This window comes from Stenotrophomonas sp. 22385 (assembly GCF_052045085.1).
In the GTDB taxonomy this organism is placed as follows: domain Bacteria; phylum Pseudomonadota; class Gammaproteobacteria; order Xanthomonadales; family Xanthomonadaceae; genus Stenotrophomonas.
In genome coordinates, this window is sequence record NZ_JBQEOG010000010.1 from 117,038 (window position 1) to 174,708 (window position 57,671).

Genomic DNA, 57,671 nt, shown 5'->3' on the forward strand with positions numbered 1-57,671 from the left:
CCGTTGGCAGGCACACCGATCGCGGGGACGGACAAAGGGCCGGCACCAGCGTGTTTCAGAACCGGCCTTCCTGGAAATCCACGAAGGCCTGCATCAGTTCCTGCCTGGTGTTCATCACGAACGGACCATGGCGCATGACCGGCTCGCGCAGCGGCCTGCCGGCGACCAGAATCAATCGCGCCCCCCCTGCGGCGGCGCGCAGCTGCAGCAGTTCGCCGCCTCCGAGCACCGCCATTTCCTGCCGGTCAACGGGCCGCGCGTCATCACCGTCGCCAATCGTCAGCCCGCCTTCGAACACATAGGCGAAGGCGTTATGCCCTTCCGGCAGCACGTAGTCCCACGCCGTCCCTGCGTCCAGCTGCACGTCCAGGTACAGCGGATCGGTCGCCGGCTGCACGATCGGGCCGACCGTGTCGCCCACCTGCCCCGCGATCACCTTGACCTGCACGCCCGGCGCAGGCTGCGCCACCGGAATGCGGTCCGGCGCGAATTCCTGGTACTTCGGGTCGGTCATCTTGTCGCGCGCCGGCAGGTTCACCCACAACTGGAAGCCGCGCATCTGCCCCGATTCCTGCTCGGGCATTTCCGAATGCACCAGGCCACGGCCGGCGGTCATCCACTGCACGCTGCCCGGGGTGAGCAGGCCTTCGTTGCCGTGGTTGTCCTTGTGCCGCATGCGCCCATCAAGCATGTAGGTCACGGTCTCGAAGCCGCGATGCGGGTGGCTGGGGAAGCCGGCAATGTAGTCTTCGGCGCGGTCGGTACCGAATTCATCCAGCAGCAGGAACGGGTCCAGGTCGGGGAGCGAGGGGCCGCCGATCACCCGGGTCAGGCGCACGCCGGCGCCGTCGGAGGTGGCCATGCCACGGATGGTGCGCGTCACGCGCACCGGGGTTGGGCTGCTCATGTTGACTCCGGCAAGAGGATACTGGGTACAAGATGGGCGCGGCGCCCGGAGGCGCCAACCGTCATGCCCGCAACCGATTGTTCCAAGCGTGGTGTTTCGTACCCGTGTACGACCAAAGTACTAGCGGCAAGCCTCCGCACGCGCATTGACCCGGTCACTGCCAGGGCGGACCCTTACGGAGTTCTTCAGGGAGACGCAATCTCATGAAAGGTTTTTCCAAGCTGGGTTGGGCGGCGCTCGCGCTGCTCGGCGCATTCTGTCTTGGCACCGTCGCATTGCGGCGGGGCGAACACATCAACGCGCTGTGGATCGTGGTCGCCGCAGTCTCCATCTACCTCATCGCGTATCGCTTCTACAGCCTGTTCATTGCCGACAAGGTGATGCAGCTCGATCCCACCCGGGCCACCCCGGCAGTGATCAACAATGATGGCCTGGACTACGTGCCGACCAACAAGCACGTGCTGTTCGGCCACCACTTCGCGGCCATCGCCGGTGCAGGGCCGCTGGTAGGCCCGGTGCTGGCGGCGCAGATGGGCTACCTGCCGGGCTTGCTGTGGCTGGTGGTGGGCGTGGTGCTGGCCGGCGCGGTGCAGGACTTCATGATCCTGTTCATTTCCAGCCGCCGCAACGGGCGTTCACTGGGTGACCTGGTGCGCGAGGAAATGGGCCAGGTGCCCGGCACCATCGCGTTGTTTGGCGCCTTCCTGATCATGATCATCATCCTGGCGGTGTTGGCGATGGTGGTCGTGAAGGCACTGGCGGAAAGCCCGTGGGGCATGTTCACGGTGATTGCGACGATGCCCATCGCGATCCTGATGGGCATCTACATGCGCTACATCCGGCCGGGCAAGATCGGCGAGATTTCGGTGGTGGGATTGATCCTGCTGCTGCTGGCGATCTGGTACGGCGGCAAGGTGGCGGCAGACCCGGTCTGGGGCCCCGCCTTCACCTTCACCGGGATCCAGATCACGTGGATGCTGATCGGCTACGGCTTCGTGGCATCGGTGCTGCCGGTGTGGCTGCTTCTGGCACCGCGCGATTACCTGTCGACGTTCCTGAAAATCGGCACGATCGTAGCGCTGGCGATCGGCATCCTGATCGTGATGCCGGAGCTGAAGATGCCGGCGCTGACCCAGTTCGCGGCCAGCGGCGATGGTCCGGTGTGGAAGGGCGGGATGTTCCCGTTCCTGTTCATCACCATCGCGTGTGGTGCGGTGTCGGGCTTCCATGCGCTGATCGCCTCGGGTACCACGCCCAAGCTGCTGGCCAATGAGCGCCACATGCGCTACATCGGTTACGGCGGCATGCTGATGGAATCGTTCGTGGCGGTGATGGCGCTGGTGGCGGCATCGATCATCGATCCGGGCATCTACTTCGCGATGAACAGCCCGGCGGCGGTGATTGGCGCCGATGCGGTCTCGGCGGCGCATTACATCACCACGACGTGGGGCTTCACGATCACGCCGGAGCAGCTGGAGGCGACGGCGGCGGCGATTGGCGAGCCGACGATCCTGCACCGTGCCGGTGGCGCGCCGACGCTGGCGGTCGGTATCGCGCAGATCCTGCACCAGGCCATTCCCAGCGGCAGCAACGCGATGATGGCGTTCTGGTACCACTTCGCGATCCTGTTCGAGGCGCTGTTCATCCTGACGGCGGTGGATGCGGGTACGCGTGCGGGCCGCTTCATGCTGCAGGACCTGCTGGGCAATTTCATCCCGGCGCTGAAGAAGACCGAATCGTGGACGGCGAACATCATCGCGACGGCAGGTTGCGTTGCGCTGTGGGGCTACCTGCTGTACACGGGCGTGGTGGATCCGTTCGGTGGCATCCAGACGCTGTGGCCGCTGTTCGGCATCTCGAACCAGATGCTGGCGGGTATCGCGCTGATGCTGGGCACGGTGGTGCTGTTCAAGATGAAGCGTGACCGCTATGCGTGGGTGACGGCGGTGCCAGCGGTATGGCTGCTGATCTGCACGACGTATGCGGGGCTGATCAAGATCTTCGACAGCAATCCGGCGCAGGGCTTCCTGGCACAGGCGCACAAGTTCCAGGATGCGATCGCCAGTGGCACGATCACGGCACCGGCCAAGTCGGTGGGGCAGATGCAGCAGATCGTGGTGAACGCGTATGTGAACACGGGTCTGACGGTGCTGTTCCTGTTCGTGGTGTTCTCGATCCTGGCCTATGCGATCAAGACGATCGTGGTGGCCCGTCGTACGCCGCAACGCACGGACCGTGAGACGGAATACGTGGCGCTGCAGCCGCACCAGATGGCGGACCTGTGATGAGTACGGGTCTGGTTCCGGTCGGGCAGTACCAGGCGCACCGCCGCATCTGGCGGCGCCTGGTGCAGACCGCACGTCTGTGCTGCGGGATTCCTGATTACGACAACTACGTGCGGCACGTGCTGGAGAAACATCCGGACCGCACGCCGATGGACTACAAGACGTTCTTCCGCGAGCGTCAGGAAGCGCGTTACGGCGGCCGTAACGGCGGTCGCTGCTGTTGAAACGGTTGTTCTCTTGAAACGGTAGGTCTCGACCGTTGGTCGGGACGGCTTCAAAACCGAAAAGGCGGCGCATTCGCGCCGCCTTTTCTTTGGCTGTGCATTCCTATCGGCAATGGCGGGCCGACGGTGGGGGTGCGGGACACGCCGTGAACCCATCCATGGGGGCTTGTAGAAAACATCCATGTTTTCTACAGTCCCGCACCCCCACCGCCGCCCCGCCATCCACAGTTTCCAGATGACGGAACGGAAAAGCGGTAGCGCCGGCCGTTGGCCGGCCCTCGCGATGCTGATGGTGTCGTTATGCTCCGGCCATCCATTTAAGAATCAAGCCGGTTACATACGCCAAACCGGTTCCGGTGGCGTAACCAACGGTGCCCAGCAACACACCGACTGGCGCCAGGCTCGGATGAAACGCCGCTGCCACCACTGGTGCTGATGCGGCTGCGCCAATGTTGCCCATCGAGCCGATGCCGAAGAAGAACAACGGCGCCTTGACCAGCTTGGCGACGGTCCACAGCACCAGGATGTGGGTGAGCATCCAGATCACGCCGAGCAGGAACAGCCACCGGCGATCCAGCAGGGACAGCAGGTTCATCTGCATGCCGATGCAGGCGATGAGGAAGTACAGGAACACGGTGCCCAGGCGGGATGCGCCTGCCGATTCGAGCCTGCGTGCACGGGTGAAGCTCAGGCCCAGGCCCACCAGGGTGGAAAGCAGGACCACCCAGACGAAGGCGCTGTCGAGGCTGAACTGGCTGGCCCAGCTGATGTTGGCTTTGAACCAGGCGCTCAGCGGGGCGGCGATGGCGTGGGCAAGGCCGACGCCACCGAGGGCGACGCCGACGATCAGCATGAGGTCGGTGAGGCTGGGAATGCGGGCGTTCTGGGCCTCGTAGGCACTGATGCGCGCTTTCATTTCGTCGATGGCGCGGGTGTCGGCACCGTTGCGGGTGTCGATCTGGGTGGCGCGGTTGGCAAGGAACAGCAGGACGGCCATCCACAGGCTGGCGCAGGCGACGTCGACGACAGCGAACTGGCCGAAGGTGGTGGCGTCGGTGCCGAATACTTCGCGCATGGCGACCATGTTGGCGCCGCCACCGATCCAGCTGCCGGCCAGTGCGGCCATGCCGGCCCAGGTATCGCCGGCCATGGTTTCGGGGTGGATCCAGGACATCATCTGGAAGGAAACCACGGCGCCGAGCATGATGCCGAAGGTGCCGGCGCAGAACACGATGAGCAGTTTGGGGCCGAGCTTGAGGATACCCTTGAGGTCGATGGAAAGGGTGAGCAGGACCAGGGCGGCGGGCAGCAGCACGTCGCGGGCGATGGGGTTGTAGAGGGCGGTGTTGTGCCCGTCGATGACGCCGGCGGTGTTGTAGATGGCCGGGATGAAGTAGCACAGCAGCAATGCGGGAACCCACGCGAAGATTTTCTTCAGCAATGGGGTCGGGCCGCTGGCGGCCCAGAAAATCAAGGCCAGGGTGGCAGCGATAAGGCCAAGGCCCACAATGTCGTTGGTGATGAGGGCAGTACTGGGTTCGGTCGGCATGCGATCCTCTGTCGATCGAAAGGGCAAAAAAAAGCGCCGCATGAGGCGACGCTTTCCTGAGCTTAACATTGTCCCTGCTTCGCGCCACGTTGCGCTGCCGCGCAATGGCTAGCTGTGCCCGGGCAGCGATGCGCTCAGATCGAGGATGACGCGCGTTCCACGCGGTTCGCTCTGTTCGATGGTGAGTGCCCAGCCGAGGTGTTCGCACAGGCGGCTGATCAGTTCCAGGCCGATGCCGCTCTGCCCGTTGCGATCACCGCGGGCCAGGCGTGCGTAGACCGCGGCGATTTCTTCCGGGCTCATGCCTTCGCCCGGGTCCTGCAGGGTGACCACGGCACGTTCGGATACGTTGATGGTGATGGTGCCGCGGCCGCTGTTCTCGATGGCATTGCGCAGCAGGTTGCCGATGGCGGCCTGGACCACGCCCAATGGCGCGATGATGTCCACGTTGGCCAGACCCTGCACGGCGATCTGCAGGTCCTTGTCGCCCATCAGGTGGCGGTGGTCTTCGATGATGTCCGGCACCAGCTGGTGCAGCGGGATGCGCTCCTTCAACGCGGCCAGGCGCGCCGGTTCGCGCGCAAGCACCAGCAGCAGTTGGATCAGCTGTTCCACGCCTTGGGCAGTGCGATGGACGCGCTGCATCTGCTGGCGCGCGCGGTCCGGCAGCGCAGGCTGCTCCAGCGCCAGTTCGGCCGCGCCGGTGATCACCGCGATGGGGGTGCGCAGTTCATGGCTGGCGGTGCTGATGAAGACCCGTTCGCGTTCGACGAACTGTTCGTTGCGGGCCAGGTAGTCGTTGAGCGCGGCGGCGATGACGTACAACTCGGAACTGCCGCGCGGATCAACCTCGACACGCTGCCCGGGGACGCCGGGCTTGAGGCCGTCGATATGACGGGCCAGCGAGCGCAGCGGGCTGACCAGGCGGCTGACACCAAACGAGGCCATCACCACCGTCACCACGATCATCACCACGCTGGCCAGCATCACCCAGCGGGTGGCGAATTCTTCCAGGTCGTGGAAGTCGTTGATGTCCAGCACCAGTGCAAGACGGCCCTGCCCGGGGGTGTCGCGCACCATCACCGCGCTGGCCCGACCGGCGATCTCGACGCCGTCATGCAGCCCCGGGTGCAGGGTGCGCAGGATCGGCGGAAGCTCGGGACTGTCATCGACCGTAAACAGGCGCAGGGTGTCCGAGTCCTGCCAGCGGTAGTGCGGTTCGTGTTCGATGTGGCTGACAATGCTGTCCAGTTCGGAGTTGAGCAGCGCGCGCCACGCCGAGTGCTCGGCGTGTTCGTGCACGTAGTTGCCGACGCTGAACACTGCCAGCGAGATCATCGCCAGGTAGCCCAGCAGCCACCACACCAGCCGCCGATGCAGCGGCGCAGGCTTACGCAGTTTCATCGGCGCCTTCAGCGGCTGCCGCGCCCAGCCGATAGCCCACGCGTGGCAGGGTGTGGATGAGCTTGCGCTGGAACGGGCCGTCCACGCTGCGGCGCAGTTCGTAGATATGGGAGCGCAGCAGGTCGCCGTCAGGCAATTCATCGCCCCACAGCGCGAATTCCAGCTGCTGGCGGGTGACTGCCGCCGGGCTGGCACGCATCAGCACTTCCAGCAGTTTGCGGCAGGCCGGGTACAGGTGCAGGGCCTGCCCATCGCGCTGCGCCTCCAGCGTGGCCAGGTCCAGGGTGAGGTCGGCCACTTCCAGCACCTTGCGCGGGTTGCGCCCCTGCGCGCGCACGCGCAGCGCTTCCAGGCGGACTTCAAGTTCGGGCAGGGCGAAGGGCTTGGTCAGGTAGTCGTCGGCACCGGCGCGGAAGCCGGCGATCTTGTCGGGCAGATCGTCGCGCGCGGTGAGCATGATCACCGGCACTTCCGAGCCGTGTTCGACGCGCAGGCGGCGCAATACGTCCGGCCCTTCCATGCGCGGCAGCATCCAGTCCAGGATCAGCGCGTCGTAGTTCTGGGTCGCGGCCAGGTGCAGGCCGGTGACGCCATCGGGGGCGACGTCGAGGACGTGACCACGCGCTTCGAAATACTCGAACAGGTTGGCGACCAGTTGGCGGTTGTCTTCGATGACCAGGAGCCGCATGCGTCCGGAACTCGGGGGTGATGGCCGCCATGGTAGCCCCGGGAATGTCGGAATCCAGTCGCAATTGCCCCGATTCGACGCTTTTCTTACATTGCTTCGGCGAAAGTGCCTGCTCTTCCGGGAACTCCGTGCCCTCCTTGCCGACACAATTGACGCGCCATCGGTGGCACCTGCTCACCTGCCTTGCCCTGTTGCTGGCCCTTGCGGCGGGAATCGGCCTGCGCGCCCCTACCCCGCCGGATGAACCCCGTTTCGTGCTGGCCGCACGGGCCATGGTCGAGACCGGGCAGTGGCTGCTGCCGCACCGGGGCAGCGAACTCTACGCCGAAAAACCGCCGGTTTTCATGTGGATCCAGGCGGCCACCTACCAGTTGATCGGCCACTGGAACCTGGCCTTCCTGCTGCCCTCGTTGCTGGCCGCGCTGGCCACGCTGTGGCTGAGCGGGGACCTGGCCCGGCGCCTGTGGAACCGGCGCATCGCGTGGTGGGCGGTGCTGGCCCTGGCCAGCTGCCTGCAGTTCGGGCTGATGGCCAAGCGCGCGCAGATCGACATGGTGCTGGTTGCGCTCACCACCCTGTCGCTGTGGGCGCTGCTGCGCCACCTGCTGGAACGGCCGAACACGCCGATGCTGTGGGTGGCCGGCATCGCCGCCGGTCTCGGCACGGTCACCAAGGGCGTGGGCTTCCTGCCACTGCTGGTGCTGCTGCCGTGGGCGCTGTGGCGCTGGCAGGGCCACCCGCGGCCTGGCACTGCCCTGCCCCGCGCGCGGTCCCTGTTGTGGCTGATACCCGCCTTTCTGCTCGGCACCGCCGTGTGGCTGGGCCCACTTGGGATCGCACTGCTCAATGATCCCTCGCCCGAGCTGCAGGGTTATGCCCGCGAACTGCTGTTCAAGCAGACCGGCACCCGCTATGCCAATGCCTGGCACCACGTGCAGCCGGCCTGGTACTACCTGCAGGTGATTGCCACGCTGTGGCTGCCGGGCAGCCTGCTGCTGCCCGCGCTGCTGCCGGGCTGGTGGCGGCGCCTGCGCCGGGGCGATGGCCGCTGGTGGCTGCTGCTGGGCTGGGCGTTGCTGGTGCTGCTGTTCTTCACTGCCAGCCCCGGAAAACGCGAGGTCTACATCTTCCCGATGCTGCCGGCACTGTGCGTGGCCGCCGCGCCGCTGCTGCCCGGCCTGCTGCGCCGCCCGGGCCCGCGCTGGCTGCTGCTGGCCTACGTCCTGGTACTGGGCGTGGCGGCGCTGGGCATCGGCGCGCAGTTGCTTGGGGACGGCGCCTGGGCGCATGCACAGCTGGCCCGGCGCGGCATGCCGCAGACCCTGCTGCCGGTGCTGGGCGGCTGGCTGCTCGGCTTCGGCGTCGTGGTGCTGCTGCTGGCCGCATGGCTGCGCCAGCGGCGTGCCGGCGCGCTCGCGGTGCTGACCACGTTGTTGCTGTGGAACCTGCATGGCTGGGGCCTGATGCCTGCGTTGGGGCCTTACAGCTCGTCGTCCGCGCTGATGCACGAGGTGGGCGAGCGGATCGGCCCGTCGGCCGAGCTGGGCGCACTCGCCTGGCGCGAGCAGAACCTGCTGCAGGCCGACCGGCCGGTGACCGACTTCGGGTTCAAGCGCCCGTGGGACGAGCAATGGCATGACGCTGGCCCCTGGCTGGCGCAGGCGCCGCACAACCGCTGGCTGCTGGTACTGGAACAGGCGATCAGTCCGTGCGTGGACCGCGCGCAGGCGGTGAACATCGGCAGCGCCAACCGCAACCAGTGGTGGCTCGTGCCCGGCACCGCGTGGAAGGCGGCCTGCCATGCGGAGCTGTCCAAGGATGCAGCCGCCGGCGTGGACGACGGCGACTGAATCGCAGATGCACGGCGCGGCCGATTAACGCGCGGGGAACATCGCTCCGACCGGTCTCCGACACGCCGCTGACGACCATGGCGCCGGTTTTCCCGCCGGCTCCGACTTCATGCTTCCCGTTCCTGCTGCGTCCCTTCCGCTCGCCACGCATGACCCTTCCGGCACCCATCGCTTCCTGCGCAGCCACCTCGCGTGGCCGCTGCTGGCGGTGCTGGCCACCAGCGCACTGCTCATGGCCGGCGGTGGCGACCAGTGGCTGGCCGATCAGTTCTATCGCATGGAGGGCCATCACTGGCTCCTGCAGAATGCATGGGCCACCAGCCAGCTGATCCACAAGGGCGGCAAGTGGTTGAGCGCAGCGGCAACGCTGCTGGCCGTCGTGCTGTGCTTCCATGCATGGCGCCACCAACGCGCCGCTGCATGGCGCTGGCCGCTGCTGTATCTGGTGCTGGCCGTCGCACTGGGCACCGGCGTGGTGTCGCTGCTGAAGTCGATGACCAACATGGACTGCCCGTGGGACCTGGCGCGCTACGGCGGCATGCGCGACTACGTGGGCCTGTTCGCCACCCGCCCGCACGGCATGCCGCGCGGCGCGTGCTTTCCGGCCGGGCATTCCAGCGCCGGTTTTGCCTGGGTCAGCCTGTATTTCTTTGCGCTGCTGGTACGTCCGGCGTGGCGCTGGCGCGGCCTTGCCGCAGGGCTGGTTGCCGGCGGCGTGTTCGGTATCGCGCAGCAGCTGCGCGGCGCGCATTTCCTGTCGCATGACCTGTGGACGCTGGCAACCTGCTGGACGGTGTCGCTGCTGTTGTTCCTGCTGGTACGCCGCATTGCGGGAGCACGCGCATGAATGCCAATGCCATCGCCTCGCGCCTGCCGCGCCTTGCTTCGCTGTCCGCCCTGCGCCATTGGCGCCCAACCTGGTCCACCGAAACCCTGATCGCCCTCACCAGCGTGTTCTTCGCGCTGGCCTGCAACGCCCTGTTCTGGCACAGCGCGATGGCCACCCACCCGGGCAGCCTGCGCTTCGCCCTGTCGCTGCTGTTGCTGCTGGTCGGCGCGCACAGCCTGCTGATGGGCCTGCTGGTGTGGCGCTGGAATGCGAAGGTGATGATCGGCGTGCTGCTGCTGGGCACCGCGATGGCTGCCCATTACATGGGCAGTTACCACATCTACCTGGATGCGGACATGCTGCGCAACGTGCTGGCAACCGACCACAAGGAAAGCCGCGAGCTGATCACCCCCAGCCTGATCGCCCCGCTGGTGCTGCTGGCGGCGCTGCCCATGGTTGTGCTGTCGCGCGTGCAGCTGCTGCGCCGCAGCTGGGGCAAGGCACTGCTGTGGCGTGCCGGCTTCCTGCTGTTGTCGGCGGCCATTGCACTGGGCGGTTCACTGCTGTCGTTCCAGGAAATGTCGGCGCTGATGCGCAACCAGCGCGAAGTGCGTTACCTGGCCACGCCCGGCAACTACCTGCTGGGCCTGCCCAAGGCGCTGCGCGGCGACAACCCGATCCAGCGCGCACCGAAGCTGCCGATCGGGCTGGATGCCAAAGCAACACCGCGCGCGGCCGACAGCAAGCCGCGGCTGCTGGTGATCGTGATGGGCGAAACCGCACGCGCGCAGAACTGGGGCTTGAACGGATACGCCCGGCAGACGACGCCGCAGCTGGCGCAGACCAGTGCGATCAATTTCCCGGACATGCATTCGTGCGGTACCAGCACGGAAGTGTCGCTGCCATGCCTGTTCTCGCCCTATGGCCGCCACGATTACGATGAGAAGAAGATCCGCGCGCACCAGTCGCTGCTGCACGTGCTCGACCATGCCGGCATCGCCACGCTGTGGCGCGACAACCAGTCCGGCTGCAAGGGCGTGTGCGAAGGCCTGCCGATGCAGGCGTTGGACGATGCCACCCACTCCACCCTGTGCGCCAACGGGCGCTGCATGGATGAGATCCTGATCGACAAACTCGCCGAACAGGTCCGTGCCAGGCCGGGCGACCGCGTGGTGGTGCTGCATCAGCTGGGCAACCACGGCCCCAGCTACTTCGAGCGCTACCCCGCCCGCTTCCGCCGCTTCACTCCGACCTGCGACACCCCGGACCTGGGCAAGTGCAGCCGCCAGGAAATCACCAACAGCTACGACAACGCACTGCTGTACACCGACCAGCTGCTGGCCCACACCATCGGCACGCTGCAGGGCATGCAGGATTACGACACCGCGATGATCTACCTGTCCGACCATGGTGAATCGCTCGGCGAGAAGGGCCTGTACCTGCACGGCGTGCCGTACGCGATCGCCCCGCAGGAACAGACCCGGGTGCCGATGACGATGTGGTTCTCGCCCGGCTTCGCTGCCAGCCGCGGCCTGGACCTGGCCTGTGTGCGCCGGCGCGCCAGCCAGTACACCGACCATGACAACATATTCCCGTCGGTGCTCGGCCTGATGCAGGTGAAAACCTCGCTGTACCAGCGCGACCGCGACCTGTTCGCCGGCTGCGGGCGCTGACGGGACCTGTGGCCCTTGCGGTGCGGCGGCGGCCCCACTAGCCTTCGCCGGTCTGTCACCACCCAAGGATGTCCCCGTGAAACACCGCCCGCTCCTGCTGGCCCTGGCTGTCGGTGCTGCCGCACTGACGCTGGCGGCCTGCCAGAAGGAACCGTCCCCGGCCGATGCTCCGGCCGCAGGCACCGCCGCGCCGACCGAAACCGCGGACCAGTTCATCGCCCGCGTCAACGCCGAGTACAAGGCCCTGTACCCGGAAATGACCTCGGCCCAGTGGCTGTCCTCGACCTACATCAATGACGATTCCGAGCGGGTGGCGGCCAAGGCCAACGAACGCTGGCTGACCATTCTCAATGGTTGGATCGCCCAGGCCGGCAAGTACGACGGCCAGCCGATGAGCGAGGACACCAAGCGCCAGATCCACCTGCTCAAACTGATGACCGCCATGCCGGCGCCGCGCGACCCGGCCAAGCTGGGCGAACTGACCCGCATCGCCAGCCGCATGGAAGGCGCTTACGGTTCGGGCAGGTACTGCACCGATGAAGCCAACCCGGCCACCTGCCGCCAGCTCGGCGATCTCGAACAGGTGCTTGCCAGCAGCCGCGACTACGACAAGCAGCTGGACGCCTGGCAAGGCTGGCACGCCACCACCAAGCCGATGCGCGCCGATTACCAGCGCTTCGTCGGCCTGGTCAATGAAGGGGCCAAGGAAATGGGGTTTGCCGATGCCGGCCAGATGTGGCGCAGCGGCTACGACATGCCGCCCGAGCAGATCGGCCCGGAGACCGACCGCCTGTGGGAACAGGTCAAACCGATGTACGAGCAGCTGCATTGCTACGCCCGTACCAAGCTGGACGGCACCTACGGCAAGGACAAGGCCGAAACCGAAGGTGGCCTGATCGCCGCGCACCTGCTGGGCAACATGTGGCAGCAGGACTGGTCCAACCTGTGGGATCAGCTTGAGCCGTACCCGGGCGCGGGCAGCCTGGACATCACCGCCGCGCTGGAGAAGCAGTACCAGACCAACCTCAGCGGCGCGCTGGCCAAGGCCGGCGGCAGCAACGCGAACGTGGAAGCGCTGTACAAGGCGCAGCGGGAGGCCGAACTGCGTACCGCCAAGCAGATGACCGAACGCGCGCAGGACTTCTACGTGTCGCTGGGCATGCCCGCCCTGCCGAAGTCGTACTGGGACAAGACCCAGTTCATCAAGCCGCTGGACCGTGACGTGGTCTGCCACGCCAGCGCGTGGGACATGAACATGGAAGGCGACGTGCGCACCAAGATGTGCATCAAGCCGAACGAAGAAAACTTCACCACCATCTACCATGAGCTGGGCCACATCTATTACGACCTGGCCTACAACCCGCTGCCGCCGTTGTTCCAGGGCGGTGCCAACGATGGCTTCCACGAAGCGATCGGCGACACCATCGTGCTGGCGATGACCCCGCAGTACCTGAACTCGATCGGCCTGGTCGACAAGCCGCAGGAAAGCCGCGAGGCGACCATCAACGCGCAGATGCGCATGGCCCTGAGCGGCGTGTCGTTCCTGCCGTTCGGGCTGATGATCGACCGCTGGCGCTGGGGCGTGTTCGATGGCTCGATCACCCCGGACCAGTACAACAAGGCGTGGTGGGACCTGAAGGCCAAGTACCAGGGCGTGGCCCCGGCCTCGGCGCGTGGCGAGGAGTTCTTCGATCCCGGCGCGAAGTACCACGTCCCGGGCAACACCCCGTACACGCGCTACTTCCTGGCGCGCATCCTGCAGTTCCAGTTCTACAAGGGCCTGTGCGATGCGTCCGGTTACAAGGGCCCGCTGCACCAGTGCAGCTTCTACGGCAACAAGGAAGCCGGCCAGAAGTTCTGGGCGATGCTGAGCAAGGGTGCCAGCCAGCCGTGGCAGGCCACGCTGAAGGAAATCACCGGGGGCGACAAACTCGATGCCGGCCCGATGATCGAGTACTTCACCCCGGTCAACGACTGGCTCAAGCAGCAGAACCAGGGCCAGATGTGCGGGTGGCAGCCACCCGCCGCAGCGGCGGCAGCGCCGAAAGCTCCGTAAACGAAAAAACCGGCCATTGGCCGGTTTTTTTTTGCGCGGTTGGTTGTCAGGACTTCGGTTTCAACGACGCGGCCAGCTCGGTCTTGAACTGCTCGAAATCCTTGCCCTCGGCCTTGGCCTCGGCGTGCGCGGCGTCTTTCAGCGCATCCGAATACACCAGGCGCACCGGGGTGCCCTGGCGCTCATGCAGTTCGGCGGCCTGCATGATCAGCGCCAGCACGCGGGCGGCGCTGGGGGTCTGCCCGGCGATGCGGCCGTCCATGCCCAGCACCCATTCGCCATCGCGGCGGACCACGCCGGCCAGCAGCGTGCGTTGCTGGTCGCGCAGTTCGGCATGCGGCTCCACCGGCGACGCGTTGGCCTTTTCACGATTGGCCGCTTCGGTTTCGCGGCGCTTGCGCAGATCACGGCGCAACTTGGAGGTGGTCGACATCAGGACTTCCGGACTTCAACAGATGGGGAAAGGATAGCGCACCGGCTCAGGCCAGCCCGGCCAGGGCCTCGCGGCGGCGTTCGCAGCGGCGCTCCCAGAACCAGAAGCTGGCGCCTATGGCAAAGAAGCCGGCGTAGCCCAATGCCAGGTGCAGCGGGGTATGGCTGAGCAGCGGCGAGACCACCCCGGCCACCACGGTGTTGATCATCAACTGCAGGAACATCTGCATCGACGAGGCAAGGCCGCGCTGGTGCGGGTACATGTCCAGCACCGCCAGCGCCAGGATCGGGAAGATCAGCGCCATGCCCACGCCGCCGATGAAGATCGGCAGCACCGCCCACGGCAGCGCGATCTGGCCCACTGCCAGCACATAGGCCAGGTTGACCAACGCCGATACCGCGCACAGGCTGAACCCGATCCCGACCTGGCGCGCCGCCGTCATCCGCCCGGCCATGCGCCCGGACAGGAACGAACCCGTGGTCATGCCGCCGATGGTGGGAATGAACAGCCAGGCAAAGCCGCCCTCGCCCAGCTGCAGGTGCTGCATCACGAACACCGGCGCCGAGGCGATATACAGGAAAATGCCGGAAAAATTGAACGCACCGGCCGCAGCCAGGCGCAGCAGCCGCGGGTTGGTACCCATCTGCACGTAGCTGCGCAGCAGCGCGCCGGTGGACAGCGGCGTGCGTGCTTCGACCGGGTGCGTTTCCGGCAGCCACTTGCTGGTAGCCGCCAGCAGCACCAGCGCAAACGCCACCAGGAACCAGAAGATCAGCGGCCAGTCGCCGCCGCCGAGCAGGATCCAGCCCCCGATGATCGGCGCGATCGCAGGCGCAATCCCGAAGATCATCGAGACCTGGCTCATCAACCGCTGCGCGTCGGCACCGTGGTACAGGTCGCGGATCACCGCACGACCGACGATCACGCCCACCCCGGCGGTCACGCCCTGCAGCGCGCGGAACACCAGCAGCGTGGTCAGGTCGCGCGACAGCGCGCAGCCAATCGAAGCGGCGATGAACAGCACCAGCCCGCCCAGGATCACCCGCCGGCGACCGAACGCGTCCGACAGCGGGCCGTGCGCCAGGCTCATCAGGCCGTAGAACAGCAAATACACGCTGACCGTCTGCTGCACCGCGACCTGGTCGACCTGCATGCGCTCGCCCAGCAGCAGGAACGCCGGGAAAATGGTGTCGATCGAGAACGGGCCGAACATGGCCAGGCCGGCGAGCAGCAGGGCCAGGCGGCGGGTAGAAGGTGAGGCGGGTGTCATCGGGTCTTCCGTCAGCGGCCGCGCGTGAACGCACGGAAGGCGCCGGCCGCAGCCTGCGGTGGCGCCTGATGAATACGAGGATCAGGCCATGATAGGCCGTCCGCCTGCCTGGCACCATGCCCGGCAGCCGGTGATGGAGCGGTATGCACCCCCTGTTCATGTGCCGGACGGCCGTTGATGGGCGGGGCTCTGGGCTATAATCGCCGGGCTACATGGTGGGAGAAGCGGCGCTTTGTATTGAAGCCCCGCTGCCGAAGGCGCAACGCCCGTAATCGCTCAGGCCCGATACCACCCGCACCAAAACTCTGGAGAGACCGGCCAGTGCCGGCGCCGAAGGGGCACGAAGCACGCAGCCGCGCGCTTCTAAACTCTCAGGCAAAAGGACAGAGGGGCACCCAGGAAGACCGCAGGGTCCGGTGGACCGTTGTCGCCCACGACACGCCCCGTCCGCGCTTCCGAACGTGCGTGCCCACTCTTTTGGATGCCAGCCATGTCCCAGAACACCCCCTCCCTGCGCGAGCTTGAACACCACCACGCGTTCGTCGAACGCCACATCGGCCCCAACGACGCCGAAATCGCGCAGATGCTCGACGTGGTCGGCCACGCCTCGCTGGACGCACTGACCGACGCCATCGTGCCGTCGGGCATCAAGTCGCCGGCCGCGCTGGCGCTGCCCAGCTCGCTGACCGAAGTGGAAGCGCTGGCCAAGATCCGCACCATCGCCGACAAGAACCAGGTGTTCCGCACCTTCATCGGCCAGGGCTACTACGGCACCCTCACCCCGAACGTCATCCTGCGCAACGTGCTGGAAAACCCGGCGTGGTACACCGCCTACACCCCGTACCAGGCCGAGATCTCGCAGGGCCGCATGGAAGCGCTGATCAACTTCCAGACCCTGTGCGCCGACCTGACCGGCATGGAGATCGCCAACGCTTCGCTGCTGGATGAAGCCACCGCCGCGGCCGAAGCGATGACCCTGGCCAAGCGTTCGGCCAAGAGCAAGTCCGACACCTTCTTCGTGCACGATGCCGTGCACCCGCAGACGCTGGAACTGTTGCGCACCCGCGCCGAGCCGATGGGCATCGTGCTGCGCGTGGGCACCCCGGCCGAGGCCATGGAAGCCGAAGCCTACGGCGTGCTGCTGCAGTACCCGGACACCTTCGGCCACATCGGCGATTACAAGGCACTGGCCGATGCCGTGCACGCGCGTGGCGGCCTGGTCGCCGTGGCCACCGACCTGCTGGCGCTGACCCTGATCGCCGCCCCCGGCGAATGGGGCGCGGACATCGTGGTGGGCAACTCGCAGCGCTTCGGCGTGCCGTTCGGCTTCGGCGGCCCGCACGCGGCGTTCATGGCCTGCCGGGATGCCTACAAGCGCTCGATGCCGGGCCGCCTGATCGGCGTGTCGGTCGATGCCCAGGGCAATGCGGCCTACCGCCTCACCCTGCAGACCCGCGAGCAGCACATCCGCCGCGAGAAGGCCACCTCCAACATCTGCACCGCGCAGGTACTGCTGGCGGTGATGGCCTCGATGTACGCCGTGTACCACGGCCCCGACGGCCTGACCCGCATTGCCCGCCGCACCCACCGCCTGGCCGCGATCCTGGCGGCCGCGCTGCGCACCGCCGGCGTCAACGTCGGTGAGCAGTTCTTCGACACCCTGCACGTCAAGGACATCGACGCCGCAGCGATCCACGCCAAGGCCGCCGCCGCCCGCATCAACCTGCGTGCGATCGACAGCGAAGCGGTCGGCATCAGCCTGGATGAAACCACCACCCGTGCCGACATCATCGCGCTGGGCCGGCTGTTCGGTGCCGACGTCGACGTGGAAGCACTGGACGCGACCACTGCCGACGCCCTGCCGGCCGGCCTGGTCCGCACCAGCGCGTTCCTGACCCACCCGGTGTTCAACACGCACCACAGCGAACACGAGCTGCTCCGCTACCTGCGCTCGCTGGCGGACAAGGACCTGGCAATGGATCGCACCATGATCCCGCTGGGCAGCTGCACCATGAAGCTCAATGCCACCGCCGAGATGATCCCGGTGACCTGGCCGGAATTCGCCAACATCCATCCGCTGGCCCCGGCCGACCAGGCCGCCGGTTACAAGGAACTGATCGACGGGCTGGAAGCGATGCTGGTGGAGTGCACCGGCTATGACGCGGTGAGCCTGCAGCCGAACTCCGGCGCGCAGGGCGAATACGCCGGCCTGCTGGCGATCCGCGCCTACCACCGCTCACGCGGCGAAGGCCACCGCGATGTCTGCCTGATTCCCGATTCGGCGCACGGCACCAACCCGGCCTCGGCGCAGATGTGCGGCATGAAGGTGGTGGTGACCAAGACCGACGGCAATGGCAACGTCGATGTGGAAGACATCCGCATCAACGCCGAGAAGTACAGCGACCGCCTGGCCGCGATCATGATGACCTACCCCTCCACGCACGGCGTGTTCGAGGAAGAAGTGGTCGAGATCTGCGAGATCATCCACAAGCACGGCGGCCAGGTGTACACCGACGGCGCCAACATGAACGCCCTGGTTGGCGTGGCCAAGCCCGGCAAATGGGGCTCGGACGTCTCGCACCTGAACCTGCACAAGACCTTCTGCATTCCGCACGGCGGCGGCGGCCCGGGCGTGGGCCCGTGTGCGGTCAAGTCGCACCTGGCCCCGTTCCTGCCGGGCAAGCTGGGCGACAACGGCCCGGTGGGCATGGTCAGCGCGGCCAGCTTCGGCAGCGCCTCGATCCTGCCGATCAGCTGGATGTACATCACGCTGATGGGTACCGAAGGCCTGCGCAAGGCCACCCAGGTCGCCCTGCTCAACGCCAACTACATCGCCAAGCGCCTGGCCCCGCACTTCAAGACGCTGTACACCGGCCGCAACGGGCTGGTGGCGCACGAGTGCATCCTGGACGTGCGCCCGCTGGAGAAGACCTCCGGCGTGGCCGCGGAAGACGTGGCCAAGCGACTGATCGACTTCGGTTTCCACGCCCCGACCCTAAGCTTCCCGGTCGCCGGCACGTTGATGGTGGAGCCGACCGAAAGCGAATCGCTGCACGAGCTGGACCGCTTCATCAACGCGATGATCCAGATCCGCGAGGAAATCGCCGCGATCGAAGACGGCCGCCTGGACCGCGAAGACAATCCGCTCAAGCACGCCCCGCACACCGCCACGGCGGTGTCGGCCAGCGAGTGGTCGCACGCCTACCCGCGTGAACTGGCCGCCTTCCCGCTGGCCAGCCTGCGCCAGCAGAAGTACTGGCCGCCGGTGGCGCGCGTGGACAACGTGTACGGCGACAAGAACGTGATGTGCGCCTGTATCCCGGTGGATGCGTACAAGGAAGACGAGGGCGTGGAGGTTTGATTCCTCCAGCCTGGTGAAACGAAGGCGGCCCGCGCAAGCGGGCCGTTTTTGTTTACCAGGACGCATAGGGCCACGCCCTGCGTGGCTGCTGCTCGGCGCCAGATGCCGATGGATTCATGCAAGAAGCACAACGCGAACAACGCCAGACTGCGAGGCCCTTTGCATTGAGCTGATTCCCATGGTGCACACAACATCCGGCGGTGATCAAACGGATTGCCTGCAGGGGCGCTGAAAACGAAACGGCCCGCATTCGCGGGCCGTGTCATTTCCATCCTGCAGGCGTTAGACGTCCTGCCGGTTCCGACGCACCCGCCGTGCCACTTCGCTGGTGATCGCGATCACCGCGGTCAGCGCGGCCATCGACAGGAACTGCACGCGGGTGTGGGCTTCGGAGAGCAGCAGGCCGAAGATCAGCGCCAGCACGCACAGGCCGAGTACGGTCAGGTACGGGTAGCCGGCCATGCGGAATGGCAGGCGGGTGCCGTCGCGGTTGGCGCGGTGGCGCAGGATCAGCTGCGACAGCAGCGAAATCGTCCACACCAGCAGACAGGTGGAGCCCACGATGTTCAGCAGCACCGGCAAGACCTTGTCGGGGAACAGCAGCTCCATCACCGTGGCGGCGAAGCCGAACAGCACGCTGGCCAGCACCGCGATGATCGGCACGTGGCGTGGGTCGGTCCAGCCCAGCACCGCCGGGGCTTCGCGGCGGCGCGCCAGCGAGTACATCATGCGCGAGGCGCCATACAGGTTGGCGTTGAGCGCCGACAGCAGCGCGATCACCGCGATCAGGGTGATGGCCGTGGCCGCCCCCGGGATGTTGGCTACCTGCAGCACGGCGGCGAACGGCGACTTCAGCGCTTCGCTGGTCCAGGGCACCACGGCGATGATCACGCTCAGCGAGCCGATGTAGAACACCAGGATGCGCCAGGCCACGGTGCGGATGGCACGGGCGATGCTGCGCTCGGGGTCTTCGGTTTCGGCCGCGGCGACCGCCACGATCTCGGTGCCGCCGAAAGCGAACACCACCACCAGCAGCGCCGCGCCGATCCCGGCCAGGCCGTTGGGGGCGAACCCACCGTGCTGGGTGAAGTTGCTCAGGCCCGGCGAGACCACGTCCGGCAGCCAGCCCATCAGCAGCGCCACGCCGATCAGGATGAACCCGATGATGGCGGCCACCTTGAGGATGGCGAACCAGAACTCGAATTCACCGAAGTTCTTGACCCCCAGCAGGTTGATCGCAGTGAAGAACAGCATGAAGGCCAACGCCGCCATCGGTACCGGAATGACCGGCCACACGGTGGCCAGCAGGCCGGCCGCGCCAACCGCTTCGGCGGCGATCACGATCACCAGCTGCACCCACCACAACCAGCCCACCGTGGCGCCGGCAGTGGCGCCCATGGCGTCGGCGGCGTACACCGAGAACGCGCCGCTGGTCGGCTTGGCCGCGGCCATCTCACCCAGCGCGTTCATCACGATGATCACCAACGCACCGGCGACCAGGTAGGACAGCAGCACGGCGGGTCCGGCGGCCTGCACGCCCACGCCGGAACCCAGGAACAGGCCGGCGCCGATGGCGCTGCCCAGGCCCATCATGATCAGCTGGCGGGGTTTGAGTGAGCTCCCGAGGCGGGTGTCGGCGGGTGCGGCGGCGGAGGCCGGAATCTGGGATGCGGGCATCGGAATCGATTGGCGGGCAACAGGTGCGACACCATACCTTGTCCAGCCGGAAGACGGGATAGGGGCAGTGCCCATGCCCCTGTAATCAGGCCTCTGCGCGCTCCGCGATCTGGGCGCGATAGGCCCGTGGCGACACCCCGACCTCGGCCTTGAACTTGCGGGTGAACGCGCTCTGGTCGGTGAACCCGCAGGCCTGGCCGATGCTGGCGATGGTATCGCTGCCGTGCAGCAGATGCACGGCCATCTGGATACGCAACCGGGTCAGCACCTGCTGCGGGGTCATCTGGAACACCCTGCGGAAGGTGCGTTCCAGCTTGGACAGCGAGAACCCGGTGATATCCAGCAGCGTCTGCATGCGCACGTTTTCGGCGTAATGCGCGTTCAGGTGCGCCAGCGCCAGCCGCAGCTGCTCATAGTGGGTGCCCAGACTGTCCTTCTGCCCCAGGTCGCGCGAGATGCCGATCAGCCCCCGGATCTGCCCATCCACCAGCAGCGGCCGCTTGCAGGTCAGGCACCAGCCCGGCTCGCGGTTGGCGAACAGGTGCAGCTCCATCAGGTTCTCGATCACCTTGCCAGCCAGCACCTGCGCATCCTGGGTAGCGTAGTCCGCGCCCAGCCCGGTGGGGTAGATCTCGGCGGCGGTGCGCCCGATCACCTCCTTGCGCGATTTCAGCCCCAGACGGCGCAGCATGGTCTGGTTGATGTGCGTGTAGCGCCCTTCGCGATCTTTCATGAAGAACAGTACGTCGGGGATCGCATCGAACAGGGCTTCGATGTCGGCAGGTTCAACGCGCATGCGGGAGCGGCTGGAGGGTGGACACGGTGACAAGGATACCCGCCCTGCCGCCGGCCGGTTCCGCCCCCGGTGCCCGGCGTGAAGCGCAGGTGCAAGCCATGTCGGATTCTCCGACCGGCGATTAACGCGCCGGTCGCCAGTCTCGGGGATTGAACCCCTGCCCGCTCCCGGAGTCGCCTGATGGCCACCAGCAAGCAACGTACCAAGCCCCTCCCCTCGGCCGATGCGCGCGGCGAGGGTGACGAACTGCACCAGCGTGCCGGCGGAGGCCACCCTGCGCTGACCACCAATCAAGGCATCCCGGTCGCCGACAACCAGAACTCGCTGCGCGATACCCCGCGCGGGCCGACGCTGCTGGAAGACTTCATCCTGCGCGAGAAGATCACCCACTTCGACCACGAGAGGATCCCGGAGCGCATCGTGCACGCGCGGGGCAGCGCTGCCCACGGCTACTTCGAACTGACCCGTTCGCTGCAGCAGTACACCCGTGCCCGGGTATTGACCGAGGTCGGCGTACGCACCCCGGTGTTCACCCGCTTCTCGACGGTGGCCGGCGGCGCAGGCTCGGTCGATACGCCGCGCGACGTGCGCGGCTTTGCGGTCAAGTTCTACACGCCGGAAGGCAACTGGGATCTGGTAGGCAACAACATTCCGGTGTTCTTCATCCAGGACGCGATCAAATTCCCCGACCTGATCCATGCGGTGAAGATGGAGCCGGACCGTGCCTTCCCACAGGCCGCCAGCGCCCACGACACATTCTGGGATTTCGTCTCGCTGATGCCCGAGTCCATGCACATGATCATGTGGGCGATGAGCGACCGCACCATTCCGCGGTCGCTGCGCACCATCGAAGGCTTCGGCATCCACAGCTTCCGGCTGATCAATGATGCCGGCGAATCCACCTTCGTCAAGTTCCACTGGCGGCCGAAACTGGGGCTGCAGTCCACCGTGTGGGACGAGGCAGTAAAACTGCAGGGCGCCGACAACGACTTCCACCGCCGCGACCTGTTCGAGGCGATCACCGGCGGCGACTTCCCCGAATGGGAGCTGGCAGTACAACTGTTCACCGAGCAGGAAGCCGAAGCCTTCCCGTTCGACCATCTCGATTCGACCAAGATCATCCCCGAATCGCTGGTGCCGTTGACCGTGATCGGGCGGATGGTGCTGGACCGCTGGCCCGACAACTTCTTCGCCGAAACCGAACAGGTGGCTTATTGCCCGGCAAACGTTCCACCGGGCATCGACTTCAGCAACGACCCGCTGCTGCAGGGCCGGCTGTTTTCTTACCTGGACACCCAGCTCAGCCGCCTGGGTGGCCCGAATTTCCACCAGATCCCGGTCAACGCCCCCAAGTGCCCGTTCGCCAACCATCAGCGCGATGGCCACATGCAGATGAACATCCCCAAGGGCCGGGTGGCGTATGACCCCAGCTCGCTGCAGGGCGACAGCCCGCGTGAAACCGCCGCAGGGTTCCCGAGCCACGCCACCCCGGCCGACGACGGCCGCAAGGGACGCGTGCGGGCGGCCAGCTTCGCCGATCATTACAGCCAGGCGCGCATGTTCTTCCGCAGCCTGGAAGCACCGGAGCAGGCCCATCTGGCCTCCGCCTTGGTGTTTGAGCTTTCCAAGGTGGAAACGGTGGCCGTGCGCGAACGCACTGTCAGCCACCTTCGCAACATCGACGAGTCGCTGGCCAAGCGCGTGGCCGATGGCCTGGCGATGCCCGCCCTGCCCGATCCTGCACCTACCGCTACCCCGGCCAAAGACATGCCCAAGGCCCCGGAAGTCCGCGTAATCGGTCGCAACAAGGATCTGCTGAAGGGCCGCTGTGTCGGCATCCTGTTCGATGAGGGCTCCGACGCCGGGCTGATTGGCAACCTGCGCAAGGCAGCGGAGAAAGCGGGCGCGAAGGTCAAGCTGGTTGCGCCCAAGGTCGGCGGCGGCAAGCTCAGCGACGGCAGGCTGCAGCCTGCCGATGGCCAGCTTGCCGGCACGCCCTCGGTGGTGTTTGACGCCGTGGCGATCGTACTGAGCGCCGACGCCGCCAAGCGCCTGACAAAGGAGTCGGCCGCGATCGATTTCGCCGCCGACGCCTGGGCCCACCTCAAGGCAATCGCTGCGGACGAAGGAGCGCAACTGCTCCTCAAGACCGCCCGCGTCGGCAAAGACAACGGTGTAGTCGAGGCAGAAGACGCCAAGGGGTTTGTCACCGCCGCCGCCACCCGCCAGTGGACCCGTGAACCGAAGGTCCGCACCCTTGCCTGAAGGAGACCCCACCATGCCCCGTGGAGAAAAATCCAGCTACACCGACAAGCAGAAGCGCCAGGCCGCACACATCGAGGAAAGTGAAAAGGCTGAGGGCCGCAGCGATAAAGCGGCCGAGCGCATTGCCTGGGCCACCGTCAACAAGCAGGACGGCGGCGGCAAGAAGAAGACACAAAGGTAGGGTTGGTTCCCAAACAACCGCCGATACCAACGCCACGCTCATTAACGCATGGCCCCAAATCGAAGCAGGCTCCTGCAAACCCCCAAAACACGGGGTGTCGGCAATCCCGGCACCCCGTTATCGTTTCTCCCACCCGCTAAGCCGCCACACCCACCACCGCATTCGACTTCCGCCGCATCGCCAACGCATGCAACACCATCCGCCGCGACGCAAACCGCGAGGCCGCCCCTTCAGGCGCATGTGCCACCGTCAGCACCACCCGGCCTGGCCCAATCGACACAACCACCCGGCTGCCACTTCCAACCCAGCCCATCTACGCTGCGACGCAATCAGCTCGGCGCCATCTCCATCCGGCGCCCCGACGCGACTACAACCTTGACGAACAGCGCGTTGGATGGGCGATACTCGCTCATCGCCGCAGGATGCGGACAGGGGAGCCATCTACATGAAATCTGCACGAACGCTGACCTTGTTGGCCCTGCTGATGCCGTTGTCCGCACTGGCGCAGACGGCCGTCCATGATGGCCAGGGCAATGCCCTGCCCGATACGTCCTCGGCGAAATCCAGCGAAGGCTTCTCGGCGTCGATGGTGGTTACCGCGGACCCGGAATGGCAACAGAAGTGGGAGAACCCGGTCAACGGGGTGCCTCGCTTCGAACTGGCGACCGAGGTCAAGGAAGGCGGCTCGCTCTACATCCTGTCCTTCCTGACCAACCCGAAGCTGGACGCCGCCGGCATGGCGCAGGTGCGCTGCGACCTGCGGATCACCCGGCCCGACGGCAGCCTGAGCGGCGACGAGCATGACCTGCCCTGCTTCGTTACCCACCTCGATACCGATCCCAACAGTGTCTATCTGTCTTCAGTTGGAATGAAGTTCACTGCTGAAGCCGGCGACCCCAAAGGGACCTGGACAGTGGCGATCACCGTGCGCGACACGCTGCGCAACGTCACTATTCCGCTGCAGTCTTCGTTTGAGATGCGCTGACCGCATCAGTCGGCGTGGCGCCACCGGTCAGGGACTTGAGCGCAATCCGGCAACGGCCTTGGCGATGCGGCCGATCACATAGACCACCACGCCGCCGGGGATCAGCACCAGGGCGAGATTTGCCAGCCATGGGAACTGGTCCATACGCGGGCCCAGCACTACCCCAATCGCGAAGATCGCAGCCCCCAACAGCATCATGCCCAGCCCCAACTTCAGATAGATGTTGGTGAGCCCGAAATTCCTGCCAGCCATGTGGCCTTCTTGCCTATGTTGTTCAACGCCTTTGGCGGTGGGTATTGATGGAACCATGATGGGAAGTTGAGCTCAACCCTGCATGTCCTACTGCAGCTGCGCGAGCATCTCTTTTACTGGGCCATGGATGATCCCCCTGAGCAGTCGAGCTTCTCCGGGATCAACGCCGTGAGCGGCGCCGGCTTCATACTCGTCGTAGAGTCTGCCGACATGCGCTTTAATGCGTTCGAGAAGGAAGTCCAGCTCACGTTCTGCTGCACGGGCGTTGATGCCGACGGTTGAGCCAAACGCGATGGCACTACCTCGGTCCTGCCTGTTGTAAGGCAGGCCTCCCGGTGGAGTGACCGGGACATCATCGCCCCAGGCATTGCCAGCTGCGTAGATGCTGGTACAGATCAAGTCGTAGTGCGGCGCCAGTACCCAGCCGTCTGAACTGGCGAAGAAACTGAGGTTCTTCAGATGGGCATCGGAATTGCCGGTGACCAGGTTGAACAGCCACCACCGGTACAGCCTGGCGCGCGTATCGGCCCTGGATACACAGAGATCGATCAGGGCATTGAAAGCTTCCGAGGTCGCCTCGCTGTATTTGTAGAGGGCGTCCAACGAGAGCATCTGGCACCCATCGAGCACCTGCAACCTGCCTGGGGGCGTACGGAAGGTACGGTCAAAGCGACGTACCAGGTAAACCGGCTCGGGAACTCGCTTGATGGATGCTTCCGCAGTATCCATTCCAACGGCCGACGCCAACCGCATCACGAACCACTCGTTGATGGTGGTCTGCCAGTAGTGGTCGAGTTGCGGATGATCGGGCTTCAAGATGTGGGTGGAAGGTTCCGAGCCGACAGGCTCATACAGCCGGTCATCACGCAGGGTCACGGCGAGCTTGTGCTGGGCGCCAGCCAAGGACATCCGTTTGGGCGCATCGTGGCTCAGGGGCACTTGGGGAAGGCGGCGAATGCGCTGCGAGAGCGCCTCATCTGACAAGGGCTCAAGGCCGGCCGGTGCGATGCCCTCGCCGTCTGGCAGCAGCGTGAGCGCACCTGCCGACTCGCGGCCGTAGTAGTGGAGCAGACCAAAATTATCGGCAGCATCCACGCGTGCATCGCGAGCCAGAAGGACCTTTGCGCCCTCCTCCGGCAAGAGGTTGCTGAAGAACCACTGGATCGGGCGCAGCGAAGCGCCGTCGATGATCGAGCCTTGAGCTCGCGGGATCGCAGGCGACAAATCACCGCCCTGCCATGCGGGGTCGTAGTCGAATCGCCACAGGTTTCCCTGTTCGGAAAGGCGACCAACAAGCTCGGTATCCAGCCAGACACACAAGAGGCGTGGGGCGGGGATGTTCATTTGTCCAATCGCTTGGATTTAGGCTGCATGAAGGCGTCGGGCACCTGCAGGGTCACTTTGATGCCCAGTTCGTCCAGCGCACGCAGCACTCTTCCCAGTTGCACCGAAGGCTTTCCATGTTCGGCATCGCGCATGAAAACGTGGCTGGAGTCAATGTAGGCAGCCAAGTCGTCCTGGCGGATACCTTGGTTGCGGCGGACGCGGCGAATGATCTCGCCAATGTCCCCGGGGGTTTTCACCTTGATGTCGATCACGGCCGTTGCCACCGAATCTAAGCAGTTGTTTACATCATGCAGCGCGATACGGTTATTTGCAACGAATTCTAAGCAGTAGCTTCGAATTTAGGGCAAACACCGAGCGAAGCATCGAAAACTAAACAGTAGCTTCGAAATGTGGACGGGATGCCCATATTGGGTAGACCTCTACCCAAATTGGGCATTTTCGAAGCACTTCGAAAACGCAGAAGCCCCGCTTTCGCGGGGCTTCTGGTTGCCAGGCAGGGCCTGGCACTACGCCGGGGGGTGCCGGGGGTGGCCCGGCGCCTGGATCAGGCGAAGGGGTCCTGCAGGACCATGGTGTGGTCACGGTCCGGGCCGGTGGAGACGATGCTGATCGGGCAGCCGGCCAGCTCTTCCAGGGCGCGCAGGTAGGCACGGGCGGCCACCGGCAGCTTGTCCCATTCGGTGATGCCGTGGGTGTTCTCGTTCCAGCCCGGGAATTCCAGGTACACGGGGGTGCACTCTTCCCAGCCCTGCGCGTCCAGCGGTGCGTATTCGGTGCGCTTGCCACGGTATTCGTAGGCAATGCAGACCTTCAGCTTCTCCATGCCGTCCAGCACGTCCAGCTTGGTGATGCACAGGCCGCTGATGCCGTTGATGGCCACGGCGCGCTTGAGCGCGACGATGTCCATCCAGCCGCAACGACGCGGACGGCCGGTGGAAGCGCCGTACTCGGCACCGCGGTCGCGGATGCCCTGGCCGATCTCGTCGTCCAGCTCGGTCGGGAACGGACCGCCGCCCACGCGCGTGGCATACGCCTTGGCGATGCCCAGCACGTAGTCGATCGCGTCGGCGCCGACGCCGGCACCGGCCAGCGCACCGCCCACGGTGGTGTTGGAGCTGGTGACGTACGGGTAAGTGCCGTGGTCGATGTCCAGCAGCGCGCCCTGCGCGCCTTCAAACAGCACGCGCTTACCCTGCTTGCGCAGATCGTGCAGGATGCCGGCCACGTCGGACTTCATCGGCTGGACGTATTCGCCGAAGGCCAGGGCTTCGTCGTAGGTCTTCTGGAAGTCGACCGCATCGGTCTTGAGGTAATTGGTCAGCACGAAGTTGTGGTAATCCAGCGCGGTGCGCAGGAGCTCTTCGAGCTGGGCCGGGTAATGCAGGTCGGCGATGCGGATGCCGCGGCGCGCCACCTTGTCTTCATAGGCCGGCCCGATGCCACGGCCGGTGGTGCCGATCGCCTTGCCGCCGGCGGCGCGTTCGCGCGCCTGGTCCAGGGCGATGTGGTACGGCATGATCAGCGGCGCGGCCGGGGAGATCTTCAGGCGCGAACGCACTTCCACGCCAGAGGTTTCCAGCTCGGCGATTTCCTTCTGCAGGGCGGCCGGCGAGATCACCACGCCGTTGCCGATCAGGCACAGCGCGTCTTCACGCAGGATGCCCGACGGAATCAGGTGCAGCACGGTCTTCTTGCCATTGATGACAAGCGTATGGCCGGCATTGTGGCCCCCCTGGAAACGCACTACGGCACCGATTTCCTCGGTGAGCAGATCGACGATCTTGCCCTTGCCTTCATCGCCCCACTGGGCACCAAGCACTACGACAGACTGACCCATGACGGGCTCCTCGAATTGTTGCGGCCATCGGGGCCGCGGACGGGTAAACCGTAGCAGGGCCGGCCAGCGCGGAGGTGACGGCTCCAATCGGGGAGCGGTCGGCGAAGGCAGGCCCAGACACGGAAAAAGCCGAACGGGGAGGCCCGTCCGGCTTTTGTGCATTATCCGGGTTTCCGGGGTCGACCGCCACCCTGCAGGGGGGCGGATTCAACCGGCGGTCAGCGGTCGTTCTTCAGGTACTGCAGGAACGGGTCGTTCTTGTCCAGCACGATCACCCCGTTGCCGTCGGTCATGGAGTTCCGGTAGGCCTCCAGGCTGCGGTAGAACGAGAAGAACGACGGGTCGGCCGAGCCGGCCTGGCCGTAGATCCGGGCCGCTTCGGCGTCGCCGGCACCACGCAGGCGCTGGGCGTCGCGCTCGGCTTCGGCCACGATCACCGTGCTTTCGCGGTCGGCCTGGGCACGGATGGTGAGCGACTGCTCTTCACCCTCGGCACGCAGCTTGGCCGCTTCCTGCTTGCGCTGGGCGCGCATGCGCTCGTAGACGTCGTTGATCACCTGGCTGTCGGTCGGCAGGTCGATCTGCTTGATGCGCAGGTCGATGATCTGCATCCCCAACCCTTTGACCGCCTCGTTGATGCCGGTCAGCTGGCCGGCAATCAGTTCACTGCGGTCGCCGGACACCAGCTGCTGCAACGAACGCGAGTTGATCTGGTTGCGCAGCGAGTCGGTGATGATCGGTGCCAGGCGCGCCGAGGCCACGCTGGCGTCGCCGCCGGTGGCACGGAAGTACGCCCGCACGTCGGAGATGTAGCCAATGGCGAAGAAGTCGACGCTGACGTCCTTCTGCTCGGCGGTGAAGTAACGGGCCGGGGCGGTGGCCAGCACCTGGAAGCGGCGGTCGAACACCCGCACCGTTTCCACCAGCGGCAGCTTGAAGTGCAGGCCGGGCTTGATGTCGGAACGGACCACTTTGCCCAGGTTCAGCACCATGGCGGTCTGGTCCTCACGGACCACGAACACCGAGCCCAGCAGGCCCAGCAGGACGGCAACGGCCAGCCCAATCCAAAGCGGACTCTTCATCGGATGGCTCCTTCGCTACCGGTCGGTCGAGTGGTCGGGCGCGTGGTCGGGCGCTCGGCGTTGCGCACGCCGTCGACCGGGGTGCTGGCCGGCAGCGACGGCATCATCACTTCCGGGGTCACCAGCGGGGTCGCACTGTTGCCAGCGGCAGTGCCGGCACGGTTGTCGGGCATGGGCACGTAGATCAGCTGGCGGCCATCGCCGCCGATGACCTTGCGGTTTTCGGCCAGCACCTTCTCGACGGTTTCCAGCCACAGACGCTTGCGGGTGACTTCCGGGGCGTCCTTGTACTGGGCCTGCAGGAGGCTGAAGCGCTCGGCATCACCCTGCGCGCGGGCAACCACGGCCTGCTTGAAGCCTTCGGCCGTGGTCCGGGCGCGCGAGGCCTGGCCACGGGCTTCGGGCACGACCTTGGCCGCGTAGGCCTGGGCTTCGTTGATCAGGCGTTCCTTGACCTGCTGGGCACCGTTGACCTCGTCGAAGGCCGGCTTGACCTCTTCCGGCGGACGGGCATCGGGCAGGGTCAGGCCGGTCACGACCAGGCCGGTGCGGTACGCCTTGAGTGCGGCCTGCAGGCGCTCCTGCGCCACCACGGCCAGCGGACCGCGGTTGTTGAGCACGGCGTTGAGGTCGGCACGGCCGACCTGTTCGCGAACGGCGCTCTGTGCGGCCTGCTCCAGCACCTGGTCGGCCGCGATCGTGCCGAACAGGTACAGGCGGGGGTCGTCGATGCGGTACTGCACGTTGAGCGACACGCGCACGATGTTCTCGTCGCGGGTCAGCACCGGCACTTCGCTGCTGAAGGTCTTGATCTGGGTCGCGTTGACCTTGGTCACCGACTCGATCGGCCAGGGCAGCTTGAAGTTCGGGCCGGGCTGCAGGATGCGCGAGAACTGGCCAAAGCGCAGCACCACGCCGCGCTGCTGTTCGCCGATCAGCTGGAAGCTGGAGAACAGCAGCAGCAGGACCACCGCTACCGCCACCCAACGCAGGATGCCGCCATCGAACAGGTCCTTGAGCGGTCCGGGCAACCCGCCCCAACCGCCACCACCGCCGCCACCGCGCGGACCAAACGGCCCTCGTCGATTCTCGTCGGAACCCTGTCCGCCCTTGTTGCCGCCGGGTGTATTCCAGGCCATGCACGCTCCATCAGTAAAGGTTGCCTGCGGGCCAGTCCCGCACCGTCAACCGTTGAATCCCGCCCGATTCTACTAGATGGGGCTGACCGACAGGATTGGAAGGGGCCACCCGGCGCAGGTCGCGATTCATCACGGTAAGGTGGAACCCCCCATCCTGCAGGCCACCCCCATGGCGATCCCCGACCGGTTCACCGCCTTCCGCATCCACCACGACGAGCAGGGCCATCACAGCGGCCTGGAGCCGATCGGCCTGGGCCAGCTCAACCCGGGCGAGGTGGTGGTCCGCGCGGAATGGTCGTCGGTGAACTACAAGGATGCCTTGGCCGGCACCGGCGAGGGGCGCATCCTGCGCCGCTTCCCGCTGGTGGGCGGGATCGACGTGGCCGGCACGGTGGTCGCCTCCACCGACCCGGCCTGGCGCGAGGGCGATGCGGTGCTGGCCACCGGCTGCGGCCTCAGCGAAACCCGCGATGGCGGGTACAGCCAGTACGTAAGGCTGCAATCCAGTGCGGTGATCGCGCGCCCGCCCGGGCTCGGCGCGCGCGAGGCGATGATCGTGGGCACTGCAGGTTTCACCGCCGCGCTGGCCCTGCTGCGCATGCTCGACAACCGTCTCACCCCGGACCACGGTCCACTGGCCGTGACCGGTGCCACCGGCGGGGTCGGATCGCTGGCCGTGGACATCTTCAGCCGCGCCGGGTTCGAGGTCCACGCGATCAGCGGCAAGGCCGACCAGGCCGACTACCTGCGCGGGCTCGGCGCCCACGAGGTATTGGCGCGCGACAGCCTGGCCACGACCAAGCCGATGGCGTCGGCCCGCTTCGGTGGCGGCCTCGACAATGCCGGCGGGCCGATGCTGGCCAGCCTGCTGGCCCAGACCGCGCCCTACGGCAGCGTGGTGAGCGCAGGCCTGGCCGCCAGCCCGGTGCTGGACATGACGGTGATGCCGTTCATCATCCGGGGCGTGTCGCTGCTGGGCGTGTCGTCGTCTTCGGCACCCCGGGTGCTGCGCGAGCAGGTCTGGAAGAAGCTGGGCGGTGAGTGGAAGCCGCGTCACCTGGACGCGATCTGTACCGGCGAGATCGGGCTGGATGCATTGCCGGCCGCGTTCAAGCGGATGCTGGCCGGCGGCGCGCTGGGCCGCACCGTGGTGCGGATCGACTGAGCGTTGCAGCTGGGCGACGGACGGCGCGGCGGATGCTTCACGATGACACGGGCGCCGCTCTACACTGCGGGCATCACACGGGGAACAACATGGCACGCATTCTGATCGTCGACGATTCGCAGTCGCAGCAGCTGGCAATCAAGCGCATCGTCGAGAAGCTGGGGCACGAGACGTTGACCGCCGAAGACGGCGCCGCCGGGGTCGAGGTGGCCAAGGCCGAGCTTCCTGACCTGGTGCTGATGGATGTGGTGATGCCCAACCTCAACGGGTTCCAGGCCACCCGCACGCTCGCGCGCGAAGCCACCACCAGGCACATCCCCGTGATCCTGGTGACCACCAAGGACCAGGACACCGACCGCATGTGGGGCATGCGCCAGGGGGCCAAGGCCTACATCACCAAGCCGTTCTCCGAAGACGAGCTGTCCGAAGTGCTGGAGCGGGTGTTCAGCAGCAAGGAACCGCCGGCGGCTTGATCGCCGGCGGTGCCGTATCGACCAACGGTCGATACCTGCCGCGATGCCCCGGTAGTACCGACCGTTGGTCGGTACCCCGGATCCATCAGATTTTTTCGCCGAACGCCTTGGCCAGCGCCCTGTAGGCCTTCTTCTGCGCCTCATCGGTCGGCGCCGGCGCGATGATCTCGATTTCCACGATCTGATCGCCATCAGGGTTGCCCGGCAGGCCGCGGCCACGCAGGCGCAGCTTGCGCCCGGCATCCGAACCGGCCGGCACCTTCAGTTCAACCGCCCCACCCAGGGTAGGCACGCTGATCGAGGTCCCCAGTGCGGCCTGCCACGGGGTGACATCCAGCGTGTACAGGATATTGCGGCCGTCGACCTCGAACTGCGGGTGCGCGGCATATTCCACTTCCAGCAGCAGGTTGCCGCCGTTGGTGCCCTGCCCGCCCAGCCGGATCACCTGGCCCGGACGGATGCCCTTGGGCACGCGCACATCCAGCTGCTTGCCGTTGACGGTGATGCGCAGGCTGTCGCCGCCATAGGCCGCCTCCAGCGGCACCGACAGCTTGGCGCGGGTGTCGCGGACCGGCTGCGGGCCAGCCCCGGTGCCGCCAAAGCCGCTGGCCCGGCCTGCACCGCCGCCGCGCTGGCGGGCGAACAGGCTCTCGAAGAAGTCGCTGAAACCACCACCACCGGCGCCGCCGCCGAACACTTCCTCGAAATCGAAGCCCTGCGCGCCGCCATAGTTCGGCGGGGCATGGAACTCCTCGCCCGGGCGGTAGCCCTGGGCCTTGAGCTGGTCGTAGGCCGCGCGCTTCTGCGGATCACGCAGCGCCTCGTAGGCCTCGTTGACCGCCTTGAACTTCTCTTCCGCGCCGGTTTCCTTGCTCACGTCCGGGTGGTACTTGCGCGCCAGCCGGCGGTAGGCGGTCTTGATTTCGGCATCGCCCGCGCTGGGTTCCACACCCAGCGTGGCGTAGTAATCCTTGAATTCCATCCATACACCTCGAATAAGTTCGGCCGCCGGGGCCAGCGGGCGCCGTCGCGCAATTCTAGCGGCTGCCAGCCCGGTCGCCGTGATCGGGCGGATGATCCTGCGCAATGCAGCAGTCTGGCTCATTGGCTACGGTGGCATTAATTCGACCAACGGCCGGTCCCGACCCATCGCCGACGGGCCGCGCCGGCTCCCGATATGGGAATGAACAGGCCGGTTTCAACATTTTGACGCCGCCCTTCCATCGCCCTCACTACCCTGCCCTTGAACCCGGAGCTCCCATGACCATCCACGTTGGCGACCGCATTCCCGAAGTCACCCTCAAGCGCATCCGCGAGGGCATGGAGACCTTGGACACGCATGCCCTGTTCGAGGGTCGAAAGGCGGTTCTGTTCGCCGTGCCGGGTGCCTTCACCCCGACCTGCTCGGCCCAGCACCTGCCCGGCTTCGTGGCGCATTTTGCCGATTTCCGCCACCGTGGCATTGACGTGTTCTGCATGGCGGTCAACGACCCGTTCGTGATGAAGGCCTGGGGCGAAAGCCAGCAGGTGCCCGACGGCCTGCAGCTGCTGTCCGATGGCAACGGCGAATTCACCCGTGCGCTCGGCCTGGAACTGGATGCCAGCAGTTCCGGCATGGGCATGCGGTCCCGCCGCTTCGCGCTGTATGTCGAAGACGGCGTGGTGCGCGACACCTTCATCGAAGAGCCCGGCAGGTTCGACGTCTCTTCGGCGCAGTACGTGCTGGCGCACCTGCCCAGCTGATCCCTTTCACGCAACAAAAGGAACCCGGCCAGCCATGTCAAAGCCAGCCAAGCAGCAGTCGAACACTCCCTCCTCCAACGAAAGCCGCGGTCGGCCGCCGGGCATCAGCGATACCGCTACGTTGCGCGCCAAGGCCCGCAAAGACATCGAAGACGGCGCCATCACCGACAGCTACACGGCCGACCGCGAAGCCGTGATCAAGCTGCTCAACGATGCACTTGCCACCGAGTATGTGTGCGTGCTGCGCTACTACCGCCACTACTTCATGGCCAAGGGAATGCTGGCCGACGCGGTCAAGGGCGAGTTCCTCGAGCACGCGCAGCAGGAACAGGCGCATGCGGGCAAGCTGGCCGAACGCATCGTGCAGCTGGGCGGCGAACCGGACCTCAACCCGGCCACGCTGACCCAGCGTTCGCATGCCGAGTACAAGGAAGGCAAGGATCTTCGCGACATGGTGCGCGAGAACCTGATCGCCGAGCGCATCGCCATCGACAGCTATCGGGAAATGATCAACTTCGTGGGCGACAAGGACACCACCACCAAGCGGATCCTGGAAGAAATCCTCGCCCAGGAAGAAGAGCACGCCGACGAGTTCGCTGATCTGCTGGAAGGGTGGATCGGCGAGTAGGCCTCGCGCCGATCGCCGGTCGGCCCACTAGTGCAGGATCCGGAACCGCACCTGGGTCCAGGCACCATCGGCGGCGAGCGCGGTGAGGGTGTGTTCGCCGGCTTCGTCGAAATCGCGCTGGAAGCTGCGCGCGCCTTCGCTGCGTGCGATCCAGCGGTCATCCAGCAACCAGTCCACCGATTGCTCGCTGCCCAGTGCACGCAGCTGGAGCCGCACGCCGTGTTCGGCATTGGGCGCGCGCGCCAGCGTGGCGCGGTCGTTCAGGCCTTCGATATGCAGGCTGCCCGCACTGCTGCGGCCATCATCGCCGCAGTCCGGCGACAACGCCGGCAACTGCGCGGCCTGGCGTTGCGCCAGTGGCAGCCACGGCGAAACCAGTGCCGGCCAGCGTGCGATTTCACGCTGCTGCGCCTCGTGCGGCAATGCGCATTCCGGTGACAGCCGCAAACCGGTGCGGGCATCCACGTCGAATGTCTGCCGGCCGGCCTGCCACAGCCGGGCACCGCGCTCGGCGAACGTCGGCGGCACCACGTCATCGAGCACGTAGGCCTGCAGGCGTCGCTGGCAGAGCGCGGGCGGGGTGTTTTCCGCGCGTTCGCCGGTCGGCCAGCACACCTCCGTCTGGGTAACGTTGGCTGGCAGCGGTGCAGCGGCCGCATCCCCACGCTGGCGCGGCAGGCTGTCGACTACTTCGAACATCAGCGGCAATGCGGTGACCGCGCCATACTGGCCGGGCAGCGGCGTGCCGTCCGGTCGCCCCACCCACACGCCTACCGTGTAATGGCGGGTGGTGCCGATCGCCCAGGCATCGCGGTAGCCGTAGCTGGTGCCGGTTTTCCAGGCCACCCGCGGGCGCCCGGTCACATCGAAGGTGCCCGCGCCATACCCCGGCCGAGGGTTGGATTCGAGCACTTCGCGGGTGATCCATGCAGCGCCCGGCGACATCAGCCGCCGCTCGATCACCGCATCGTCGGGCGTATAGCGCACGCGGCCGGCAATGCCGTTGCGGTTGAACGCGGCGAACGTGCCGACCAGGTCCTCCAGCCGCGCGCCGGTGCCGCCCAGGATCAGCGACAGGTTGGGCGTACTGCCGTGCGGAAAGCGCAGGGTGATGCCGGCATGCGACAGGCGGGCGGCAAAGCGCGCCGAGCCGACCCGGTCCAGCAGATCCACCGCCGGCACGTTGAGCGACAAACGCAATGCCGTAGCGGCACTGACCGGCCCATTGAAGGCCGCATCGAAGTTGCCCGGGCGGTACCCGGCGAAGCTCTGTGGTGCATCCACCATCAGGCTTTCAGAGTGGATCAGGCCGTCATCGATGGCCATGCCATACAGGAACGGCTTGAGCGTGGAACCCGGCGAACGCCAGGCCTGCACCATGTCCACGTGCCCCAGCCGCTGCTTGTCGCCGAACGCCACCGAACCGACGTAGGCCCGTGCCTCGAGCGTGCGGTTGTCCACCACCAGCAGCGCGGCCGAGGTGCGCTCGGGCAGCTGCGAAAAGTACGACGCCACGCGTTCTTCGAGCGTGCGTTGCAGCCCGCTGTCCAGCGTGCTCTGGATGCGTGCTGCACGCGGCTGCGCGGCGTGCAGCCGCTGCGCCAGCAGGGCCGCGTGCAGCGGCGGCTGCAGCGCGCGGGTCACCACCGCCTCGATGCGGGCGTCGTCCACCTCCTCGCGGGTCCATACGCCCAACGCGACCATGCGTTCGAGCACCTTGTCGCGCGCAGCCCGTGCCGCCTCCGGGTGGCGGTCCGGGCGCAGCCGGCTGGGCGACTGCGGCAGTACCGCCAGAAGCGCGGCTTCGGCATGCGACAGTTGCGCCGCCGGTTTTCCCAGATACGCCCAGCTGGCCGCTTCCACGCCTTCGATGGTGCCGCCGTACGGCGCGCGCTCCAGGTACAGCGCAAGGATCTGCGCCTTGTCCAGGTGCAGTTCCAGCTGCACCGCGCGCAGCAGCTGCTTGGCCTTGCCCCACGGCGTGCGCGTGTGCGGGTCGAGGATGCGCGCCACCTGCATGGTCAGGGTGGAGCCGCCGGAAACGATCCGCCGTTCCAGCACCCACTGCTTGCCTGCACGCAGCAACGCCCACGGATTGACCCCGGGGTGCCGCCAGAACCAGCGGTCCTCGTAGTTCAGCAGGACCTGCAGGTATAGCGGCGACACGCTGCTGGCCGAGGCCGGGTAGCGCCACACGCCATCGGCGTCGGCAAATGCACGCAAGGGCGTGCCATCGGCAGCGACCACCAGCGTGCTGGTGTCGCGCTGCCGCGGCAGCGGCGGCGGGAACGCCAGGTCCAGCACCAGCAGCACCGCGAGCAGCGCCGCCGTGCCCCAGCGCAGCGCAGGCCACAGCCAGGGGCGCCACCGGTTCCACTGCAGTCGGGAGCGAAGGATTGTCATTCCAGTACGGCCGGCATCGCGGGCCCCGGCATCGGCCGGGACCCGCCATCGGTCACGGCTGGACCACCGTCAGGGTGGTCGGGTTGCTGCGCCCCACCCCGCGCAGGTCGGGGCGGTACATGTCCTCGACCAGCGGCGGCGGCACGGTATAGGTGCCGGGGGTCACCGCACGCACCAGATAGAACACCTTGGCGGTGCTGCCGCGTGACAGCTTGAGCGCGGCCACGTAGCGGTCGTCGCGGAACTCTTCGTGGCGCAGCGTGGCCGCCTCACCACGGTCTTCCACACGCAGTCCATCGACCACCACGTCGGCCCACTGCTTGGCATCGCCGAGGTTGAAGTTCTCGATCTCCAGCCCGGCCGGCAGAAGATCGGTCAGCAACGCATCGGGCATGTCCACGTTCGGGGTGACGCTGACCCGCACGATCAGCGCTTCGCCCTCCTTCAGCGCCCGCGGCGTCCACGGCTTGCCGTCGGTGGTGAACCAGCTGCGTTCGACACCCAGGGTACGGCTGTCCGGTTCCGGCGCAGTGCGCGGAATGCCAGCCACTTCCAGGCTGGCGAACATCGGCGGCTCGCCCTTCGGGCTGAACCGCACGCCCTTGGCCAGCGCAGCGTAGTCGAAGCTGCGGCCGAACATGCGGCGCGCGGCGATCGCGTCCACCTCGCCGCCGATGACCAGCTCACCGGATACCTGCTTGGTCTGGTTGGCCGCCAGCGCCTTGCCGAGGCGGGCAATGGCCACCTGTTCCTGTGTGCTCAGCCACATCCAGCCGTTGTTGCGGCGGGCATCCAGCGCACGCCCCAGCTCCACCGCGCGGGCGTCGTAGGCCGGCTTGGACAGCTTGCGCTCGTGCAGCAGCGCGATCATCAACGCATCGTCACGCACCGCGCTGCCGTAATCGCCGAAGTACTGCGGACGCTCGCTGCTGGGCTTGGCGAAGCCGGCCGCAATGGCCGCATCGCCGCGCTTGTGATCGCCCTGCAGTGACAGCGCCATTCCCAGATGAACCAGCGACAGCCCAGTGAGCGACTTGCTGCGTTCGTTGTCGTACAGCGCGCGCAGGGTGCCCAGCGGGGCCCGGTTGACCCGCGCCAGCACGTAACCCGAGTACGCCTGGTTGGCGAACTTCAGGTTCTCGCGGCGGTCTTCGCCGTAGAACTGGTTGCCACCAGAGAGCAGGTCCTCGCTGAGGCGGTTGAGCGCCTTCTGCAACACGCCATTTGGCACGGCGAACCCGGCGTCCTTGGCATCGAGCAGAAACTCGGCAATGTACGGGGTCAGCCACGGATTGACATAGCCGTCATCGCCCCACATCGAGAAGTTGCCGTTGGCCACCTGCATCGACGCCAGGCGACCGAACGCGCCTTCCATGCGTTCGCGGCGCGATCTGGCGTCCAGGCCATCGGCACCGAGCATGGCCGAAGTGGCCTCATCGAGCATCAGCGCGGCGTAGCCCTTGCTGGTGGTCTGTTCGGCACAGCCGTATGGATACTTCAAGGCCCCATCAAGCGCACTGGCGAACGGAATCGGCGGCAGCGCGCTGACCAGCATGCGCGCAGTGACTGAATCGCTCATCAGGCCGTCGGCCAGGCCGACCCCCATCTCCACGTCGGCCAACGGGTCCAGCGTGCGGGTCTGCGCGCGCAGTACCTGCGGCCACGCCGCACGCACCGGAAGGTCATAGCGGCGGTCGACCTTGAAGCCGTTGCCTTCCACCCGCACCCGCACCTTGGCCACGGTATAGCCCTCGCGCGCCACCAGCGGGAAGCTGAGCGTGCTCTTGGCGTCGGTGTTGAGCTTGAGCGCCCGGCTGGGCTCGCCCAGGGTCAGCGGACCCAACCCGTCCACCTGCACCTTGAACTCGCCCGGCTTGCCGGTGAAGTTCTGCACATCCAGGGTGACCGTGCTGCGGTCGCCCGGCGCCAGCACGCGCGGCATGCTGGCTTCGGCCAGGATCGGCGCGCGCACCACGGTTTCCACATCGCGCTTGCCGTACTGGTCATCGGCGTAGACCAGCGCGGAGACGCGCAGGGTGCCGTTGAAATCCGGCACCTTCAGCGCGATCCGGGCAATGCCCTTGGCATCCAGTTTCACCGGGCCGGAGAACAGGTCCACGGTCTGCACGCGCGCGGTGGGGCGCTTGGCCTGCGGCAACGCGGCCAAGGCCATGTCGCCACCGAACTTCAGTTTGCCACTGCTGCCATCGAAGCTTTCGATCACGCGGCTGTAGATGTCGTACGCATCCACGCCGAGGCGACGCTGGGCGAAGAAGTGGCCGGCCGCATCCGGCACCGGGAAGCGGGTGATGTTGAGGATGCCCACGTCCACTGCCGACACCGTGACATGCGCCAGCTTGCCCGCCAGCTGCGGCGCGCTCACCGTCACCGGCAGGGTCTGCTCCGGCCGCATCTGCTTGGGCGCCGACAGCCCCACCGCGATCTGGCGTGCCTTGCGGTCCATCGGCACGTGCACCACGCCGACCGCGCGGGCCGGGGTGATCTTGCTGGGCGCACTGCCACCGCGGAACACCAGCGCGGTGATGTAGACGTCGTGGCGCTCCCACTCGGCGGTGACCGGGATGTCGAAGGTGCTGCCCGGCTTGGCATCGATCTCCTGCACGTACAGCATCTTGTCGCTTTCAACCATCAGCACGCCCTTGCCGGCGTGCGGCGGGGTGACGGTCACGCGCACCTTGTCGCCGGCCTTGTAGCCGGTCTTGTCCAGGCCCAGCTTGATCTTGTCCGGGCGTGCATCCAGGCCCCGGTTTTCGTCGTTCCAGCTCCAGCCGGCGTGGAACGGGTAGCGGCTGGTCAGCCCGGAAGCCGGGTCGAACACATCCAGGCGGTACTCGCCCCACTCCACCGGGAAGTCCACGCCCACCGCCGCGCTGCCGGCATCGACCGTACGGCTTTCCTTGTTCTCGAAGCGGCGGCTGAAGTCATAATCCCAACGGTTGTCGTTGAAGGTCCAGTGGTAATCGCGCAGCTCGCGCACCAAGGTGACCTTCAGGCCCTTGCCCGGCTGCGGCTTGCCGGCCGCATCCACGCGCAGGACTTCAAAGCGGGCGTTGCTGTTGGCATCGGCGCCGTCTTCGGGGTTGAACAGCGGGCGCACGCCGACCAGCACCGGGGCCGGCCACAGCACCCGCTTCAGGGTGCGGCTGACCGTGCGGCCCCCGGTTTCATACACGCTGCCGGACAGCACCACTGCCACCGGGGCGCTGGCCTTGACCTCGGCCGGCAGCTCCACGTCCTGGCGCAGCTTGCCGTCGGCGGGGAACTCGGTATCGATCACATCGCGCGCTTCGCGCGGCAGTTCCAGAGTCGGGTCGCCGAAGAAGTAGCCCGGCAGCGATTCCACCGGTGACTGTTCGGCCGCCACGGCCAGGCGCGCGGTGAATCGGTTGCCGTCGGCCGGCGCGCCATACAGATAGGCCGCATCGGCCTGCAGCTTCAGCGGTTCGCCCGGCTTGAGGGTCTTCTGCGGGCTGTCCAGGTCCAGCTTCATGCGCTCGGGCAGGAACTCCTCGATGCGCAGGGTCATGCCCTGGATGGCTTCCTTGCTGGCCGGGTTGGTGCGGAACTCCACCTGCCAGCGCCCGGTCGGCGCTTCCACCGGGATGGTCTGTTCGAAGCTGAGATACCCCTGCTCGCCCGGCTGCAGGCGGGTTTCGCGGAAGGTCTTGCCGTCCGGCTGCTTCAGGCGCAGGAACACCGGCTGCGGCTTGACCGGCTTGCCGTCGTTGTCGCGCAGCAGCGCGGAAATGCGCACGGTTTCACCGGGGCGGTACAGGTCGCGGCCGGACCAGGCGAACACGTCGAACCAGGCGTTGTCGCGACCGGCCACGGCGAACTCGCTCAGGTCCAGCGCCGGCTGGTTGAACGGCAGCATCGAGGTATCGGCGCCACTGCTGGCAATCAGCACATGGCCCGCATCCAGCGTGTAGTTGAGCAGCGCGTTGCCGTTGCCGTCGGTGCTGCCCTTGAGCACCACCTCGCCCTTGGCGTCGATGATGCGCAGGTCGATCTTCTTCAGCGCGGCCCCGCTCTGCAGCGAGGCGGTGTGCACGAACAGGGTGTCCTTGTAGGCGCGGGTGTGCAGGCCAATGTCGCTGACGGTGAAGAAGGCGGTGTCGAACTCGCTGTCGAACGAGCCGCTGCGCTTCATCACGGCGAAGTACAGGCCCGGTTCCTGCAGCTCCTTGATGTCCTGGGTGGGCAGGTAGGTCAGCACGCGCTCGTTCTGCTTGCCGCCCAGCACGAAGCGGTTGACGTAGACCGGCTCGGCCAGCTGCGACATGGGAGTCTTGTCACCGTATTCGCTGTCCAGCTCCCAGCTGCCACGGCGGCCGCCGCGCTGGTACTGGCTGAAGAAGCGGGAGAGTTCCTTGTCGCGCACGCGCAGGAACTCCACGTCCACTTCCTTCACGTTGACCGACACCACCGGCAGGCCGCGGCTTTCGCGCGCGGGCAGCACGCTGCCCTGCGAGGCGAAGCCAGCTACCGGCTTGAGCTCACCGCTGAACACCTTCTGGCGCAATTCCTTGCCGATCCGGCTGCCGTCGGCGGCCAGCAGGTCCGCCGAAACGATCAGGGTGTATTCCTTGGCCGCTTCCACGAACGGGTAGCGCAGGGTCTTGCCGTCGTCGGACAGGGTCCAGCTGCTGTCCTCGGTGCCGACCTTCTCGCCGAAGCGGACCAGCTTGTCGAAATCCTGGGTGCCGACCAGCGGCCGCGAGAACTCCAGTGCCAGCGACAGGCCGTCGCTCTTCTGGTCGGGGAAAGCCCGCACCAGGGTGAACTCGCTGACGGCTTCGGCCTTGGCGGCAATCGGCGCGCCGGACGGCGTCGGCAGCTGGCCGCTGTCGTTCCGCTTGCAGCCCCCGACTCCCAGTGCCAGGCCGGCGACCAGCGCCATGCCCAGGATTCCTTTCCAGCTCCATTGCCCGACCCGATGGTGCGCAGCCATGACGTCACTCCTTGAACAAGGGCTCCAGTATAGAGGGGGCGCAGCCAGGCGGGGTCGGTCAATCGGGGACGTAAAGCGCGACGTATTCGTGGACCGGCATCGCTTCCAGCGCGACCGGGTCCAGCGATACCTCCAGGATGCGACGCTGCTGGGCGGTCGGGAAGGTGGCCGCCAGGTGCGCCCGGAACTTGTCTTCCAGCCGCGGGATCCCCTCGGCGCGGCGGCGGGCGTGACCCAGCGGGTACTCGACGGTAGCCTCCAGCCGATCACCGTCAAGGAACTGCAGCTCCAGTGCATTGGCGATACTGCGCCTGTCCGGGGCCAGGTAATCGGCAGTGAACCGGGGCTCTTCGACGCAGCGGATCTTCGCGCGCAGCGCGTCGATGCGCGGATCGGCGGCCACGTCGTCCTCGTAGTCTTCCGCCACCAGCCGCCCGAACAGCAGCGCGATGGCCACCATGTACTGCACGCAGTGGTCGCGGTCGGCCGGATTGTTCAGTGGACCGGTCTTGTCGATGATGCGCAGGCAGGCCTGCTGGGTGCGCAGGGTGATGTGCGCGATGTCATCGATGCGCCGCCCCTCCGCACGCAGCCGTGCGTGCAGCTGCATCGCCGCCTCCACGGCGGTCTGGCCATGGAACTCGGCCGGGTAACTGATCTTGAACAGCACGTTCTCCATCACGTAGCTGCCGTAGGGGCGCTGGAAGCGGAATGGCTGCCCGCCGAAGGAGACGTCGTAGAAACCCCAGGTCGGCGCGGTCAGCGCGCTGGGGTAGCCCATCTCGCCGGTGGCCGCCATCAGCGCCAGCCGCACCGCGCGGCTGGTGGCATCTCCTGCGGCCCAGCTCTTGCGCGAGCCGGTGTTGGGCGCGTGCCGGTAGGTACGCAGCGCCTGCCCGTCGACCCAGGCCAGCGAGACGGCATTGAGCATCCGCTCGCGGTCGAGGCCCAGCATGTGCGCGACCACGGCGGTGGAGGCCACCTTGACCAGCACCACGTGGTCCAGCCCGACCCGGTTGAACGCATTTTCCAGCGCCAGGCCGCCCTGGATCTCATGCGCCTTGATCATCGCCACCAGCACGTCGCGCATCGTCAACGGCGGCCGGCGCAGGGCCACCGCATTGCGGCTGAGCCAGTCGGCGGTGGCCAGGATGCCGCCGAGGTTGTCCGACGGGTGGCCCCATTCGGCGGCCAGCCAGGTGTCGTTGAAATCCAGCCAGCGCACCATTGCGCCGATGTTGAAGGCGGCCTGCACCGGGTCCAGTTCGAAGCGGGTGCCTGGCACGCGCGCGCCGTTGACCGCGCGGCTGCCGGGCACCAGCGGGCCCAGCAGCTTGCTGCAGGCCGGGAACGCCAGTGCCGCCAGCCCGCAGCCGAGCGTGTCGATCAGGCAGTGGCGGGCGGTGGTGAACGCCAACGGCGAGGTCACCGTGTAATCGCGTACGTAGTCGACGATGTCGACCATGACCGTGTCCCAGGCAACGCGGTCGTTGGTAGGAGAACTGCCTGTGGACATCGCTGCGCTCCTGTCCGGACGGGTGGAGCCGGGCCCTGCCCGGCTGCCTTTTACAACGTATCGGCGGGAACCCGCACCGTGCCCTCCATCAGCACGCGTGCGCTGCGACTCATGATGGCCTTGGTCACCGTCCACTGCCCGTCAACAAGGCGCGCCTCGGCACCGACCCGCAACGTGCCGGACGGATGCCCGAAGGTCACCGCGCCGCGCTCCCCGCCACCGGCAGCCAGGTTGACCAGCGTGCCGGGAATGGCCGCGGCGGTACCGATGGCTACCGCCGCAGTGCCCATCATGGCGTGGTGCAGCTTGCCCATCGACAGCGCGCGGGCGTGCAGGTCGATATCGGCCGCCGCGATCTGCTTGCCACTCGAGGACACGTAGTCCTGCGCCGGGGCGACGAAAGCAACCTTGGGCGTGTGCTGGCGGGTGGCAGCCTGGTCGATGCTGTCGATCAGGCCCATGCGCACCGCGCCGTGTGCGCGGATCGCCTCGAACCGGGCCAGCGCGGCCTTGTCCTGGTTGATCGCCGGCTGCAGTTCGGTACCGGTGTAACCCAGGTCCGCTGCATTGAGGAAGATCGTGGGAATGCCGGCGGTGATCATGGTTACCTGGAAGCTGCCCATGCCCGGCACGTCGAGCGTGTCGACCAGGTTGCCGGTCGGGAACATCGAACCGCCCTCGCCTTCGCCGTCGTCGGACGGATCGAGGAACTCCAGCGCGATCTCCGCCGCCGGGAAGGTCACCCCGTCAAGTTCGAAATCGCCGATTTCCTGCACCTGCCCATCCACCACCGGCACGTGGGCCAGGATGGTCTTGCCGATGTTGGCCTGCCAGATCCGCACCGTGCAGATCCCGTTGCGTGGAACGCGGGTCGGATCGATGAAACCGTTGCTGATCGCGAACGGTCCCACGGCGGTGCTGAGGTTGCCGCAGTTGCCGCTCCAGTCCACGAACGCGGTGTCGATCGACACCTGCCCGTAGAGGTAGTCCACATCGTGGTCGGGCACCGATGGCGCCGAGATGATCACGCACTTGCTGGTACTGGACGTTGCCCCGCCCATGCCGTCGGTATGCTTGCCATACGGATCGGGTGAGCCGATAACCCGCATCAGCAGCGCATCACGTGCCGGGCCCGGCATCTGCGCGGCAGACGGCAGGTCCTGCAGGCGGAAGAACACCCCCTTGCTGGTACCGCCGCGCATGTAGGTAGCGGGAATGCGGAGTTGGGGAAGATGGGTCATGTCATGCCACCTGCGAGGATTCCAGGAAGTCCTGCGCAAAACGCTGCAGTACCCCGCCGGCTTCGTAGATCGAGACTTCTTCTGCGGTGTCCAGGCGGCAGGTGACCGGCACCCGCAGCTGTTCACCGTCGCGGCGGTTGACCACCAGGGTCAACTCCGCGCGCGGTACGCGCTCACCGACCACGTCGAAGGTTTCGGTGCCGTCGATACCCAGCGACAGGCGGTTCACGCCCGGCTTGAACTCCAGCGGCAGCACGCCCATGCCGATCAGGTTGGTGCGGTGGATGCGCTCGAACCCTTCGGCGGCGATGGCTTCCACGCCGGCCAGGCGCACGCCCTTGGCGGCCCAGTCGCGCGAGCTGCCCTGACCGTAATCGGCACCGGCGATGATGATCAGCGGCTGCTTGCGCTCCATGTAGGTTTCAATTGCTTCCCACATCCGGGTGACCTTGCCTTCCGGTTCGATACGCGCCAGCGAGCCCTGCTTGACCTGGCCATCGACCACGGCCATTTCATTGATCAGCTTGGGGTTGGCGAAGGTTGCCCGCTGCGCGGTGAGGTGATCGCCGCGGTGGGTGGCGTAGGAATTGAAGTCTTCCTCGGGCAGGCCCATCTTCGCCAGGTACTCACCGGCGGCGCTGCTGGCCAGGATCGCGTTGGACGGCGACAGGTGGTCGGTGGTGATGTTGTCGCCGAGCACCGCCAGCGCGCGCATGCCCTGCAGGCCGCGTTCGCCGGCCAACGCCCCTTCCCAGTACGGCGGGCGGCGGATGTAGGTGCTCTGCGGGCGCCATGCGTACAGCGGGCTGACCGGCGCGCCATGTTCGACCTTGAAGGTGAACATCGGCTCATAGACCTGGCGGAACTGTTCCGGCTTGACGCTGGCAGCCACCACCGCATTGATCTCGGCATCGCTCGGCCACAGGTCCTTCAGGGTGATCGCGCTGCCGTCGTCGCGGAAACCGAGTGGATCCTTTTCAATGTCGAAGCGCACCGTGCCGGCAATGGCGTAGGCCACCACCAGCGGCGGCGAGGCCAGGAAGGCCTGCTTGGCATACGGATGGATGCGCCCGTCGAAGTTGCGGTTGCCCGACAGCACCGCGGTGGCATACAGGTCGCGTTCGATCACTTCCTGCTGGATCTTCGGGTCCAGCGCGCCGCTCATGCCGTTGCAGGTGGTGCAGGCGAAGCCCACGATGCCAAAGCCCATCTGCTCAAGGTCGCCGAGCAGGCCGGCGTCTTCCAGGTACAGCTGCACGGCCTTGGAACCGGGGGCCAGCGAGCTCTTCACCCACGGCTTGCGGCTCAGCCCGGCACGGTTGGCGTTGCGCGCCAACAGCGCGGCGGCGATCACGTTGCGCGGGTTGCTGGTGTTGGTGCAGCTGGTGATGGCGGCGATGATCACCGCGCCATCGGGCATCAGGCCCTGTTCCTGTTCGAGCTTGCCGGAGGCCAGCTTGGCTTCGTCGGCAATGCCGCGCGCGGCAAGTTCGCTGGTCGCCACGCGCTTGTGCGGGTTGGACGGCCCGGCCATGTTGCGCACCACGCTGGACAGGTCGAACTGCAGCACGCGCTCGTACTGGACCTGGTCCAGGTCATCCGACCACAGGCCGGTGGTCCTGGCGTAGGTTTCCACCAGCTGCACCTGCGCTTCCTCGCGGCCGGTCAGGCGCAGGTAGTCCAGGGTCTGCTGGTCGATGGAGAACATCGCGGCGGTGGCGCCGAACTCCGGGGTCATGTTGGAAATCGTGGCGCGGTCGCCAATGGTCAGCGCGGTGGCGCCTTCACCGTAAAACTCGATCCACGCCCCCACCACGCGCTCCCTGCGCAGGAACTCGGTCAGCGCCAGCACAAGGTCGGTGCAGGTGATGCCCGGTTGCGGGCGACCGGTCAGCTCGACACCGATGATGTCCGGCAGGCGCATCCATGAGGCGCGGCCGAGCATGACGTTCTCCGCTTCCAGGCCGCCCACGCCGATGGCGATCACGCCCAGCGCGTCCACGTGCGGGGTGTGGCTGTCGGTGCCCACGCAGGTATCGGGGAAGGCCACCCCGTCGCGCACCTGGATCACCGGCGACATCTTCTCCAGGTTGATCTGGTGCATGATCCCGTTGCCCGGCGGAATCACATCGACGTTCTTGAACGCCTTCCTGGTCCAGTTGATGAAGTGGAAGCGGTCTTCGTTGCGGCGGTCTTCAACGGCGCGGTTCTTCTCGAACGCGGCCTTGTCGAAGCCGGGGTATTCCACCGCCAGCGAGTGATCCACGATCAGCTGGGTCGGCACCACCGGGTTGATCTGGGCCGGGTCGCCACCGGCGTCGGCAATGGCATCGCGCAGACCGGCCAGATCGACCAGCGCGGTCTGCCCCAGGATGTCATGACACACCACGCGCGCGGGGTACCACGGGAAATCCAGGTCCTGGCGGCGTTCGATCAGCTGCCGCAGCGAGGCCTCCAGGGTGGCCGGGTCACAGCGGCGCACCAGGTTTTCGGCCAGCACGCGCGAGGTATACGGCAGCGTGGCATAGGCGCCCGGGGCGATCGCATCAACGGCCGCACGCGTATCGAAATAGTCCAGCGAGGTGCCGGGAAGGGTCTTGCGGTAATCAGTGTTCATGGCTGGCGATAACTGCTTCTGTTTGGCGGGCCGTGCTGCAAACGGGAAAGGCCGGCCCGGGGGCCGGCCCTTCGTTCAGCGGCGCTGGTCGATCGGCACGAAGGCCTGGTCTTCCGGGCCGGTGTAGTTGGCGCTGGGGCGGATGATCTTGCCGTCGATGCGCTGTTCGATCACGTGCGCGCTCCAGCCGGAGGTGCGGGCGATCACGAACAACGGGGTGAACATCGCGGTCGGCACGCCCATCATGTGGTAGCTGACGGCGCTGAACCAGTCCAGGTTCGGGAACATCTTCTTGATGTCCCACATCACCGATTCCAGGCGCTCGGCAATGTCGTACATCTTCAGGTTCTGCTGCTCGCTGGACAGTTCGCGGGCCACGTCCTTGATCACCTTGTTGCGCGGGTCGCTGACCGTATAGACCGGGTGGCCGAAGCCGATCACCACTTCCTTGCGCTCGACCCGGGCCTTGATGTCGGCCTCGGCCTCATCCGGGGAGTCGTAGCGCTTCTGTACTTCGAACGCCACCTCATTGGCGCCGCCATGCTTCGGCCCACGCAGCGCGCCGATGCCACCGGTGATGCAGCTGTACATGTCGCTGCCGGTACCGGCGATGACGCGGCACGTGAACGTTGAAGCGTTGAACTCGTGCTCGGCGTACAGGATAAGCGAGGTATGCATCGCCTTCACCCACGAATCCTGCGGCTTCTCGCCGTGCAGCAGGTGCAGGAAGTGGCCGCCGATGGAGTCGTCGTCGGTCTCCACGTCGATCGCGCGGCCGTTGTGGCTCCAGTGGTACCAGTACAGCAGCATCGAGCCCAGGCAGGCCATCAGCTTGTCGGCGATGTCGCGCGCGCCGGGGTGGTTGTGGTCGTCCTTCTCCGGCGACACGCAGCCGAGCACGGAAACACCGGTGCGCATCACGTCCATCGGGTGGGCCGACGGCGGCAGCTCTTCCAGCGCGGCCTTGACCGCCGCCGGGATGCCGCGCAGCGACTTCAACTTGGCCTTGTAGGCGACCAGCTCGGCGCGGGTCGGCAGTTTGCCGTGCACCAGCAGGTGGGCGATTTCCTCGAACTCGCTGGTGTTGGCCAGGTCCAGGATGTCATAGCCGCGGTAATGCAGATCGTTGCCGCTGCGGCCGACGGTGCACAGCGCCGTGTTGCCGGCGGCGGTGCCCGACAGGGCGACGGACTTCTTCGGCTTGAAGCCGGGGGCGGTGGTTGCTTCGCTCATGATCCCTCCAGAAAACAATGGTGCGACGTTACTTCTTGGCGGCGAACAGCGCGTCGAGCTGCTGCTCGAAGGCGTGGTAGCCGATACGGTCGTACAGTTCCTCGCGCGTCTGCATGCTGTCCACCACGTTCTTCTGGTGGCCGTCGCGGCGAATGGTCTCATACACGTTCTCGGCGGCCTTGTTGGCCGCACGGAACGCCGACAGCGGGAACAGCTGGATGGCCACGCCGGCCGAGGCCAGTTCGTCGCGGCTGAACAGCGGGGTCTTGCCGAATTCGGTGATGTTGGCCAGTACCGGCACCTTCACCGCTTCCACGAAGCGGCGGTAGGTGGCCAGGTCGTAGGCGGCCTCGGCAAAGATGCCGTCGGCGCCCGCTTCCACGCAGGCGATGGCGCGCTCGATGGCTGCATCCACGCCGTCCACCTGGATGGCATCGGTGCGCGCGATCAGGAAGAAGTCCGGATCGGTCTTGGCATCGGCCGCTGCCTTGACCCGGTCCACCATCTCGCCCTGGGTGACGATTTCCTTGCCCGGCCGATGCCCGCAGCGCTTGGCGCCCACCTGGTCTTCGATATGGCAGGCGGCCGCGCCGGCCTTGATCAGCGATTTCACGGTGCGCGCGATGTTGAAGGCGCTGGGGCCAAAGCCGGTGTCGATGTCGACCATCAGCGGCAGATCGCACACGTCCGTGATGCGGCGCACGTCGATGAGCACATCTTCCAGGGTGTTGATGCCCAGGTCGGGCAGGCCCAGCGAACCGGCCGCGACGCCGCCGCCGGACAGGTAGATGGCACGGTAGCCGGCGCGCTTGGCCAGCAGTGCGTGGTTGGCGTTGATCGCCCCGATCACCTGCAGGGGCGATTCGGCGGCCAGCGCGGCGCGGAAGCGGGCGCCGGCGGAGGAAACAGCAGTGGTCATGGGGAACATTCCATCGAGGATGACGGAGAACAGCCGCAAGGCGCGTGCCAACTCCCAAGTGATTGATTTCATTAGCACGGCTACTGGCCCGGCCTGTTTCACTTTGAAACATTGAAACAGCTGTAACATGGATGGAACTGAAACAGAACTACCGTCCATGTCGATCCGCCTGCCCCGCCCCCGTCTGCCCGACCCCGACCCCGGCGCGCTGCCGGTGATCTGGACGGTCAGCGTGTCGCGGCTGACCGGGCTGCTCGGCGATGTCATTCCGGAGTTCGACCGCCGCGCCCGCATCGTGCCGATCAACCTCGGCTTCGAGGAGGCGGTGGACGTGATCGGGCAGCGTCTGCGCCGCGAGCACTGCGACGTGGTCATTGCCGGCGGCTCGAACGCGGCGTACCTGCGCAGCCGCCTGGAGGTACCGCTGGTACCGATCCAGGCCAACGGCTTCGACCTGATGGAAGCGCTGGCGCGGGCCCGGCGGATCGCGCCGCGGATCGGGCTGGTCACCCATGCCACCGACGTACCCAGCTTCGGCAGCTTCCAGCACAGCTTCGGGCTGGATATCGAACATCGGCGCTTCGTGACCCGTGAAGATGCACGCGACTGCATCGCCGACATGCGCGCCAACGGCATCGAGGTGATCGTCGGCACCGGCATGGCCATCGACCACGCCGAGCGCGTGGGACTGCCCGGGGTGCTGCTGTATTCGGCCGATTCGGTGCGCCAGGCGTTCGAACATGCGCTTGAACTGACCCAGACCCTGGCGCGCTCCGGCGTTGCGGCGCCGCGCCGGCGTGCGCCGACCCGGCAGCGTCCGGTCGAACACCGCCTGCTCGGCGACAGCCCGGCAATGCAGCAGGTACGCGAGCGGATCGCGCTGTATGCCCCCCACGACAGCACCGTACTGGTAACCGGCGCCACCGGCACCGGCAAGGAGCTGGTGGCGCGCCAGCTGCATGCGGCCAGCGGCCGCAGTGGCCGCTTCGTGGCACTCAACTGCGGCGCCATCAGTGAATCTCTGCTGGAGGCCGAGCTGTTCGGTTACACCGAGGGCGCCTTTACCGGCGCGCGGCGCGGGGGGCGGGTCGGGCTGGTCGAAGCGGCCGACGGTGGCACGCTGTTCCTGGACGAGATCGGCGAGTTGCCACTGCCGCTGCAGACCCGCCTGTTGCGGGTGCTGGAAGAGCGCGAAGTGCTGCGCGTGGGCGCCACCGAGCCCACCGCAGTGGATGTGCGCGTGGTGGCGGCCACTCTGCAGAACCTGGAATCGCTGGTAGAGGCGCAGCGCTTCCGGCGCGACCTCTACTATCGCCTGGCCGCGCTGCGGATCGCGCTGCCGACCCTGCGTGAGCGCCCTCGGGATGTGCCGCTGCTGCTGGAGCACTTCTTCCAGCAATTGGGGCAGCGCCCTTCACCGCTCGATGCAGCCGCCACACACCGGCTGTGCGTCTACGCGTGGCCGGGCAACGTGCGCGAGCTGCGCAATCTGGTCGATCGACTCCGCATCCATTGGCGAAGCGACCAAGGCGTATTGGGCCTGGAACAGCTGCAGTCATGGCTGCCCGAACTGCTGCCAGGCACGACCGCCGCAGACGCCGCCGCATCGCGTACCGGGCCACTGCCGACGCGACCTTCGGCCGCCACGCTGCAGCACTGGTTGCTGGAACACCACGGCAACCGCGAGCAGCTGGCCGCCCGGTTGGGGGTATCGCGCACCACGCTATGGCGTTGGCTTCGGCAGCCCTCGGGGTGAGGTCCAGCGCGCGGGTTCTGCGCACCGCGTGCCAGCGACGACATCCCTGATACGCAGTTCAGGCTTCAACCGACAACGCATTGGGGAAATTCCTAAAGCCAAATGCGGATATCCGGTTGTGCAACGTGTTCATCATTTTGCCTGGTGCGCGGGCAGGAACTGACAGCGTGGGAGATCCAGGGGCCTTGCATACGGGCCGCCCTGACGCGACACGGCCGGCAGCAAATGTCTGGTGAACACAGCAATTCCGCAGCAGAACAGGGGTTCCGGTGCGGCGTCGCGACGCGCGATCCGATAGATGTCATCGATGAGGTCAAGAGAGAAAACGTTCTGCCGTCCGCCGGGAGGGTTCATCAACGGGAATCCCGGGTGAACTGCCGGCGAACGCAGCAATGTCCAACGGCCTGCGGCGCCGCTAGGTTCCAGAGCGACGACCCGCCCATCACCGAGGACACCGCATGTTCCCAGCAACGCACGCCAGGCCGATCTCCACCCTCGTCACCCGCGGCACCGCACTGCTCCTGCGCAGGCAGCGCGGTGCTGCGGGCGCCATCCCGCTGACCGGCATAAGCAATCACGCCAGCTGCGCGCAGGCTGCGCCCACCCGGGTATGGCGGATGCCATCGGCCGCCGCCAATACCGAGCAGGGCGCGGAGGATGCACCCCGCGCTGCCGGCCCTTCCGAGCATGCGTTGATGGTGCTGAGCGGACAGATCCATGCACTGCTGGCGGTGTGCCGCGCCGACGCGCCCGCGGATTTTGCCAACGCCCTGGACACGCTGGCCCTGGACCCGCGCCGGCCGCTGACCCGCAGACAGAGCAGCGCGTTGCTGCGTGCGATCAAGCGCCTGCCCGGTGGCAGCCATGTTTCCGAACGGCAGAAGGCCGTGCGCACTGCGCTGTATGACCTTGTCCGCGCAGCACGCGCCGAGGCGATGCTGCACGAGCAGATCGCACGGCATACCGAACGCGAACGCATCAACGTGCTGCCGGGTTCGCAGCGCAGCGTCGGCAACGGCGGCATGTTGGGCGTCCGCTTCGGATTGCCCAGTGGCGTGCATGCGGGGGCGGCGGCCGGGGCACGCCAGGAGTGCAGCGTTGCCACGTTCGATGACCTGACCATCGCCACCATCCGCAGCGCCACGGTAAGGGGTGAAGCCAGTGTCCAGGCCACCGTCGCGCCCCGGGTAGGCGTGGAAGGCGGACTGAGCGCTTACTCCACCGAAGGCGATGCGGACATTTCGATGTCCATGCGCACGCGCGTGCTGCGGCTGGCGCATGCATCGGTCGCCCGCCGGCTGGGCGGCAACGCCCTGCAGCGTGCGTTCAAGCGTGTGACCGAGCCACGGCGGGACCGCTACGACGAGCGCGCCAGCCGCGCAATGGCCTGGCAATCGAAACTGCCGGTCCTGCTCGGCGCACCGGCGCTAGCGCAACCGCTGGCGTTTGGCACGCGTGGCCTGCTGATCACCGCGGGCCTGACCACCCACGGCGGTGCGCTGTCGGCAAGTGCCGGATACGGGGTTGGCCAGCTCGGCGCCACCGGCGCGGCGAGCCGCACCGAGCTGCGCGCGGCACTGCCCACCCGGCTGACTGAACTCGGCAACGACGGCCTGCCCGCCAGCAAGGAACTTGGCATCCGCACGGTGCTGGACACGCGCGTGGCGCATCGGGTGGGCAACCAGCCTCGTTCACACGCGTTGCAGATCGTGCAGCAGCTCATGGCGGCGCCGCGGGACCCCGACAACCTGGAACGGCGGCTGGAGGCGGTGGACCACGTGGGTGCCGCGTTCGATCACCTGCAGGCGCTGACCACGCTGTCGCTGCGGGCGCCGCAACAGGCACGCGCGCCGCTGGCGTCGCTGGCACGCGACTGGGGCGGCAGCAGCACCGCGCCCGAGCCGGTGATGATCGCCCTGCTCGACACGCTTGCCTGGCTGCAGGCAGTGCCCGCACCCGATCCCGGCTCGCCCGCCGCGCACGCGGACTGGACCCGGCTGCAGCGCACCGTCCAGGCACAGGCGCGGCGCATCCACGACACCCTCCTGCCGCACGACCGCGCGTGGGTGTATCGGGCCACCCATGCGTTCCGTGAGCAGATCCAGAAAATCGACACACTCAGTGGCACCCTGTCGCTCTCGGCGACGCTGCCCCTGCTCACTGCCACCGGAGGGGTGAGGTTTGCACGCCACGTCCGACAGGATCCCGATCCGCTGCGGGCGGGCTACTACCTGGAACTGACCTTCGAGTCGAATCTCGCACCCGCGCTTGGCACGATCCTGAGCGAAGTCGAACGGCAACTGCCGGACTGGGGCGCGCTGCCATTGCGCGAGGCGGAAGCCCTCACTACCCCGCTGTCGGCCGAGCTCGGGGTCAACGCTACCGCCCAGTGCATGGTGCGATTCTTCCGGCCGTCCTACCAGACCGACCCGGATTTCCCCGCCTCAGCGCGCGGCAATCACCTGCACGCAGTGCGCGTGGCCACTGGCACCGCGCAGACGGTGGATCTGACCGTGCCCGTCCCCGTGCTGCCGGGGCTGTCGCCCACCCTGTCGGTGCAGCACAGCCGCTCCACCCAGTTCACCCGCTACGACCGCCTGGGCGAAGGCACGCTGACCAGTGCCCTGATGCGATACCTGTCGCTGTGCTCGGCTACCCAGCCCCGTCCCGAAACCTGGGCCGCGCTGCTGGAGTCGCATGGCGCCGACCTGGACCGGCTGGCCAACGCACTGACCGACCCCGATTCAGTCCCCGCGCACGAAGCGCGCTACTGGCTTCAGCGTGAGCCCACCACCACGACGGGCGGTGCCACCACCCGGCGTGAAAACGCCGATACCAGCACGCTGGACGCGTTCAAGCAGGCCGCCGATGCCGAGACCCGGCGCGCCCAGCTGTATGCGCTGTTCGAGGCGGTGGGGGCCATCACCACCCGGCAGAAGGCAATGTCGTCGCTGATCGGCGCATTGACCCTGCCGGTGGTCGGTTGAGCGACGCTTACGGGTACAGCAGGCGCTTGCCCCACTGCCCGTTGGCGTCGATCTCATAGCACCAGCGCTCATGCAGGCGGAACTGCGCGCCGTACCAGAACTCGATCCGGCGCGGCACCACGCGCAGCCCGCTCCAGCCGTCCGGCCGCGGAACATCGCGGCCGGCGAAGCTGGCTTCGGCGGTGGCCACGCGCGTATCGAATTCCTCGCGCGAGGCCAGCGTGCGCGACTGCAGCGACGCCCACGCGCCGATCTGGCTCAGGCGCGGACGCGAGGCAAAGTACGCGTCGGCTTCTTCGTTGCTGACCTGTTCCACGGTGCCTTCGATGCGCACCTGGATGCCGGCCTCGCGCAGGCTGCGCCACAGGAACAGCAGCGCGGCGTGCGGGTTGGCGTGCAGCTCGCGGCCCTTGTGGCTGTCCAGATGCGTGTAGAACACGAAACCGCGGTCATCAAAGGCTTTCAGCAGTACCGTTCGCGCCGAGGGGACGCCCGTGGCGGTGGCGGTGGCCACGGTCATTGCGTTGGGTTCGATTTCAGCGCTGCCCTTGGCTTCGTCGTACAGGGCGGCGAAGGTGGACAGCGCTTCAGCGTAGAGATTGGTCATGGTCGGTTTCTTGCGGCTCGGTTTGGGTTTATTGTCTGCGCATGCCCGCTGCTGCGTACATGCCCCGGAACAAGGGATTTCCCGATGCACTGGTCGCGCAGGCGCTGGATGACGCGCTGGCCGTCACGGCCACGGTGCCAGTATTGGCGATCAGCGGCCTGCAGGGCAGCGGCAAATCGACGCTGGCGGCCCAGGTGGTGGCCCTGGCCCGGCAACGGGGGCTGCGTGCGGCGGCACTGTCCATCGACGACTTCTACCTCACCCGCGCCCAGCGCCAGCGCCTGGCGCGCCAGGTGCATCCCCTGCTGCTGACCCGCGGGCCACCCGGAACACATGACCTGGCCCTCGCCCACGCCACCCTGGACGCGATTACCGCGCGGCAGCCCGTGGCGTTGCCCCGGTTCGACAAGCTGGCCGACGAGCGCGTGCCGGACGCGCACTGGGCGCACCTCAACGATGGCCTGGACCTGCTGGTTTTTGAAGGCTGGTTCCTCGGCACCCCGGCGCAGCGGGAGGACGAACTGGACGCCCCGCTCAATGCGCTCGAGCGCGACGCCGACGCCGCGGGCCGGTGGCGCCGCTGGTGCAACCAGGCCCTGGCCCGGGACTACCCGCCGCTGTGGCAGCGGTGCGACCTGTTATGGTTCCTGCAGCCTCCGGATTTCGCCGTGGTGCCGCGGTGGCGCTGGCAGCAGGAGCAGAACCTGCAGGCCGCCCAACCCGAGCGCAGCAGCATGAGCCGCGCCCAGCTGGAGCGGTTCGTGCAGTACTACGAGCGGGTCAGCCGACAGGCCTTGCGCACGCTGCCGGCGCTGGCCGACCGGGTGGTGATGCTGGACGACCAGCGCCGGATCGTGCCGGCGCCTGGCTGAAGCCTTTCCCGCCCGCTCAGCTGACCAGGAACGTCACACGCAGGTTGACCCGCCATTCGGTGATGTTGCCCTCGCCGTCGGTGACCACCTTGGTTTCGTTGATCCAGGCCCCCTGGATGCCTTTGACCGTTTCGGACACCTTTTTCAGGCCGCTGCGCACCGCGTCTTCGACGCTGGTGGACGAAGAGGCATTGATCTCGATGATTTTGGCCACTGACATGGGGTGCTCCGGGTGCGTGCGGGACATTCCGCGCCGCCCACGATGGGGTCCGGTGCGTAAAGGCCGCGACATGGAGGTGTTAGCATTCCGGGTAATGAATCCTGCTCCAAACCTCATCCTGGTGGGCCCGATGGGCGCCGGCAAGACCTGTATCGGCCGCCGTCTCGCCGAGCGCTTCACGCTGGACTTCGTGGACGCCGACCAGGCCATCGTGGACGCGGCCGGGGCGAGCATTCCCACCATCTTCGAACATTCGGGCGAGGCCGGCTTCCGCCAGCATGAACGCCAGGTGCTGCAGCGGCTGCTCGCCGGTCAGGGGCAGCTGATATCCACCGGCGGCGGTGCCGTGCTCGATGCGGGCAATCGCGAGGCAATCGCGCAGCGTGGCTTCGTGGTCTACCTGCGGGTCAGCGTCCCGGCGCAGCTGGAGCGGCTGGCCCGCGACCGGGGCCGGCCGCTGCTGCAACGACCGGACCGCGAGCAGGTGCTGCACGCGATGGCCGGCGTGCGCGACCCGTTGTACCAAGGCCTGGCCGACCTCACCCTCGATACCGATCTGTACACGCCCAACGAGGCGACCGCGCAGCTGGTGCTGCGGCTGGCCTCGCAATGGCAGCGACTGGAACCTCACGCATGAGCGCGCCCCCCCGCACCGTCGCCGTCGGCGGCGACACCCCCTACACGATCCATATCGGCCCCGGCCTGCTTGCCCGCGGCGAACTGCTGGCAGGTTACGTACGCGGCCGCCACGTACTGCTGCTCAGCGACTCGTCAGTGGCACCGCTATACCTGGAGGGAGTCAAACAGGCTCTGCGGGATGCCCGACCGGAACTGTTGATCGGCGAGCTGGTGCTGCCGGCCGGCGAAGCCTCGAAGACACTGGCCAACTTCGGCGCGGCGATCACCGCGCTGGCTGCGCTCGGCGCTACCCGCGACGCGTGCGTGGTGGCCTTGGGCGGCGGCGTGTCCGGCGACCTGGCCGGGTTTGCCGCGGCCTGCTGGATGCGTGGGGTGGACTGCGTGCAGCTGCCTACCTCGCTGCTGGCCATGGTCGATTCGTCAGTGGGCGGCAAGACCGCCGTGGACATTCCCGAAGGCAAGAACCTGGTGGGCGCCTTCCACCCGCCTCGTGCGGTGATTGCCGATACCGCCGCGCTGCGCACCCTGCCGCCGCGCGAACTGCGCGCCGGCCTGGCCGAGGTGATCAAGTACGGCGCGATCCGCGACCCGCTGTTCTTCCAGTGGCTGCAGGCCGAACATGCCGCACTGCTGTCCGGTGACGATGCGGCGCTGGCCCAGGCCATCGCGCGCAGCTGCGAGCACAAGGCCGAGATCGTCGCGCGCGATCCGCTGGAACGCGGCGAGCGGGCCCTGTTGAACCTGGGCCACACCTTCGGGCACGCGATCGAGACCGAGCAGGGCTACGGTGCGCCCGGCAATGACAACCTCAACCACGGCGAAGCAGTCGCGGTGGGCATGGTGCTCGCCGCGCGGCTGTCGGCGCAGCTGGGCATGAGCCGCGACGAGGACACCGCCCGCCTGCGCGAACTGCTGCTGCGCTACGAGCTGCCGGTCGCCGTTCCGGCCGGGCTTGCGCCCGAGGCCCTGCTGGCGCGCATGCGGCTTGACAAGAAGAACGTGGCCGGGCGCCTGCGGCTGGTGCTGTGGCGGGGCATCGGCCGCGCCGAAGTGGTCGCCGACATCGACGAAGCCGACGTCCTGCGCGTGCTGGCCACGGGTTGAGCTGCGACCGCTTGCCGCGGCCGCCCAGCGGGCCGGTACGGACCCGTTGCCGGTTCGCGGCTACAATCGCGGCCATGCGCATCTTCCTGCAGCAACCTGCCAGCGGCACCGATCCGGCCGGCTACCTCCAGCTCACCCTGCAACCGGACCTGTTCGGCGGCTGGGAACTGCTGCGCGAGTCGGGCCAGATCGGCAGGAGCGCCAAGCTGCACCGCCAGTTCTTCGCGGACCAGGCGCAGGCAGAAGCCGCGTTTGAGAAGGCACGCGACAGCGAGCTCAAGCGCGGTTATCAGATCACCTATACCCGCGGCGTGCCGCCGCGCTGAGCGGCCTCGCCTCCCCCGGCCCTGCGCCACCCGTTTCCAAGGATGCATCCCGTGACCAGCCCCCCCCGCCACGATCGCCTGCTGCGCGCCCTGCGCCGCGAACCGGTGGACTGCACGCCCGTCTGGCTGATGCGCCAGGCCGGCCGTTACCTGCCCGAGT

At 66.9% G+C, this 57,671-nt stretch carries 44 protein-coding genes, 1 pseudogene and 1 riboswitch (1 of these 46 cut by a window edge); of the genes and pseudogenes, 21 read left to right on the forward strand and 24 right to left on the reverse strand.

What is annotated here, in order from left to right:
• Positions 1-55: 55 nt before the first annotated feature.
• Positions 56-907 carry a pirin family protein gene (locus tag ACTJI4_RS17080; protein ID WP_440870033.1) on the reverse strand — a complete coding sequence of 284 codons (852 nt, stop codon included), beginning with the start codon at positions 905-907 and terminating at the stop codon, positions 56-58.
• A gap of 203 nt (positions 908-1,110) precedes the next feature.
• Here ACTJI4_RS17080 and ACTJI4_RS17085 point away from each other — a divergent pair, with 203 nt between their 5' ends.
• Positions 1,111-3,192: a carbon starvation CstA family protein gene (locus tag ACTJI4_RS17085; protein ID WP_440870034.1), complete on the forward strand. Its 2,082-nt coding sequence runs from the start codon at positions 1,111-1,113 to the stop codon at positions 3,190-3,192.
• Positions 3,192-3,416 (forward strand): YbdD/YjiX family protein, encoded by a 225-nt coding sequence (locus tag ACTJI4_RS17090; protein WP_068853636.1) that lies wholly within the window; start codon positions 3,192-3,194, stop codon positions 3,414-3,416. Before ACTJI4_RS17085 ends, ACTJI4_RS17090 begins: the two co-directional genes overlap by 1 nt.
• 298 nt (positions 3,417-3,714) lie before the next feature.
• Here ACTJI4_RS17090 and ACTJI4_RS17095 read toward each other — a convergent pair whose 3' ends face one another.
• The 3 genes from ACTJI4_RS17095 to ACTJI4_RS17105 form a co-directional block, all read right to left on the reverse strand.
• Positions 3,715-4,965: a DUF819 family protein gene (locus ACTJI4_RS17095; protein WP_440870063.1), complete on the reverse strand. Its 1,251-nt coding sequence runs from the start codon at positions 4,963-4,965 to the stop codon at positions 3,715-3,717.
• 108 nt (positions 4,966-5,073) lie between these two features.
• A complete protein-coding gene (locus tag ACTJI4_RS17100) occupies positions 5,074-6,369 on the reverse strand; it encodes a sensor histidine kinase (RefSeq protein WP_392920519.1) in 1,296 nt (431 codons plus the stop codon).
• Complete coding sequence (locus ACTJI4_RS17105; RefSeq protein ID WP_392920522.1) at positions 6,356-7,057, reverse strand: response regulator transcription factor; 702 nt, start codon at positions 7,055-7,057, stop codon at positions 6,356-6,358. Before ACTJI4_RS17105 ends, ACTJI4_RS17100 begins: the two co-directional genes overlap by 14 nt.
• A gap of 137 nt (positions 7,058-7,194) precedes the next feature.
• Between ACTJI4_RS17105 and ACTJI4_RS17110 the strand changes: the two genes are divergently transcribed.
• The 4 genes from ACTJI4_RS17110 to ACTJI4_RS17125 all read left to right on the forward strand — a co-directional run bounded on the left by ACTJI4_RS17110 (position 7,195) and on the right by ACTJI4_RS17125 (position 13,465).
• Positions 7,195-8,907: an ArnT family glycosyltransferase gene (locus ACTJI4_RS17110; protein WP_440870035.1), complete on the forward strand. Its 1,713-nt coding sequence runs from the start codon at positions 7,195-7,197 to the stop codon at positions 8,905-8,907.
• A gap of 109 nt (positions 8,908-9,016) precedes the next feature.
• Entirely contained in the window at positions 9,017-9,754 is a 738-nt protein-coding gene (locus tag ACTJI4_RS17115; RefSeq protein ID WP_440870036.1) for a phosphatase PAP2 family protein, read from the forward strand.
• The gene (locus ACTJI4_RS17120; protein ID WP_440870037.1) at positions 9,751-11,409 is read left to right on the forward strand and encodes a phosphoethanolamine transferase; all 1,659 of its coding nucleotides are present in this window, start codon (positions 9,751-9,753) and stop codon (positions 11,407-11,409) included. Before ACTJI4_RS17115 ends, ACTJI4_RS17120 begins: the two co-directional genes overlap by 4 nt.
• 76 nt (positions 11,410-11,485) lie before the next feature.
• Positions 11,486-13,465, forward strand: coding sequence for a M2 family metallopeptidase (locus ACTJI4_RS17125; RefSeq protein ID WP_392920534.1), 1,980 nt, complete (start codon positions 11,486-11,488; stop codon positions 13,463-13,465).
• A 46-nt stretch (positions 13,466-13,511) separates the two neighbouring features.
• Here the strand turns inward: ACTJI4_RS17125 and ACTJI4_RS17130 are convergent, their stop codons facing one another.
• Positions 13,512-13,898: a hypothetical protein gene (locus ACTJI4_RS17130; RefSeq protein ID WP_392920537.1), complete on the reverse strand. Its 387-nt coding sequence runs from the start codon at positions 13,896-13,898 to the stop codon at positions 13,512-13,514.
• Positions 13,899-13,944: 46 nt separating this feature from the next.
• Positions 13,945-15,168 (reverse strand): multidrug effflux MFS transporter, encoded by a 1,224-nt coding sequence (locus ACTJI4_RS17135; RefSeq protein ID WP_392920540.1) that lies wholly within the window; start codon positions 15,166-15,168, stop codon positions 13,945-13,947.
• Positions 15,169-15,463: 295 nt separating this feature from the next.
• Positions 15,464-15,565: riboswitch (glycine riboswitch) on the forward strand.
• Positions 15,566-15,649: 84 nt separating this feature from the next.
• Here ACTJI4_RS17135 and gcvP point away from each other — a divergent pair.
• The gene (gcvP, locus tag ACTJI4_RS17140; protein WP_440870038.1) at positions 15,650-18,529 is read left to right on the forward strand and encodes an aminomethyl-transferring glycine dehydrogenase; all 2,880 of its coding nucleotides are present in this window, start codon (positions 15,650-15,652) and stop codon (positions 18,527-18,529) included.
• Between the two features lie 282 nt (positions 18,530-18,811).
• On the opposite strand, the gene ACTJI4_RS17145 is transcribed toward gcvP, so the two are convergent.
• Together ACTJI4_RS17145 and ACTJI4_RS17150 are read right to left on the reverse strand one after the other, a co-directional pair.
• Complete coding sequence (locus tag ACTJI4_RS17145; RefSeq protein WP_392920546.1) at positions 18,812-20,206, reverse strand: amino acid permease; 1,395 nt, start codon at positions 20,204-20,206, stop codon at positions 18,812-18,814.
• An 85-nt stretch (positions 20,207-20,291) separates the two neighbouring features.
• Positions 20,292-21,002, reverse strand: a complete 711-nt coding sequence (locus ACTJI4_RS17150; protein WP_392920549.1) for an AraC family transcriptional regulator — start codon at positions 21,000-21,002, stop codon at positions 20,292-20,294.
• Positions 21,003-21,182: 180 nt separating this feature from the next.
• Here ACTJI4_RS17150 and ACTJI4_RS17155 point away from each other — a divergent pair, with 180 nt between their 5' ends.
• The 3 genes and pseudogenes from ACTJI4_RS17155 (at position 21,183) to ACTJI4_RS17165 (ending at position 24,433) form a co-directional block, all read left to right on the forward strand.
• Positions 21,183-23,267 (forward strand): catalase, encoded by a 2,085-nt coding sequence (locus tag ACTJI4_RS17155; RefSeq protein WP_440870039.1) that lies wholly within the window; start codon positions 21,183-21,185, stop codon positions 23,265-23,267.
• A 13-nt stretch (positions 23,268-23,280) separates the two neighbouring features.
• Positions 23,281-23,433: pseudogene (locus tag ACTJI4_RS17160) on the forward strand (HupB); the annotation flags it as partial.
• Positions 23,434-23,893: 460 nt separating this feature from the next.
• A complete protein-coding gene (locus ACTJI4_RS17165; protein WP_440870040.1) occupies positions 23,894-24,433 on the forward strand; it encodes a hypothetical protein in 540 nt (179 codons plus the stop codon).
• A gap of 27 nt (positions 24,434-24,460) precedes the next feature.
• Here the strand turns inward: ACTJI4_RS17165 and ACTJI4_RS17170 are convergent, their stop codons facing one another.
• The 6 genes from ACTJI4_RS17170 to hflK form a co-directional block, all read right to left on the reverse strand.
• Complete coding sequence (locus tag ACTJI4_RS17170; RefSeq protein ID WP_392920558.1) at positions 24,461-24,685, reverse strand: hypothetical protein; 225 nt, start codon at positions 24,683-24,685, stop codon at positions 24,461-24,463.
• A gap of 87 nt (positions 24,686-24,772) precedes the next feature.
• Complete coding sequence (locus ACTJI4_RS17175; protein WP_392920561.1) at positions 24,773-26,029, reverse strand: HipA domain-containing protein; 1,257 nt, start codon at positions 26,027-26,029, stop codon at positions 24,773-24,775.
• Positions 26,026-26,283, reverse strand: a complete 258-nt coding sequence (locus tag ACTJI4_RS17180; protein ID WP_392920564.1) for a transcriptional regulator — start codon at positions 26,281-26,283, stop codon at positions 26,026-26,028. Before ACTJI4_RS17180 ends, ACTJI4_RS17175 begins: the two co-directional genes overlap by 4 nt.
• 293 nt (positions 26,284-26,576) lie before the next feature.
• Entirely contained in the window at positions 26,577-27,869 is a 1,293-nt protein-coding gene (locus ACTJI4_RS17185) for an adenylosuccinate synthase (RefSeq protein ID WP_306987747.1), read from the reverse strand.
• 218 nt (positions 27,870-28,087) lie between these two features.
• Complete coding sequence (gene hflC, locus ACTJI4_RS17190) at positions 28,088-28,951, reverse strand: protease modulator HflC (protein ID WP_392920570.1); 864 nt, start codon at positions 28,949-28,951, stop codon at positions 28,088-28,090.
• Positions 28,948-30,090 (reverse strand): FtsH protease activity modulator HflK, encoded by a 1,143-nt coding sequence (gene hflK, locus ACTJI4_RS17195; protein ID WP_392920573.1) that lies wholly within the window; start codon positions 30,088-30,090, stop codon positions 28,948-28,950. The genes hflC and hflK overlap by 4 nt, the downstream gene beginning before the upstream one ends.
• Before the next feature lie 169 nt (positions 30,091-30,259).
• On the opposite strand from hflK, the gene ACTJI4_RS17200 reads away from it, so the two are divergent.
• Positions 30,260-31,255 carry a YhdH/YhfP family quinone oxidoreductase gene (locus ACTJI4_RS17200; RefSeq protein WP_440870041.1) on the forward strand — a complete coding sequence of 332 codons (996 nt, stop codon included), beginning with the start codon at positions 30,260-30,262 and terminating at the stop codon, positions 31,253-31,255.
• An 89-nt stretch (positions 31,256-31,344) separates the two neighbouring features.
• Positions 31,345-31,728 (forward strand): twitching motility response regulator PilH, encoded by a 384-nt coding sequence (gene pilH / locus ACTJI4_RS17205; protein ID WP_440870042.1) that lies wholly within the window; start codon positions 31,345-31,347, stop codon positions 31,726-31,728.
• An 85-nt stretch (positions 31,729-31,813) separates the two neighbouring features.
• Here pilH and ACTJI4_RS17210 read toward each other — a convergent pair whose 3' ends face one another.
• The gene (locus ACTJI4_RS17210) at positions 31,814-32,710 is read right to left on the reverse strand and encodes a DnaJ C-terminal domain-containing protein (protein WP_392920582.1); all 897 of its coding nucleotides are present in this window, start codon (positions 32,708-32,710) and stop codon (positions 31,814-31,816) included.
• Positions 32,711-32,988: 278 nt separating this feature from the next.
• Between ACTJI4_RS17210 and ACTJI4_RS17215 the strand changes: the two genes are divergently transcribed.
• Together ACTJI4_RS17215 and ACTJI4_RS17220 are read left to right on the forward strand one after the other, a co-directional pair.
• Entirely contained in the window at positions 32,989-33,471 is a 483-nt protein-coding gene (locus ACTJI4_RS17215) for a peroxiredoxin (RefSeq protein WP_392920585.1), read from the forward strand.
• A 34-nt stretch (positions 33,472-33,505) separates the two neighbouring features.
• Positions 33,506-34,099, forward strand: a complete 594-nt coding sequence (locus tag ACTJI4_RS17220; RefSeq protein WP_392920588.1) for a ferritin-like domain-containing protein — start codon at positions 33,506-33,508, stop codon at positions 34,097-34,099.
• Between the two features lie 27 nt (positions 34,100-34,126).
• On the opposite strand, the gene pbpC is transcribed toward ACTJI4_RS17220, so the two are convergent.
• From pbpC to prpB, 7 genes are all read right to left on the reverse strand, one after another.
• Complete coding sequence (gene pbpC / locus ACTJI4_RS17225) at positions 34,127-36,502, reverse strand: penicillin-binding protein 1C (RefSeq protein WP_440870043.1); 2,376 nt, start codon at positions 36,500-36,502, stop codon at positions 34,127-34,129.
• A gap of 52 nt (positions 36,503-36,554) precedes the next feature.
• Positions 36,555-41,423: an alpha-2-macroglobulin family protein gene (locus ACTJI4_RS17230; protein ID WP_440870064.1), complete on the reverse strand. Its 4,869-nt coding sequence runs from the start codon at positions 41,421-41,423 to the stop codon at positions 36,555-36,557.
• Positions 41,424-41,532: 109 nt separating this feature from the next.
• Positions 41,533-42,990 carry a bifunctional 2-methylcitrate dehydratase/aconitate hydratase gene (locus ACTJI4_RS17235; protein ID WP_440870044.1) on the reverse strand — a complete coding sequence of 486 codons (1,458 nt, stop codon included), beginning with the start codon at positions 42,988-42,990 and terminating at the stop codon, positions 41,533-41,535.
• Positions 42,991-43,040: 50 nt separating this feature from the next.
• The gene (prpF, locus tag ACTJI4_RS17240) at positions 43,041-44,231 is read right to left on the reverse strand and encodes a 2-methylaconitate cis-trans isomerase PrpF (protein ID WP_440870045.1); all 1,191 of its coding nucleotides are present in this window, start codon (positions 44,229-44,231) and stop codon (positions 43,041-43,043) included.
• 1 nt (position 44,232) lies between these two features.
• Complete coding sequence (acnD, locus tag ACTJI4_RS17245; protein ID WP_440870046.1) at positions 44,233-46,848, reverse strand: Fe/S-dependent 2-methylisocitrate dehydratase AcnD; 2,616 nt, start codon at positions 46,846-46,848, stop codon at positions 44,233-44,235.
• 75 nt (positions 46,849-46,923) lie between these two features.
• Entirely contained in the window at positions 46,924-48,081 is a 1,158-nt protein-coding gene (gene prpC / locus ACTJI4_RS17250; protein WP_307106561.1) for a bifunctional 2-methylcitrate synthase/citrate synthase, read from the reverse strand.
• A gap of 28 nt (positions 48,082-48,109) precedes the next feature.
• Entirely contained in the window at positions 48,110-49,000 is an 891-nt protein-coding gene (prpB, locus tag ACTJI4_RS17255; RefSeq protein ID WP_440870047.1) for a methylisocitrate lyase, read from the reverse strand.
• Positions 49,001-49,157: 157 nt separating this feature from the next.
• On the opposite strand from prpB, the gene prpR reads away from it, so the two are divergent.
• A complete protein-coding gene (gene prpR, locus ACTJI4_RS17260) occupies positions 49,158-50,756 on the forward strand; it encodes a propionate catabolism operon regulatory protein PrpR (protein ID WP_440870048.1) in 1,599 nt (532 codons plus the stop codon).
• A gap of 458 nt (positions 50,757-51,214) precedes the next feature.
• Complete coding sequence (locus tag ACTJI4_RS17265; RefSeq protein ID WP_440870049.1) at positions 51,215-53,743, forward strand: hypothetical protein; 2,529 nt, start codon at positions 51,215-51,217, stop codon at positions 53,741-53,743.
• 7 nt (positions 53,744-53,750) lie between these two features.
• Here the strand turns inward: ACTJI4_RS17265 and pdxH are convergent, their stop codons facing one another.
• Positions 53,751-54,350 carry a pyridoxamine 5'-phosphate oxidase gene (pdxH, locus tag ACTJI4_RS17270; protein WP_440870050.1) on the reverse strand — a complete coding sequence of 200 codons (600 nt, stop codon included), beginning with the start codon at positions 54,348-54,350 and terminating at the stop codon, positions 53,751-53,753.
• A 41-nt stretch (positions 54,351-54,391) separates the two neighbouring features.
• Here pdxH and ACTJI4_RS17275 point away from each other — a divergent pair, with 41 nt between their 5' ends.
• Positions 54,392-55,222 carry a kinase gene (locus ACTJI4_RS17275; RefSeq protein WP_440870051.1) on the forward strand — a complete coding sequence of 277 codons (831 nt, stop codon included), beginning with the start codon at positions 54,392-54,394 and terminating at the stop codon, positions 55,220-55,222.
• Positions 55,223-55,238: 16 nt separating this feature from the next.
• Here the strand turns inward: ACTJI4_RS17275 and ACTJI4_RS17280 are convergent, their stop codons facing one another.
• Positions 55,239-55,442 (reverse strand): dodecin family protein, encoded by a 204-nt coding sequence (locus ACTJI4_RS17280; protein ID WP_392920620.1) that lies wholly within the window; start codon positions 55,440-55,442, stop codon positions 55,239-55,241.
• A gap of 94 nt (positions 55,443-55,536) precedes the next feature.
• Here ACTJI4_RS17280 and ACTJI4_RS17285 point away from each other — a divergent pair, with 94 nt between their 5' ends.
• The 4 genes from ACTJI4_RS17285 to hemE all read left to right on the forward strand — a co-directional run.
• On the forward strand, positions 55,537-56,079 hold the full coding sequence (locus tag ACTJI4_RS17285) for a shikimate kinase (protein ID WP_392920623.1): 543 nt from the start codon (positions 55,537-55,539) through the stop codon (positions 56,077-56,079).
• Positions 56,076-57,185 (forward strand): 3-dehydroquinate synthase, encoded by a 1,110-nt coding sequence (gene aroB / locus ACTJI4_RS17290; protein ID WP_440870052.1) that lies wholly within the window; start codon positions 56,076-56,078, stop codon positions 57,183-57,185. The genes ACTJI4_RS17285 and aroB overlap by 4 nt, the downstream gene beginning before the upstream one ends.
• Before the next feature lie 74 nt (positions 57,186-57,259).
• Entirely contained in the window at positions 57,260-57,511 is a 252-nt protein-coding gene (locus tag ACTJI4_RS17295; protein WP_392920628.1) for a WGR domain-containing protein, read from the forward strand.
• Positions 57,512-57,553: 42 nt separating this feature from the next.
• Positions 57,554-57,671: the beginning of a uroporphyrinogen decarboxylase gene (gene hemE / locus ACTJI4_RS17300; RefSeq protein ID WP_440870053.1), read on the forward strand. It continues 965 nt past the right edge of the window; 118 of the gene's 1,083 nt are visible here — the first part of the coding sequence; it begins with the start codon at positions 57,554-57,556; the stop codon falls past the right edge of the window.

Bases quoted from the DNA above. Each gene is read 5' to 3' on its own strand.
- prpR (WP_440870048.1), top strand. From the start codon at position 49,158: ATGTCGATCCGCCTGCCCCGCCCCCGTCTGCCCGACCCCGACCCCGGC.
- ACTJI4_RS17085 (WP_440870034.1), top strand. From the start codon at position 1,111: ATGAAAGGTTTTTCCAAGCTGGGTTGGGCGGCGCTCGCGCTGCTCGGC.
- ACTJI4_RS17100 (WP_392920519.1), bottom strand. From the start codon at position 6,369: ATGAAACTGCGTAAGCCTGCGCCGCTGCATCGGCGGCTGGTGTGGTGG.
- prpC (WP_307106561.1), bottom strand. From the start codon at position 48,081: ATGAGCGAAGCAACCACCGCCCCCGGCTTCAAGCCGAAGAAGTCCGTC.
- prpB (WP_440870047.1), bottom strand. From the start codon at position 49,000: ATGACCACTGCTGTTTCCTCCGCCGGCGCCCGCTTCCGCGCCGCGCTG.
- ACTJI4_RS17210 (WP_392920582.1), bottom strand. From the start codon at position 32,710: ATGGAATTCAAGGATTACTACGCCACGCTGGGTGTGGAACCCAGCGCG.
- acnD (WP_440870046.1), bottom strand. From the start codon at position 46,848: ATGAACACTGATTACCGCAAGACCCTTCCCGGCACCTCGCTGGACTAT.
- ACTJI4_RS17235 (WP_440870044.1), bottom strand. From the start codon at position 42,990: ATGTCCACAGGCAGTTCTCCTACCAACGACCGCGTTGCCTGGGACACG.
- ACTJI4_RS17115 (WP_440870036.1), top strand. From the start codon at position 9,017: ATGCTTCCCGTTCCTGCTGCGTCCCTTCCGCTCGCCACGCATGACCCT.
- gcvP (WP_440870038.1), top strand. From the start codon at position 15,650: ATGCCAGCCATGTCCCAGAACACCCCCTCCCTGCGCGAGCTTGAACAC.
- hflK (WP_392920573.1), bottom strand. From the start codon at position 30,090: ATGGCCTGGAATACACCCGGCGGCAACAAGGGCGGACAGGGTTCCGAC.
- ACTJI4_RS17135 (WP_392920540.1), bottom strand. From the start codon at position 15,168: ATGACACCCGCCTCACCTTCTACCCGCCGCCTGGCCCTGCTGCTCGCC.
- ACTJI4_RS17120 (WP_440870037.1), top strand. From the start codon at position 9,751: ATGAATGCCAATGCCATCGCCTCGCGCCTGCCGCGCCTTGCTTCGCTG.
- pbpC (WP_440870043.1), bottom strand. From the start codon at position 36,502: ATGACAATCCTTCGCTCCCGACTGCAGTGGAACCGGTGGCGCCCCTGG.
- ACTJI4_RS17080 (WP_440870033.1), bottom strand. From the start codon at position 907: ATGAGCAGCCCAACCCCGGTGCGCGTGACGCGCACCATCCGTGGCATG.
- ACTJI4_RS17200 (WP_440870041.1), top strand. From the start codon at position 30,260: ATGGCGATCCCCGACCGGTTCACCGCCTTCCGCATCCACCACGACGAG.
- ACTJI4_RS17145 (WP_392920546.1), bottom strand. From the start codon at position 20,206: ATGCCCGCATCCCAGATTCCGGCCTCCGCCGCCGCACCCGCCGACACC.
- ACTJI4_RS17175 (WP_392920561.1), bottom strand. From the start codon at position 26,029: ATGAACATCCCCGCCCCACGCCTCTTGTGTGTCTGGCTGGATACCGAG.
- ACTJI4_RS17130 (WP_392920537.1), bottom strand. From the start codon at position 13,898: ATGTCGACCACCTCCAAGTTGCGCCGTGATCTGCGCAAGCGCCGCGAA.
- ACTJI4_RS17285 (WP_392920623.1), top strand. From the start codon at position 55,537: ATGAATCCTGCTCCAAACCTCATCCTGGTGGGCCCGATGGGCGCCGGC.
- ACTJI4_RS17185 (WP_306987747.1), bottom strand. From the start codon at position 27,869: ATGGGTCAGTCTGTCGTAGTGCTTGGTGCCCAGTGGGGCGATGAAGGC.
- ACTJI4_RS17265 (WP_440870049.1), top strand. From the start codon at position 51,215: ATGTTCCCAGCAACGCACGCCAGGCCGATCTCCACCCTCGTCACCCGC.
- ACTJI4_RS17275 (WP_440870051.1), top strand. From the start codon at position 54,392: ATGCCCGCTGCTGCGTACATGCCCCGGAACAAGGGATTTCCCGATGCA.
- ACTJI4_RS17215 (WP_392920585.1), top strand. From the start codon at position 32,989: ATGACCATCCACGTTGGCGACCGCATTCCCGAAGTCACCCTCAAGCGC.
- hflC (WP_392920570.1), bottom strand. From the start codon at position 28,951: ATGAAGAGTCCGCTTTGGATTGGGCTGGCCGTTGCCGTCCTGCTGGGC.
- ACTJI4_RS17090 (WP_068853636.1), top strand. From the start codon at position 3,192: ATGAGTACGGGTCTGGTTCCGGTCGGGCAGTACCAGGCGCACCGCCGC.
- pdxH (WP_440870050.1), bottom strand. From the start codon at position 54,350: ATGACCAATCTCTACGCTGAAGCGCTGTCCACCTTCGCCGCCCTGTAC.
- ACTJI4_RS17095 (WP_440870063.1), bottom strand. From the start codon at position 4,965: ATGCCGACCGAACCCAGTACTGCCCTCATCACCAACGACATTGTGGGC.
- ACTJI4_RS17105 (WP_392920522.1), bottom strand. From the start codon at position 7,057: ATGCGGCTCCTGGTCATCGAAGACAACCGCCAACTGGTCGCCAACCTG.
- ACTJI4_RS17280 (WP_392920620.1), bottom strand. From the start codon at position 55,442: ATGTCAGTGGCCAAAATCATCGAGATCAATGCCTCTTCGTCCACCAGC.
- ACTJI4_RS17220 (WP_392920588.1), top strand. From the start codon at position 33,506: ATGTCAAAGCCAGCCAAGCAGCAGTCGAACACTCCCTCCTCCAACGAA.
- ACTJI4_RS17295 (WP_392920628.1), top strand. From the start codon at position 57,260: ATGCGCATCTTCCTGCAGCAACCTGCCAGCGGCACCGATCCGGCCGGC.
- ACTJI4_RS17165 (WP_440870040.1), top strand. From the start codon at position 23,894: ATGAAATCTGCACGAACGCTGACCTTGTTGGCCCTGCTGATGCCGTTG.
- prpF (WP_440870045.1), bottom strand. From the start codon at position 44,231: ATGACCCATCTTCCCCAACTCCGCATTCCCGCTACCTACATGCGCGGC.
- aroB (WP_440870052.1), top strand. From the start codon at position 56,076: ATGAGCGCGCCCCCCCGCACCGTCGCCGTCGGCGGCGACACCCCCTAC.
- ACTJI4_RS17150 (WP_392920549.1), bottom strand. From the start codon at position 21,002: ATGCGCGTTGAACCTGCCGACATCGAAGCCCTGTTCGATGCGATCCCC.
- ACTJI4_RS17155 (WP_440870039.1), top strand. From the start codon at position 21,183: ATGGCCACCAGCAAGCAACGTACCAAGCCCCTCCCCTCGGCCGATGCG.
- ACTJI4_RS17170 (WP_392920558.1), bottom strand. From the start codon at position 24,685: ATGGCTGGCAGGAATTTCGGGCTCACCAACATCTATCTGAAGTTGGGG.
- ACTJI4_RS17230 (WP_440870064.1), bottom strand. From the start codon at position 41,423: ATGGCGCTGGTCGCCGGCCTGGCACTGGGAGTCGGGGGCTGCAAGCGG.
- pilH (WP_440870042.1), top strand. From the start codon at position 31,345: ATGGCACGCATTCTGATCGTCGACGATTCGCAGTCGCAGCAGCTGGCA.